Annotated in this window: 31 protein-coding genes (1 of these 31 only partly in view); 21 read left to right on the forward strand and 10 right to left on the reverse strand. The window is 40.4% G+C overall.

Features of this window, described 5'->3' with window-relative positions; translation table 11 throughout:
- Positions 1 to 949: the 5' portion of an AIR synthase-related protein gene (locus D1164_RS07465; RefSeq protein ID WP_119349326.1), read on the reverse strand. 92 nt of this gene lie to the left of the window's left edge; only the first 949 of its 1,041 coding nucleotides appear in the window; the start codon lies at positions 947 to 949; the stop codon falls past the left edge of the window.
- 113 nt (positions 950 to 1,062) lie between these two features.
- Here D1164_RS07465 and D1164_RS07470 point away from each other — a divergent pair, with 113 nt between their 5' ends.
- The 4 genes from D1164_RS07470 to D1164_RS07485 are packed head-to-tail and all read left to right on the forward strand — an operon-like array spanning position 1,063 to position 4,349.
- On the forward strand, positions 1,063 to 1,827 hold the full coding sequence (locus tag D1164_RS07470) for an SDR family NAD(P)-dependent oxidoreductase (RefSeq protein WP_119349327.1): 765 nt from the start codon (positions 1,063 to 1,065) through the stop codon (positions 1,825 to 1,827).
- A 23-nt stretch (positions 1,828 to 1,850) separates the two neighbouring features.
- Positions 1,851 to 2,561 (forward strand): glycosyltransferase family 2 protein, encoded by a 711-nt coding sequence (locus D1164_RS07475; protein ID WP_119349328.1) that lies wholly within the window; start codon positions 1,851 to 1,853, stop codon positions 2,559 to 2,561.
- Entirely contained in the window at positions 2,561 to 3,625 is a 1,065-nt protein-coding gene (locus tag D1164_RS07480; protein ID WP_119349329.1) for a sensor histidine kinase, read from the forward strand. Before D1164_RS07475 ends, D1164_RS07480 begins: the two co-directional genes overlap by 1 nt.
- 1 nt (position 3,626) lies before the next feature.
- A complete protein-coding gene (locus D1164_RS07485) occupies positions 3,627 to 4,349 on the forward strand; it encodes a LytR/AlgR family response regulator transcription factor (protein ID WP_119349330.1) in 723 nt (240 codons plus the stop codon).
- A gap of 105 nt (positions 4,350 to 4,454) precedes the next feature.
- Here D1164_RS07485 and D1164_RS07490 read toward each other — a convergent pair whose 3' ends face one another.
- Together D1164_RS07490 and D1164_RS07495 are read right to left on the reverse strand one after the other, a co-directional pair.
- Entirely contained in the window at positions 4,455 to 5,195 is a 741-nt protein-coding gene (locus D1164_RS07490; RefSeq protein WP_119349375.1) for a nitroreductase family protein, read from the reverse strand.
- Positions 5,196 to 5,344: 149 nt separating this feature from the next.
- A complete protein-coding gene (locus D1164_RS07495; protein WP_119349331.1) occupies positions 5,345 to 11,368 on the reverse strand; it encodes a T9SS type A sorting domain-containing protein in 6,024 nt (2,007 codons plus the stop codon).
- A 1,231-nt stretch (positions 11,369 to 12,599) separates the two neighbouring features.
- Between D1164_RS07495 and gap the strand changes: the two genes are divergently transcribed.
- The gene (gene gap / locus D1164_RS07505; protein ID WP_119349333.1) at positions 12,600 to 13,607 is read left to right on the forward strand and encodes a type I glyceraldehyde-3-phosphate dehydrogenase; all 1,008 of its coding nucleotides are present in this window, start codon (positions 12,600 to 12,602) and stop codon (positions 13,605 to 13,607) included.
- A gap of 52 nt (positions 13,608 to 13,659) precedes the next feature.
- On the opposite strand, the gene D1164_RS07510 is transcribed toward gap, so the two are convergent.
- Entirely contained in the window at positions 13,660 to 14,865 is a 1,206-nt protein-coding gene (locus tag D1164_RS07510) for an ABC transporter permease (protein WP_172594376.1), read from the reverse strand.
- 428 nt (positions 14,866 to 15,293) lie between these two features.
- Here D1164_RS07510 and D1164_RS07515 point away from each other — a divergent pair, with 428 nt between their 5' ends.
- The 11 genes from D1164_RS07515 (at position 15,294) to D1164_RS07565 (ending at position 26,665) form a co-directional block, all read left to right on the forward strand.
- Positions 15,294 to 15,809: an IS1096 element passenger TnpR family protein gene (locus tag D1164_RS07515; RefSeq protein ID WP_172594377.1), complete on the forward strand. Its 516-nt coding sequence runs from the start codon at positions 15,294 to 15,296 to the stop codon at positions 15,807 to 15,809.
- A gap of 95 nt (positions 15,810 to 15,904) precedes the next feature.
- On the forward strand, positions 15,905 to 16,813 hold the full coding sequence (miaA, locus tag D1164_RS07520; protein ID WP_119349376.1) for a tRNA (adenosine(37)-N6)-dimethylallyltransferase MiaA: 909 nt from the start codon (positions 15,905 to 15,907) through the stop codon (positions 16,811 to 16,813).
- The gene (locus D1164_RS07525; RefSeq protein ID WP_119349336.1) at positions 16,810 to 17,265 is read left to right on the forward strand and encodes an NUDIX domain-containing protein; all 456 of its coding nucleotides are present in this window, start codon (positions 16,810 to 16,812) and stop codon (positions 17,263 to 17,265) included. Before miaA ends, D1164_RS07525 begins: the two co-directional genes overlap by 4 nt.
- Positions 17,262 to 18,404: a glycosyltransferase gene (locus D1164_RS07530; RefSeq protein WP_206610947.1), complete on the forward strand. Its 1,143-nt coding sequence runs from the start codon at positions 17,262 to 17,264 to the stop codon at positions 18,402 to 18,404. The genes D1164_RS07525 and D1164_RS07530 overlap by 4 nt, the downstream gene beginning before the upstream one ends.
- Complete coding sequence (locus tag D1164_RS07535; RefSeq protein ID WP_119349338.1) at positions 18,401 to 19,423, forward strand: GHMP family kinase ATP-binding protein; 1,023 nt, start codon at positions 18,401 to 18,403, stop codon at positions 19,421 to 19,423. Before D1164_RS07530 ends, D1164_RS07535 begins: the two co-directional genes overlap by 4 nt.
- Positions 19,424 to 19,433: 10 nt before the next feature.
- Positions 19,434 to 20,009, forward strand: coding sequence for a D-sedoheptulose 7-phosphate isomerase (gene gmhA, locus D1164_RS07540; protein ID WP_119349339.1), 576 nt, complete (start codon positions 19,434 to 19,436; stop codon positions 20,007 to 20,009).
- A complete protein-coding gene (locus D1164_RS07545; protein ID WP_119349340.1) occupies positions 19,999 to 20,706 on the forward strand; it encodes a nucleotidyltransferase family protein in 708 nt (235 codons plus the stop codon). The genes gmhA and D1164_RS07545 overlap by 11 nt, the downstream gene beginning before the upstream one ends.
- Before the next feature lie 249 nt (positions 20,707 to 20,955).
- Positions 20,956 to 23,187 (forward strand): RelA/SpoT family protein, encoded by a 2,232-nt coding sequence (locus D1164_RS07550; RefSeq protein WP_119349341.1) that lies wholly within the window; start codon positions 20,956 to 20,958, stop codon positions 23,185 to 23,187.
- Between the two features lie 67 nt (positions 23,188 to 23,254).
- Positions 23,255 to 23,698, forward strand: coding sequence for a Fur family transcriptional regulator (locus D1164_RS07555; RefSeq protein ID WP_119349342.1), 444 nt, complete (start codon positions 23,255 to 23,257; stop codon positions 23,696 to 23,698).
- Between the two features lie 165 nt (positions 23,699 to 23,863).
- Positions 23,864 to 25,135, forward strand: coding sequence for an adenylosuccinate synthase (locus tag D1164_RS07560; RefSeq protein WP_119349343.1), 1,272 nt, complete (start codon positions 23,864 to 23,866; stop codon positions 25,133 to 25,135).
- A 96-nt stretch (positions 25,136 to 25,231) separates the two neighbouring features.
- Entirely contained in the window at positions 25,232 to 26,665 is a 1,434-nt protein-coding gene (locus D1164_RS07565) for a nicotinate phosphoribosyltransferase (protein WP_119349344.1), read from the forward strand.
- On the opposite strand, the gene D1164_RS07570 is transcribed toward D1164_RS07565, so the two are convergent.
- From D1164_RS07570 to D1164_RS07585, 4 genes are all read right to left on the reverse strand, one after another.
- On the reverse strand, positions 26,662 to 27,987 hold the full coding sequence (locus tag D1164_RS07570) for a class II D-tagatose-bisphosphate aldolase, non-catalytic subunit (RefSeq protein ID WP_119349345.1): 1,326 nt from the start codon (positions 27,985 to 27,987) through the stop codon (positions 26,662 to 26,664). The genes D1164_RS07565 and D1164_RS07570 overlap by 4 nt on opposite strands.
- Entirely contained in the window at positions 27,974 to 29,155 is a 1,182-nt protein-coding gene (locus D1164_RS07575) for an SIS domain-containing protein (protein WP_119349346.1), read from the reverse strand. The genes D1164_RS07570 and D1164_RS07575 overlap by 14 nt, the downstream gene beginning before the upstream one ends.
- A 586-nt stretch (positions 29,156 to 29,741) precedes the next feature.
- Positions 29,742 to 31,073, reverse strand: coding sequence for a TolB-like translocation protein (locus D1164_RS07580; RefSeq protein WP_119349347.1), 1,332 nt, complete (start codon positions 31,071 to 31,073; stop codon positions 29,742 to 29,744).
- 60 nt (positions 31,074 to 31,133) lie between these two features.
- Positions 31,134 to 32,306, reverse strand: coding sequence for a transglutaminase domain-containing protein (locus D1164_RS07585; RefSeq protein ID WP_119349348.1), 1,173 nt, complete (start codon positions 32,304 to 32,306; stop codon positions 31,134 to 31,136).
- 386 nt (positions 32,307 to 32,692) lie between these two features.
- On the opposite strand from D1164_RS07585, the gene D1164_RS07590 reads away from it, so the two are divergent.
- Together D1164_RS07590 and D1164_RS07595 are read left to right on the forward strand one after the other, a co-directional pair.
- Entirely contained in the window at positions 32,693 to 34,750 is a 2,058-nt protein-coding gene (locus D1164_RS07590) for a family 16 glycoside hydrolase (protein ID WP_147372085.1), read from the forward strand.
- A gap of 85 nt (positions 34,751 to 34,835) precedes the next feature.
- On the forward strand, positions 34,836 to 35,843 hold the full coding sequence (locus tag D1164_RS07595) for an acetamidase/formamidase family protein (protein WP_172594378.1): 1,008 nt from the start codon (positions 34,836 to 34,838) through the stop codon (positions 35,841 to 35,843).
- Positions 35,844 to 36,170: 327 nt separating this feature from the next.
- On the opposite strand, the gene glmM is transcribed toward D1164_RS07595, so the two are convergent.
- Both glmM and D1164_RS07605 read right to left on the reverse strand, forming a co-directional pair.
- Positions 36,171 to 37,553, reverse strand: a complete 1,383-nt coding sequence (gene glmM, locus D1164_RS07600) for a phosphoglucosamine mutase (protein WP_119349351.1) — start codon at positions 37,551 to 37,553, stop codon at positions 36,171 to 36,173.
- A gap of 66 nt (positions 37,554 to 37,619) precedes the next feature.
- The gene (locus D1164_RS07605) at positions 37,620 to 38,570 is read right to left on the reverse strand and encodes a nitrilase family protein (RefSeq protein ID WP_119349352.1); all 951 of its coding nucleotides are present in this window, start codon (positions 38,568 to 38,570) and stop codon (positions 37,620 to 37,622) included.
- 793 nt (positions 38,571 to 39,363) lie between these two features.
- Between D1164_RS07605 and D1164_RS07610 the strand changes: the two genes are divergently transcribed.
- The 3 genes from D1164_RS07610 to D1164_RS07620 all read left to right on the forward strand — a co-directional run bounded on the left by D1164_RS07610 (position 39,364) and on the right by D1164_RS07620 (position 44,927).
- Positions 39,364 to 41,607, forward strand: coding sequence for a DUF4838 domain-containing protein (locus D1164_RS07610; RefSeq protein ID WP_172594379.1), 2,244 nt, complete (start codon positions 39,364 to 39,366; stop codon positions 41,605 to 41,607).
- Between the two features lie 135 nt (positions 41,608 to 41,742).
- On the forward strand, positions 41,743 to 43,062 hold the full coding sequence (locus tag D1164_RS07615) for an FG-GAP repeat domain-containing protein (protein WP_172594380.1): 1,320 nt from the start codon (positions 41,743 to 41,745) through the stop codon (positions 43,060 to 43,062).
- 35 nt (positions 43,063 to 43,097) lie between these two features.
- On the forward strand, positions 43,098 to 44,927 hold the full coding sequence (locus D1164_RS07620) for a DUF5060 domain-containing protein (protein WP_119349355.1): 1,830 nt from the start codon (positions 43,098 to 43,100) through the stop codon (positions 44,925 to 44,927).
- The last annotated feature ends 147 nt before the right edge of the window (positions 44,928 to 45,074 follow it).

Raw genomic sequence — 45,074 nt, forward strand, 5'->3', positions numbered from 1 at the left:
GAATCTTTTGTTCGGTCATAAAATCCACAAAATCATCTTCGTGTTCCGGGGCTACTTCAAGGATTACCCTTCCCATCGCCTCCCCAAAAAGGAATGCATCCAGGCGCCTTTCCGCATCTGTGGTAATATCAAACCCTAATCCGTTGGGAACAGCTGCGCGCAACAAGGTAAAGAAAAGACCGCCTTTTCCTACGGGACTTGCGCTCCGAAGCATTTTTAGTTTGTGCAGTTCTCGTAGCGCATTCTGAATATTTAATTCATCTTCTATATAAAAAACTGGAAGTGGGGAATCCGAAATGCCATGATAAAACTCAAGATACTCTGAAGAGCTGACATCGTCTAACGAACGCCCAATCAAAAAAATATTACCGCCCTTTTCTTTAAATGCATGGGTTGTTAAGGTGTTCTTATCCTCCACTGCTCCTACCATACTTATAATAATAGTTGGCGGAACAGGACCGTGTCCGGAGAAATGATCGAACCTGATTTTTCTGTCCGAAATTTTTAAATCAAAAGTTACAGCAGCATTTTCCAACCCCTTTTTGGCACCTGAAGCAATGTACTGTCCCTTAGGATCGGCAAAATCAATATGATACAAGAAGGCACTAACAGCAACAGGTTTTGCCCCCAGACATAACATTTTACGTGTGGCTCTTGAAATAAGAATTTCAGTAGCCTTTTGCGGATCGTTTTGCAAATGATGATGAAATGCGTGAGTACTCATGGCTAAACTGGCACCGGTGCTGTCAATATCAAACAGACCTATTTCGTCATTGTCACCTTCACCAATTGAATCAGGCGAGATAGGTATCTCACTAAAATCATTGAAATAATTAATACTCGAAAGGTTAGGGTTGACCATAAGAGAAAAAATAACATTCTCAATGTCGGTTGGTTCCGGAACAGAATCAAGAGTAAATTCCGTTTCCCGCTGCATAATGTCTCTCATATTATCCGGTTTTTCTGGTAATTAAAGCAAAAACAAAGGTAATTAAGTAAGCGACTTTTCCATAAAATTAGCTATTTTTTTTAATTTCGGGGAGGAATGAAAAAACGCAGAACATGAAAAAAATAGTACTGATTACAGGCGCTACATCGGGAATTGGTGAGGCAACCGCCATGCTACTGGCCGAAAATAATTTTAACCTTATTATTACCGGCCGACGACAGGACAGACTAAATATCCTGAAAGAAAAAATTGAAAACGAAACATCTGCCGAGGTTTACCTTCTCCATTTCGATATCCGGAACCCGGATCAAACGGAACATGCGATAAAAAGTTTACCCAATAAATGGCAGAAAATTGACATTCTGATAAACAATGCTGGCCTGGCTGTTGGATTAAGCGGTGTAAACAACGGGGTTTTGGACGACTGGGAACGAATGATTGACACCAACATTAAAGGGCTGCTTTATATTACCCGTCTTGTATCGGACAAAATGGTGGAGAAAGGCGAAGGACATATTGTGAATATCTCTTCCATTGCGGGAAAAGAAACATACCCTATGGGCAATGTTTACTGCGCGACCAAACATGCCGTGCAATCGCTTACCCAGGGAATGCGCCTCGACTTTCTCAAACACGGTATTAAGGTATCTTCAGTTTGTCCTGGTGCTGTTAACACCGAATTCTCCCTTGTACGTTTCAAAGGCAACGAGGGACAGGCAGAAAAGGTATATGAAGGATTTACCCCGCTTGATGCCCATGATGTTGCTGAAACCATCCTTTTTGTAGTAAGCCGGCCCCGACATGTGAACATCGATGACGTTTTAGTGATGCCGACCGACCAGGCCTTTTCGCGCGATTTTAACAGGAAAAAACCCTAACTTTGCAAGCACGAACAAAAAACATGTCAGAAATAATAATTATAACACCGGTAAAAGATTCACCCGCTACTACCGAAAAAACAATTGAAGCTGTGTGCCAGTCTGACTGTGCTGCAGAGTACTTCGTTTACGACGATTTCAGTGGCAAAGAAACCAAAGAGTTATTAATTGACGCTCAAAAAAAATGGGGATTTCACCTCATTCATATGGAAGACCTCACCAACAAGCCTTCTCCCAATTACAAACTGGTTTTGCAAGAGGCGCAAAAAACGGCCATTAAACACGGCAAGCCACTCGCTATTGTGGAATCGGATGTCATCGTGCACCCCAATACCTTCCGGCAACTTTTAGAAATTGTAAAAACAAAACCGGATGCAGGACTTGTAGGGGCCATAACCGTAGATCAGGACGGAAAATATAACTTCCCATACAACTTCGAAAAAAGCAAAAACACCCAGGTAATCGATACTTCGCGCAGCCTGAGTTTTTGCTGCACTTTGTTGTCGCTCCCGTTCCTTGAGGCATTTAATTTTGAGGAATTATCGCAGAAAAAGGACTGGTTTGATGTCACCATTAGTCATCAGGCGAGAAAACTGGGTTTTCGAAATTACCTTGCAAAAGGAATTGAGGTATTACACCTGCCCCATTCGAGCCGGCCATGGAAACAACTTAAATACAGTAATCCTTTGTTATACTACATAAAAAAATTGATCCACCAACGCGACCGTATCTGATGGCTTATCTCAAACGATACAATCATTTAAAAGTGCTAGCCCACCTGTGTTTCTGGATGGTGAGTCTCGGTGTCATGCTCTTCCTTTTTTATTATAATGAAAAAAGAGTTCACTTCGATCTTGTTATTCTGATTAAAGCCCTGGTTACAAATCTAAGTTTTGCTTTGGCGGTATATATCAACCTTTGGGTTCTTATCCCCCGGTTTCTGAAGCAGAAAAACTATGTATTCTACATTTTCTGGCTAGTGGCACTGCTATCTTTCTCAAGTCTTTTTATTCAGTTCCTTCTTATTTTTCCACTTCGGAATGTGCTTAATGTTGGAGACAGATTTCGATCATTTGATACCAACCTGCACGCAGCATACTTTTCAGCCACCTTACTGTATGTAGTAATCACTTCGTTTCTGAAATTTATTAAGGACTGGCTCGCATTGCAGGATCTGAACCTAAAACTGGCAAGAATTGAACGACAAAAACTGGAAGCGGAGCTAAAAACACTTAAAGGACAACTAAACCCTCATTTCCTGTTTAATTCGCTCAACAATATTTACTCGCTCTCACTTATGCAATCAGAAAAGGTACCTGATCTCATCCTAAAACTATCTGATCTGATGCGACACATCATTTATGATTCACGTGAGAATTTTATCCCAATCGAAAAAGAAATTGAATTTGTTACGAATTTTATTGCCCTACAAAGAATCCGTGCGGCAGATAACGTTCGCATATCCTACGAGATATCAGGAGACATTCCTCCCTCCAAAATTGCGCCACTTTTGTTTGAACCCTTTATCGACAATGCTTTTAAGCACGGACTACCCGGCACCAACGGAAAGGATTATATCCTTATATCTTTCAACTTTGACAGCCCGGGATGGCTACATTTCCACATTGAAAATAATTATGAATGGCTGGAAGAACCCATACAAAAAAAAGAAAGCGGAATTGGAATTGCCAATGTAAAACAAAGGCTGAACCATCTATATTCTGCCTCTGATTACCGTCTTAAAATAATACATGAAAACCATATACATACCGTAACTCTCCAGTTAAAATTGAAATGACATGGAAGTAAAAGCGATGATTGTGGACGATGAACCCCTGGCTCAAAATGTAATTGACCAATACGCCAAAAAATTACCAAATCTGCTGTTGATTGCAAAATGCAGTGATGCCATATGCGCACATCAGGTTTTGCAAGAGAAAAAAGTGGATTTAATTTTTCTTGATATCAATATGCCTAAACTTTCAGGCATTTCATTTTTAAAAAACCTAAAAGACGCGCCATTGGTAATTTTTACGACTGCTTATTCCGAGTATGCCCTGGAAGGCTTTGAATTAGATGCTGTAGATTACCTGAAAAAACCATTCTCTTTCGAAAGATTTTGCAAGGCCTTTTTTAAAGCGGAGGAGCTACTTCGATTGAAAGAGGCCGACCAAAACCGGAATAAGGAAATACCAGAGGAGAAGGATTTTTTATTTATCAAATCAAACAAAAAGACATATAAGGTTAACTTTCATGAAATTTATTTTGTGGAAGGATTGGGAGATTACATCCAAATTCACTTAAAAAGCCAGAAGATTATTGCCAACCTTTCCATGAAAAAAATGATGGAAATTCTCCCATCAGAAGAATTCTTTCGTATCCACAAATCGTACATCATTTCAATCGACAAACTGGAATTAGTGGAAGGCAATTCAATCATTATCAACAAAAAACGACTTCCTGTGGGTAATAGTTACCGGCAGCAGTTTATGGAGTATGTAAACAGTTTTGGGATAAGTTAACAGGTAGGGGAGCAAAAAAGCAGAAAACAAGCCAGTATTTCGAAGCATAAACCGGATAGATTAATACAGACTCCGCTGAACAATCACAATACCAGCACAGTACTATTATTCCATGAAGCCCTGGTCTTTCAATGTTTTTAGCATTTTTTCTGAAAAGAACTCATTATCCTTCTTTTTGTATCTTACGTCAGTAAATACCTGTGCCAGCGTTTCTTTGTCATTCTCCGTTACAAACTGTTTCATCGAATCAAGACTTTCTTTGTAAGCATATAATTCTCTGATACGTGTTTCATTGTAGTCTACATACTTTTCGTAGTGGATAACACCTTCTAACGGAATACGGTCAGTTAACCCGGGATTTTCATCAGGATATCCCAATGCTACTGTTGTGACCGGGAAGGTCAATTTAGGAAGGTCCAGAAGCGTTATAATCTCTCCGGCATTGTATGTAGTGGTACCAAGGTAACAAATACCAAGTCCGTTGTTCTCTGCGGCAACACAGACATTTTGAGCTACCAGTAAAGCATCAATTGTAGCCGTAATAAAAGAAATAAAATTGTTATAGCCCGGTTCTGCACTATTAAACTGGCACCATTTTGAAAAACGATTAAAATCCGCAGCAAATGTTAACAAAACAGGTGCATTAACAGCTACAGGCTGGTTAAAATGTAAAGGGGCAAGTTCTTGTCGTCTTTTTTCTTCTTGTGTAACAATAACACTATACACTTGCATATTTCCTGTAGTTGATGCCCGCGTACCAGAATAAAGAACACTTTCAATCAGTTTCTGAGGAACAGTTTGATTTTTAAATTTTCTTATAGTTACATGTTGGTTTAAAAGTTCCATAGATTCCAAATGGTAATTTATTTGACAAAATAAAGGAATTGAATTAAAAAAAACGTAAATCCAAAATAAAACTGCGGCTAAAAACCGCAGATCCCAAAAATAAAAAAGGGGAAGCAAAGCTCCCCCCTTTTTAATCAATCAATTCGGTATTACCTCCATTTAACAATCCTCTCTGTCTTGGCGAGTCCGTCGTTAGTAAATAAACTAACTACGTACACACCAGTTTTCAGATTTGCAGTACGGATTTCACGGTCGGGATATTCAATATCCAGAACTCTCTGACCAGCAATATTGCTTATAACAACCCTGGTCAATTTGTCGTTGTTCTTTATCGTTATGTGGCTGTCGAATGGATTCGGATACACCTGGAAGTCAATAGCCTGAGCTTCTGGGTCAAGACCCGTTGTTGCAGTAATATCAACAATGTCTGACTCCATTCTTGGTTCCATAGTAAATGCATTCATTCCACCATTTACAACACCCGTAACATCAAAGTAGTGATCAACAGTCGGTGTGTAAGCAAACATCAAGTCATTTACAATCACACTGTCAGTCATTTCATAGTAGATTTCCCATTCGCCATTTTCATTTACTTCAGCAGCGCGGGCACCTGATACTTTAACAAGTACACTCTCGTACATTTCATTTTGAGCATCAGACGGAACATCTACTTCTTCTGCGGTAATGGCAACTGCATCAGCAGCTTCAACTACACTTGCTGTAATGGTAGTTACATCATCTACTTCACTTACAACACCTACAACAGAAACTCCATCGCCAACAGCCATACTAGCAGCATCAGCATAAGCAACCCAGATACCATTCCAGGCTCCATTTCCATCCTGCATGAAGAAGCCTGTACCTTCAACAATACCAGTTACAGTACCGGTTACACCCACTGTGTTACCATCTTCAGGAGATACATCTCCGTCGCCCTGAACTTCAGCAATTGTTTTAGCATCATAGCCAGCTTCAACTGTATCGCTTTTCCAGCACCAGTGGTAATCGCGAACGAAAACTACATATACATTGAATGAATCGGTAACGAAGATATTTTCATTTTGCCATGCCAATTCTTCTCCACCTTCTTCAGTACCAAGTGCATACTGATAGTGGTGATTCTGTTCTGAATCAACAGCTCCACCTGCTGCATTAACAGTGATTTCATTTCCTTCTACCACTGTACTTATCATCAATTCAGTTTGAACAGGTACAAAAGTTTTAAGAACACTGTCTGAAATACATTCCATTTGATCTTTAACCTGGAATCTGTAGTGTCCGTCACTTTCATTGTCATCACCGTAAGTTAAACCAGTATCCATTTTATGCGTACCTACTCCTTCTGCTTCATTGAAAGCAACCCAGCTACTCCAAGGACCCACTGAGCTGGCACCTTCAACTTTCCTGTAACGTACATAAAGCATTCTACCTTCTTCGGCAGTAGCGGTAATCAAGGCAGTCGGAGAATCTTCACCGAAACAGCTGCGGTCTTCAACAGAAGCAATCAATACTTCCTGAACCGGATCTATTGCGATAGTATCAGATGATACACAATCGTTTTCATCTCTAACCTCAACAACAAAGATATTTCCAATCTCTACAAGGAAAGCACTACCTTCTGATTGCCATGGAGTGTGAATTACACCATTTTTCCACAGCTGATATTCATAATCGCCAGTACCACCTGATACATTAGCTTCAATCAGTCCTTCAACAGCTCCGGCACAAGTAAATGAACCTTCTGCTTTAACAAGGTCAACCATCAATTCTTCAGGTTGGTCTACATATATTGTATCAATAGCTGAAGTACATCCGTTAGCATCGGTAACAGTTACTTCGAAACCATCATCGTTACTAGCTGGAACACCATTCAACCAATAGATTGGTCCATCTGCTTCAATATCTGTATAGGTGGAATCAACAGATTCTCCAGCAGCGCTGGTACCCCAAACACGTGCATTATATACGCCTGATCCACCAGTGATATTTACTAAATGAATAGAACCATCCCATGAACCATAACATTTTGGCATCACATAATGAACTTCGCCTTTAATCATATGGAATTGCCACATAATTTCATCTGGTTGTTCAATTTGTACACGCCATTCGTTCACAGGTGTACCAAATTCATCTTCTTCACCGCCAACGATACAACCATTGGCATCCATTACCCAAACAACCCAGGTTCCGGCGCCTACATTGAATTCGTTGCTTGTCTGCCACTCTTCTGAATCTTCAGCAGGTGCTTCTACAAGAAGGTGTCCTCCACCATTTGGTGGAATAGAAAGACCAGCGTAATATTTATAAGGAGCAGTACCGCCCATAGCATGAACCAGGAATTGTCCATCTTCCTCATCAAAGCAGGTAGCATCCTGTATCCATTCAGCTTCAAATGTCAGGTAAGTATCAGGTTCCTGAACTTCCCAAGACTCAACAGTTGTATAAGGATTCTTATTATCTCCTGTAGTGGTAGCCAAAGTACATCCGTTAGCATCTTCAATGTACACAGTATAATGTGAATGTGCTAATCCGGTAAATGTATATGTATTGTCATCACCTGTATAAAGCATGCCACTATCGTAACCACTACCGGTCAAACGTATGAGGAAACCATCGTCATCTCCTTCTTCGTCAACAAATGCAGTTCCACCATCAATAATCTCAACAGTGAAAGTACCATCAGCTCCATCTTTACACTTAACATCGGTAATCTCAACAGTATATTTGATAGAATCAGGTTCGATAATTGTAAACGGAACACTGTACTCACAATCTAATTGCTGATAATCGCCACTATAAGAATAATAATCCATTATGTATAAAGTATGATCACCGGCAGGCAATCCACTAAAAGTAGTGGCTGATGTCCAGCTACCATCATTCACTTTAAATCCATAATAGCTCATTCCTTCCCAGCCGCCTGAACCAACAACAGAAATGGCACCATCGCTACCACCGTTGCAGGAAACATTCTGGGTTACGGTAACCTCAGCATCCAAAGCTTCCGGTTCAAGTATAGTTACTTCTGTCGGTCCAGCCATACATCCGTTGGCATCTTTTACCCAAACATTAAAGGTACCTGGCTCGGTAGCAATATATGTTTTTGATGTTGCACCTTCTGCAAAAGCAATCCATGAATTTGGGTTATTAATAGCATACCAGAAATCAGGAGTTCCTCCGGAAACATTTACTGTAATTTTACCATCATTGGTATCTTCACACCTCATATGTTTAATAGAAGTAGTAAAGCTCAGTAAATCCGGGTCATCCAACATAATGTCTTCTGTCGTATATGAAGGACATCCTACCACATCTTCCACCAATACAGCATAAACTCCTTCGGGCAGTCCTGTAAATAAACCGGTAGCCTGATCTTCATAACCTTCAACCGGGTCACCTTCGCCATCAAGCAGCGTAAATAAGTAAGCACCGGCACCACCAGTAACAGCGCTCATTGGAACGGTAATGGTACCATCTTCTGCTTCGTAGCACAAAGGATGAGTCCATGTAATATCATCTTCATCAACCAGTAATGGGTCATATCCATCCACTTCTACAGGACCGTAATATACTTCGTCACATCCGTTATCACGAACTGCAATCCAGAATGTACCACCATCGACATTGAAGCTAACAGTACTTAATGTTGTTTCCGGATCATACGTTTCAAAATCCAACCACAAATTTTCTCCAATGTTACCAAGTGCACCTTCATTGTTTACAATAGCATACTCAAGCAGACCATCAACATTTCCGCCTGTAGCCTGAACAGTTATAATTCCTTCATAAGTACCAAAGCAAGAAGCACCATTGGCATTTACATCGGTAATCAACAACTCAGGATTTTCAGTAATTTCAATTGTATCTGTATTAGATTCACAGGTATATTGGTCAACTACCCAAATTACATAAGTACCTGCATTGAAAGTAGTAGGGCTACCAACAATATTTGAAGGTCCAAAAGAAGAAATTTGTCCTGCTTCATTTTCTACATAGAATTGAATTCCACGGTTAGGTTCACCATCTGTCAAACCATCTGCCCAACTGGTAAAGTATACAGAAATAGTACCTGCTTTATCACCAAAACATTCAATGTGTTCATCGGATTCAGCCCAGATAACATTTTCTTCCATAGAAATGGTAACTTCTATTTCAGAATCATATACACAGTCATTGGCATCTTTTACAACTATTTCGTGGGTTCCAACACCAACCTTAATAATAGTAAGGTTATCGTCGGTTTCTTTCCATGAACTTCCGTTAATAGAATAGAAATAAGGAGCTGTACCACCTTCTATCATTAAGTGAATGTTCCCGTCATTACCCTCAATACAAGTTGGAGCAAATTCATCTGTAACCCAAGCACTTAATGCGTCAGGATTAACAACATCCATGTAATCAAAGTTTTGACTAACCGGGCAAATATCACCTTCTTCATTCTGAACGGTAACAGTAAGACCGTCATAAGGATAAGGCCATACATACATGTTGGCACTAACTTCTTCTGATTCCACGCCGTTAAACAAGATAGTATAGTTACCTGAACCACCAGTAATATTAGTAACAGTTACCATTGCGGCTTCGTCATTACAAAGCGGATCAGTAATATCTACCTGGAACTGAATATCTTCAGGAGATTGTACAGCAATCACATTACCTGACAGATTCGGATTGTAATATTCTACTGAACAACCATTAGCATCTGTAATGGTCAGGCTGTAATAAGTAGGCATAAGACCTGTAAAAGTGTAAGCTGAAGCAACACCTGTCTCAGTTGTAACATTTCCATCCTCTTCAATTGCAAGAGTATAAGGAGCTGTACCACCTACGATATTGGTAACTGCTATTTCACCATCATTATCTCCACCACAGGTTACATCCTCAACAGCCATATCAAAAGTAATGGCTTCTGGTTGACCTACAATAACACCAACTGTATCATCCATACAGCCATTATCATCTTTTACCCATACGGTATAAGTACCAGCCATTAACTCATCAAAATCACCTGTAGCCTGCCAGTTTATACCATCAATAGAATACATATATCCGGCACCGGTTCCACCCATGGCAGATGCAGTAATAGTACCATCGTCATAGTTATTACAGCTTGCATCGGTATGAGTAGCTGCAGCAATTAATTCAACATTTTCATCAATAATTTCGATCTGTACCCAATCCAATTCAGCACAGTCATTGGCATCCTGAACGTTTACCCAATAAACACCAGGTTCCCATGCAAACTGGAAGTTAGATTTAGTGGTTATGTCGCCCATATCAGGACCTCCGTCAGCATCAGGTGCAATATAATAAGTATAAGGAGCTGTACCACCTGTCGCGCTAATAATAACAGAACCATCTTCTCCGTAGCAAACCGGATTATGTGTTTCAACAGTAAATGCAACCGGATCAACAGACTCAGGAATATTTACTGTATGTTTCAACGACATACAACCATTGGCATCTTTCACGCGAACGGTCACAACTCCACCTGCAGCAGATTCGAAGCTGGGAGAGTTTGTCCAAACCCAGTTCTCCGGATTGGGGTCTTCATTAAATAAGTACTCAACGGCTTCTGCCGGAGCAGTTACTGTAACCGTTACATTACCTCCGAAACATGACTCGGCAGTCATTTGAGTTGTAATATCAGAAAGTCCAACGTTAACGGCAAGCGAGCCATCATTGGATGTATCTGTATTCACAAGATCTTCTCCGTCAGGTATATCATACCAGAAATTAGTCGCTCCCCACATCATATCACTGGAAAACGAGGGAGCAATGTTATTCGGATAGCTTAACACAGTAAAATGAAGGTCAAGGATATCTGTTTTTACATTGTCACCAATAGTTGTGGCAGATCCAGACCAGTCAATGCTAATTATTCCACCCGACTCGGAAACTGACACTCCGGATAATGATGGGTGAACATTAGATTCTGCGTCAAATGCAAAAATGGCATCATTAAACTCCAAATTCAGTTCAAACTCGCTTAATTGAATAAAATCCCGCACTGAGATTGTTACCGTGTAATCGTTTGCCTCATCATAACAATAAGAGGCGTCTTCTGCATAAAGTTCAACAGTCTCCTGGGCTTCCTGTGCATACCCGTGGGTTGCAAAGGCTGTGAGGAGCACCATTAAACTCAAGAACCAAGTAAATGATTTTCTCATAGCATTTCTTTTTTAATTGAACTTAATTGATTGATTGATTTTAAATTATTAATCTCTTAATCTTTGTTTTAGTTATAATTTTAGTATCGTCGTCCTTACAATTCACCGCAATTAACGAATACAAACGTATAAAATAATCAGCAATGTACAAACGAATCACTGAATAATTATAGCTTCTTTTTCCCTTTATTATCAACAGGCCTCTATTAATAACCATCCCTTGTTGTTAACAATTTTTATGTTATCAACAGGCCCAATCACGTTTTACTTTATGCAATTTTAATTCTATTTTTTTAAAAAAGTACAATAAAAACAGGTTTTTTTCGCTATAATGCAAGGCGCAATATTAAAATATTGATGAAAAATGAAAAGCATTCTGACCTTGATTCGTCTTTTACAAAAAAAATATACTTGTTCAATCAGATATCCTTTGGGACACAATTTTTTTTGTTCAGGTTGGGTATTTGCATTTTTTTTCTTTTTTTTGTTAACTACAAACGCCTGTAAAACATGCAAATGCCCTGCCTATTCTGAAAAAACACCGGAAACAGAACAGCTAAAGCAAACAATTGCAATGGATAGTCGCAGCAGATAGTGAACAATAAAAATGGGTTTCTCTGTCATTTTATGAATAAAATTTTACACGCCTCTTTACACCCTCCTTCCCCCAAAAAAATGACTAAATAAAAATACCCCAATACAGACAAGAAATACCAGAGGAATACATCTTTTAATACAAAATAGTCAACTAGCCCAAAAAACCAACAACTACTTTTCTAATTGCTATTATTTCTGAACACTGAAAAATCCGGATAATTTACTGACAAAAAATATTTTAGCCAAAATGAACCCCGCTGACATTTGAGTATTTGAACAGATCATTTGGGAGGGGTGTGTAAATTCCAACCAGTATCCAGTAAAAAACAGATGAGAGAAGATGTTCTTTTCCCGAATTAAAAACCGACATCGGAATTTTATATCGTTAATTTTTTTGCAACAGGAAGCGATATACTTTTATGCATTTCATATTTGGAACAAGAAATAAAGAAACTCTTTTAAATTAATATTAAAGTTGAATCATCAGGTGGTAAAATTAAACCTGAGATTTGAATCTGTGGGAATTTAGTAGTTAATTTGTATATGTTTCTGATTCAGGAATTAAACAATAATTTAAATCCTGAAAAGTTTTTAAAGAAAGTTTCATATAATAAATTTTAAAACTTACTCTACTATGTCAAAGATTAAAATAGGTATTAACGGCTTTGGGCGAATCGGACGTTTGGTTTTCCGTTCTGCTGTTGCAAATGAAAATGTGGAGGTAGTTGGTATAAACGACCTCATTGATGTGGATTACATTGCATACATGCTTAAGTATGATTCAACCCACGGACGTTTTAATGGAGAAGTAGGCTTAGAAGACGGTATGTTGGTTGTGAACGGCAAAAAAATCAGGGTAACTTCTGAACCCAACCCTGCCGATCTGAAATGGGGAGAAATAGGCGCAGAATATGTAGTGGAATCAACCGGCCTCTTCCTTACAAAAGAAAAAGCACAGGGTCATATTGATGCCGGCGCGAAAAAAGTGATCATGTCGGCTCCGTCGAAAGACGATACTCCCATGTTTGTAATGGGCGTAAACAATAAAAGCTATACAAATGACATGAATTTCGTTTCCAACGCTTCATGTACAACTAACTGTCTGGCTCCTGTTGCCAAAGTATTGCATGACAAATTTGGAATCGTGGAAGGTTTGATGACAACAGTTCATGCTACCACCGCGACTCAAAAAACCGTTGACGGACCGTCGAAAAAAGACTGGCGTGGCGGACGTGGCGCTGGCCAAAATATTATTCCTTCTTCTACAGGTGCTGCCAAAGCAGTTGGTAAAGTTATTCCCAGCCTGAACGGTAAACTTACCGGTATGTCTTTCAGGATTCCTACTCCTAACGTTTCGGTTGTTGACCTTACTGTTCGTTTGGAAAAAGGTGCATCATACCAGGATATTTGTGCCGCAATGAAAGAAGCTTCTGAAGGCGAATTGAAAGGAATTTTGGGTTACACTGAAGATGCCGTTGTTTCCAACGACTTCCTGGGTGACTCACGCACCTCCATTTTCGATGCCGGTGCCGGAATCGGTTTGAACGATAATTTCGTTAAAGTGGTTTCATGGTACGACAATGAATGGGGTTATTCTTGCAAAGTTGTCGAACTGATTGAATACATAGACTCAGTAAAATAATTTGCTATATTATATATGGTATAAAAAGGATGTCGGAAGGCATCCTTTTTTGTTATTCATACCTCAGTGATTCGATGGGGTCCAGCCGGGCTGCCATCTGAGCAGGGTAGTAACCGGAAATAACCCCTACCATAAAACAAAGAATTACCCCCACTGTAATCCATATCCATGGAATAATAAACGGTGCACCGATGAGTACTGATACCATGTTCCCTGTAAGTATACCAATAACAATTCCCAGTACTCCTCCAATCTGCCCAATTATGACTGCTTCGATCAAAAATTGCTGACGTACCGTAGAACCTTTGGCTCCAATAGCTTTCCGGACACCAACCTCGCGGGTACGCTCCGTAACCGAAACCAACATGATATTCATTAATCCTACAGCCGCCCCCAAAAGGGTTATCAGTCCGATGATGGTAGCCACCAAGGTAATATTACGGATATTATTAAGCAGAATATTGACGAGGTTATCGCTTTTTTCAATATTAAAATCGGTTTGATCCAGCGGATTAAGTCCCCTTACATTGCGAAAAACAGCTTCGGCCTGCCCAATAGCCACTTCCATCACCTCAGGACGATCCACCATCACCTGGATACTAAAATTCATATTAGGCCGCGAAAAATAAGTTCGCGTGTTGGTGTAAGGGATAAAACATACCATATCGTTGCTGATTCCCATTCCGCTACCTTTACTTTTAAGGGTACCAATTACCTTGTATTTTCCATTTCCGATGCTCACCACTTTCTGCAAAGGGTTCTCCCCTGGTTCAAAAAGTTGCCTTACCAGGTCACTGCCCAACAAAACCACACTTCTTCCGTTTTCAATTTCCGAATTATTGAAACTGCGCCCCTGGTTAATTTCGAATCCGGCAGTTTCCAGATAATTTCCATCAATTCCACGTACATTAACATTGGGATTGGTTTTTTGGTCATCATATTTTACAGTAGCATTTCCAGACGCATGCACCGAAATGGCAGTAATGGCCGGAAATTCAAATTGCTCTTTGAAAGCATTGGCCTGGTAAAAGGAAATGTAAGAATAATTTTTTGTGCGGTAATGCTGGTTTCCCACCTGCACTCTCATTCCACGACTGGTAAGGGTAAAAGTATTCGCTCCCATAAAAGTAAACTCTTTCGTGATGGAATTTTTTATGGAATCTATTGCGGTAAGAATACCAATCAAGGCTGTAATCCCCACAGCAATTATCAAAACGGTAAGCACTGTGCGAAGTAGATTACTACGAATCGAATGCATCGCAATCCTCACATTTTCAACAAATAAAGTCGCCTGTTGCATGTTTCCTTATCTCCAGAAAGTATAATATTCTCCTCAATTGTAATGCTTCATTAGTGACACAAAACTATCAAACATTACATTCATCCTATTTCATCCGAAAATGCAAAATTTGACGAACAGACGACGGAATTGTTCGATAATTTTTCACACTTAATGTTTTTTAACATTTTTTAAACTGAAGGAGAAAGCTCTTTTTTTTGAATTTTTTCGGCGACAACCCACCTCTTCAAATAGGTTATAAATCAGTTTTTTGAAATACTATTTACTATCAATAAAAAAAGGAAAAACAAATTCCATCATCAATTTTATTGAACAGATGCCGCGTTTTTATTTTGTTTATTGATGGAAAAGCTTTTTAAATTTGAACTTGTTATATGTTCAAGGTTATGATTTATCATTTAAGAATCACTTCACCAGAAACCAAAAACTTTCACCTCGAAGTGGAAGTCGATGGGGAACATTCGTTTTTCGACCTACACTCTATCATCCAAAAAAGTACCGGTTTTGAGTCGCACCAACTCGCCTCTTTTTTTATACCTGACCAAAGTGGAAAAAAACAAAAAGAAATTTCACTATTGGATTTGGGAATGAATGGAGGCGCTTATTTCATCATGCAAAAGACAAAACTGTCTGACTTAATTGAATCGAAAGCGCAACAGATGATTTACACTTTTGATTTTATTAATGACAGATCATTGTATTTAGAACTAACTGGAATTGTTATGGAAAAAAATCTCAAAGAACCGTTAGTCACTCTGAAGCAGGGTGACGCCCCCGTACAGGTATTGGGCGAAGAGCCTGATGTACAGGAGGCAACCAAACTTCAGGAAGAAGAGGTTTTAATGGATTTTGGTATTTTAGATGACTACAACGAACTTTACGGTGAGATGGAAGACTATTAAAGGTCTTCCTCTGTATGTCAAATTTATTCAGACTGTCCGGTTTCATTTTGGGCAGTCTTTTTTTTGCGCTTAATTTGCAGGTAAAACAGCAAAGTATGTCCAAAACCCTTTTAATTATAACCGGCCCCACCGCCATCGGGAAAACCGACATCGCCATTGAGGCAGCCCAACACTTTAAAACCGAAATCGTCTCTGCCGACTCGCGGCAAATTTACCGCCAACTATCTATTGGAACTGCAGTACCAACTCCTTCCGAACTAGCCACAATAAAACATCATTTTATTCATTCTCATTCGATTTTGGATAACTACAATGCCAGTCGGTACGAAACCGAAGCGCTGAATCTGCTTGAAAAACTTTTTGAAAAACACGATATCGTTGTAATGACAGGTGGCTCCATGCTGTACATCGAAGCAGTTTGCAAAGGCATAGACACAATGCCTGACGTGGATCCGGAACTACGAAAAAACCTGAAACAACGGTTGGAAACAGAAGGTATCGAAAGCCTGCGCCTGCAACTAAAAAAACTTGATCCGGTATATTACAATCAAGTGGATTTGAAAAACCCGGCGCGTATTGTTCATGCATTGGAAATTTGCCTGATGGCTGGCAAACCGTATTCTTCCTTTCGCTCCGCTCCCCTAAAAAAAAGGCCATTTACTATTATTAAAACAGGCTTGAATGATGACCGCTCCGAATTGCACCGACGGATAAATGAACGCGTAGACAAAATGATAAATGAAGGATTGGAAGAGGAAGCCCGGATGGTTTTCCCTCTAAAACACCTTAATGCACTGAACACAGTTGGCTACCGCGAATTTTTTGCCTTTTTCAACAATGAAATTTCAAAAGAAAAAGCGATTGAGTTAATCAAACGTAACACCCGTCGTTATGCCCGCAAACAAATTACATGGTTTCGAAACGACCCGGAAATGACATGGTTCACTCCCAGGCAAACTCCGCAAATCATCGATTTTTTTGAGAATAATATACAGAGGAAATGAAACATCCCGGCAATTTTATTATCCGTGTTTACGGAATTGTTCTGAATGAAAAAAATGAAGTACTTCTCACGGATGAATTTCAGATTGGTATGAAAATGACCAAATTTCCTGGAGGTGGCATCCACTTCGGCGAAGGAACTGTTGACTGCCTAAAAAGAGAATTCAGGGAAGAATGCAACGGCCAGGAAATTGATAACATCCGTCATTTTTATACAACTGACTATTTTCAGGAAGCTTTTTTCCACGACAACCATCAACTCATTAGCATTTACTACCTCGTCAACTTAAAAAAGCCAATCTGCTTTCCTATTTCAGAAAAACCATTCGATTTTGAAAAAATGGAAAACGGGAACCAAAGTTTTCGCTGGGTGAAATTAAAAGTGCTAAAAACAGATGATTTGTCATTCCCGATTGATAAATTTGTGGCAAACAAGTTAAAAGAGATATTTTGAAGACAGTAAAAATAATCGGGACTGCGTTTCCATTCAGGGGAGGTTTAGCGGCTTATAATGAACGCCTTGCCAGAGAATATTCAAAAGAAGGATACGATGTTACCATTGAAACTTTTACCTTGCAGTATCCCCAAATACTATTCCCCGGTAAAACACAATATGCTGAAGGTGAACCACCCAAAAACTTAAAAATCAGAAGAACAATCAACTCAATAAACCCAATCAGCTGGCTTAAAACAGGGGAAAGAATAAAACGGGAAAAACCCGACCTGGTAATCTTTAAATATTGGCTGCCTTTTATGGCGCCCTGTTTTGGCACTATTGCGGCCCGCATTAAAAAGAACAAACATTCCAGAATCGTCTGCATTGCCGACAATATTATACCACACGAAAAACGATTTGCAGACAACCTGCTGACAAAGTATTTCCTGAAAAAAATAGATGGGGTGGTCGCCCAGTCAAAAAGCGTTTTTAACGATGTCTTCAAGTTTACAGACAAACTTCCGGTAAAACTCTGCCCCCACCCTCTGTTCGATAATTTTGGGGAGGCAATCGAAAGGGAGAAGGCGCTAAAAATGCTGGAACTGGACCCGCAGCCAAAATACGTCTTGTTTTTTGGTTTTATCCGCGATTACAAAGGCCTTGATCTTTTATTGAAGGCATTTGCAGACCCTCGCATCATGCAGCTGAACGTAAAACTCATTGTCGCCGGTGAATTCTACACCGATTCAGAACCATACATGGAATTGATTGATAAGTTGCATTTAAAAGAGAAGGTGATTCTAAAAACGAATTTTATTTCAGATAAAGATGTAGGCATGTATTTCTGTGCTTCCGATATTGTAGCGCAGCCATATAAAAATGCAACGCAAAGCGGGGTAACCCAAATCGGTTATCACTTCAATAAACCCATGTTGGTAACTAATGTTGGCGGCCTTCCGGAAATCATTCCGCATCAAGTAGTCGGCTATGTAACAGAACCAAACGAGAATGATATTGCCGATAGTTTATTCGACTTTTTTAGCAACGACAAAAAAAGTACCTTTGAAACCAACATTCAGGATGAAAAGAAAAAATTCCTGTGGTCGGCAATGACCAATGCAATTTCTGAAGTTCTTGATAAAATTGAAGAAAAATGATAATAAGGAGTAAAGCTCCTCTGCGCATAGGTTTTGCAGGTGGCGGAACAGATGTTTCTCCCTATTCCGATATTTACGGCGGCGCTATTTTGAATGCCACAATAAATATGTACGCCTACGCAACGATTATTCCGAGAAATGATAATAAGATTATTATCCGTGCAGCAGACAAAAAAGAAAAAGTAGAATATGAATCGGCAGAAGAACTCCCTGTAAACGGGGAACTGGATCTGGCCAAAGCTGTTTACAATCGCATCGTTAAAAGATTTGGTACAGGAAAACTTGCTTTTGAAATCGTCACGTATGTAGATGCTCCTCCCGGCTCGGGGCTCGGTTCTTCCTCAACCCTTGTAACCGCCATAACGGGCGCTTTTGTTGAATGGCTTAACCTGCCCCTTGGAGAATACGATATCGCAAACCTTGCTTACATTGCAGAAAGAGTTGACTTACAATATGCAGGAGGGAAACAAGATCAGTACGCTGCAACCTTTGGCGGATTCAACTTTATGGAATTTTACGATAATGACAAGGTCATTGTAAACCCTCTCCGCATCCGCAACAATATCCTGAACGAACTGGCATTCAATCTTGTACTCTATTATACAGGAACAAGCCGCCTTTCATCAAAAATTATTGAGAAACAGCAGAGCAGCATAAAAAATAAAAAACAAACCTCTATTGAGGCAATGCACCAGACCAAAGAGATGGCCGTAGTAATGAAAGAAGCCATTCTTAAAGGAGAACTGGACAGGATTGGCTCAATTATGATGGAAGCCTGGAATTATAAAAAAAGAATGGCCAGCGGAATATCAAACAAACAGCTGGACACTATTTACGATGCGGCCATAAAAGCAGGTGCCACGGGAGGCAAAATCAGCGGGGCAGGAGGCGGTGGTTTTATGTTCTTTTATTGTCCGGATAACACACGCTACAATGTTATATCAGAGCTTAAAAAATCCGGTGGGGTAATTCAGCCTATCCAATTTACAAAAAGCGGTCTGAACAGTTGGAGCATCTAAATCTGCAGGAATGATAGTTGACAAGATAAACGAAAGCATTATCGTAAAAAAACAGATGGCAGACGACCCTGCCTTTGTAAAAACCGTTGAAAAGACAATTGCGCTGTTAGTTGATGCCTTCCAGAATGGGCATAAAGTGCTCTTTTGCGGAAACGGTGGCAGTGCAGCGGACGCCCAGCATCTCGCAGCCGAACTTTCGGGCAGGTTTTATTTCGACCGGCCCCCTCTGCCTGCAGAAGCCTGCCATGTAAACTCCTCATTTTTAACCGCCGTTTCAAACGATTACAGCTTCGACCAGGTTTTTGCCCGTTACATAAATGCAATGGGAAACCGGGGAGATATTCTAATAGGCCTTTCTACTTCAGGAAATTCGACTAATGTGGTAGAGGCTTTTAAAACGGCTAAGGAACGAGGAATGATTTGTATCGGTTTTACAGGAAGCAAAGGGGGAAAGATGAAAGATTTGTCAGATGTACATATTTGCGTCCCGTCAGACGACACCCCAAGAATTCAGGAATCTCATATAACCATTGGACACATCATTTGCGAAATGGTTGAAAAAACACTTTTCGGGAATGTGCAATGAAGCTATTATACTTGCAGGCGGGGCCGGGACAAGGCTCAAAGGTGTTGTGCCCGATCGCCCCAAACCCATGGCAGATATTGGCGGCAAACCTTTCCTGGAATACCTTCTTAACTACCTTTCCGTAAATCAAATAACCCGCGTTATCCTGAGCGTAGGTTTCAAAGCAGACCAAATAAAAAACCATTTCGGAAACAGATTTAAAAACATGGACATCTGCTATGTTGTGGAAGACATTCCATTGGGTACCGGGGGTGGAATACTCAAATCCGCAGAAAGGGTAACAGGTAACCATGCATTTATTGTAAACGGCGACACGCTGTTTAATATCGATCTGAAACGGCTGGCAGATTTCCACCGACAAAAAGGGGCGAGTCTTACCATTGCCCTGAAAAGAATGGAAGATGCCTCGCGATACGGATCGATTGAAGTCAATGAAACTGGGAGAATCAATGCATTTCGTGAAAAAGAGACAGGTATTAGTAACGCTTTTATTAACGGAGGAACATATATCATCTCCAAAAAAATATTGTTAAATTCCGGCCTTCCGGAAAAATTTTCATTCGAAAAAGATTTTCTTGAAAAAAAATACATACAAGAGGATTTCTTTGGGTTAGAATTTGACAACTATTTTATTGATATCGGAATTCCTTCAACCTACCAGCAAGCCCAAACCGACTTTTTGGATAAATTTTCCTGATTAACACAGAAATAACAACGGTTAGAGCGAACAATTCTTTTTTGAAAAAAAGCAATATCTTAGCCGTGGTCAAAAAAACTGTGCCGGGGAAATATGAACGGTCCGGACAAAAATGGGATTATTATAAAATTTAAATTAACAGTTATTCTTTTTATCTGTTAATGATTAGAGAGAATCTAAAATTTTAAAAACTTTGTATCAGGGAAGTTCAATAAAAATCGAAGTAAAAATATTTTAATTTAGGGACAGTTGCAGCACTTTAACAAAGCGGAAATACGACAAATTGAAGACCGTTACCAGGATTTCCTGAAGGTTATCATAGAAAAGTTTGATAAAGAGCGGTTGTCGCGAATCGAAAAAGCATTCCGGTTTGCCAATGCTGCACATGACGGCATTAAACGAAAATCGGGCGAACCCTATATTATTCATCCCATAGCCGTGGCCAGGATTGTAGCCAAAGATTTGGGCCTGGGGGCCACTTCCATTTGTGCGTCTATCTTGCACGATGTTGTTGAAGACACTGAATATTCCATCAATGACATCGAAAATATGTTTGGGGGAAAAGTGGCAAAGATTGTGGATGGACTGACCAAACTCTCGGGCGATTTTGATTCACGACAGGCACTCACACTCAAAAAAATGCTGATGACCCTTTCGGACGATGTGCGTGTTATCCTGATCAAAATTGCTGATCGACTGCACAACATGCAGACCCTCGACTCAATGCCCCCCAACAAAAAAATAAAAATTGCAGGAGAAACCCTTTACCTTTATGTCCCTCTGGCTCACCGGTTAGGACTTTATGCCATTAAAAGCGAACTGGAAGAACTCAGTTTTAAACACAAACATGCCGAGGAGTACAATAAAATACTTCTCATGTTACACAACCAGGAAGAAAAGCGAAATTACCTGGTAAACGAGTTTATCCGCCCCATCAAAGAAAAACTTACAGATGAAAAAATAGACAGTACGGTTACTCACCGGCTCAAGTCTTCTTATTCCATTTGGCAAAAAATGCAGAAAAAGGGTGTCACCTTCAACGAAATTTACGACATCCTTGCTATCCGGATTGTTATTAAAGCAAAATCAGGCATCTCAGAAAAAAGACAGTGTTTTGATGTACTTTCATTGGTTACCGACATTTATAAACCCCGTCCCGACCGCATCCGCGACTGGATTACCATGCCCAAAGCCAACGGTTACGAATCGTTACATGTTACCGTGATGGGTCCGCAGGGGAAATGGGTGGAAGTACAGATTCGGACAGAAAGAATGGATGAAGTAGCCGAATACGGATTTGCCGCTCATTATCGTTACAAAGACATCAGCACTTTTGAAAACGAACTGGAAACCTGGATAGCTCGTATCCGTGAACAGCTGCGCAACCCCGATTCCGATGCCTTCGAATTCCTCGACGATTTCAAACTGAACTTGTACGCTGCTGAAATAAATCTTTTTACCCCGAAAGGTGATATGATCTCAATGCCCCAGGGGTCGACAGTTATCGATTTTGCTTACGAAATCCACACCGACCTGGGAAATAAATGTATTGGTGCAAAAATTAATTTTAAGTTGGTTCCCATCAGCCATGAACTCGAAAATGGCGACCAGGTGGAGATTCTTACTTCTGAGAAACAAGTTCCGAAACTGGAGTGGCTGAAATTTGCCACCACCGCCAAAGCAAGATCAAAAATCAAGGACGCCTTCAAACTGGAAAAAAAGAAACACCTCGAAAAGGGAAAAACATTGGTAGAAGAGGCCCTCAAGGCAGTAAAAGCGCCCATCACATCAAATAACCTAAAAAAAATTATAGCCCACTTTAACCTGAACAATAAAGAACAATTGTATTCGGAGGCGGGAATGGGATTTTTGGAACTGATCAATCTCGATGAGATTTTAGGAAAAAAATCGCCCAACAAGCTTGTAAAATACTGGAACATTACCTTCAGCCGGAAAAAGAAAGAGGGAACAGAAAGCCAGAAAATAGAAGAACAGGCAAAACTCCCAAAAATTGACAAGCGAAAACCATTCCTGTTGAAAGAAGCCCAGGATAACATCAACTATTCACTCGCCAAATGTTGCAATCCTATTCCCGGCGATAAAGTAATCGGTTATCTCACTACCGACGACCATGTTATTATCCACAAAACCGGTTGTAAAGAGGTGGAAAAATTCCTTTCGAGCCACGGGAACCGAATTATTACGGCTGAATGGACACGATTTAAAAAACAATCTTACCTGACCCGCTTGCGCCTCGAAGGCTTCGACCGCATAGGAATAGTCAATGAAGTAACAAATGTTGTCTCAAAGCAGCTCAGCATTAATATGCGTGCCGTAAAATTCGACACCCACGAAGGAATTTTTGAAGGAGATCTTTTCTTATATATTCACAATGCCGAAGACCTTCATCAGCTCATTGAAAGGCTTGAAAAAATTAAAGGAATTGACCGTGTTTCGCGTGACGAAAACCTCAGCGATTAATTTTTAATTAGTCTTAATAATCAAAAAATATTTCTACTTTTGCTCCTTATTTAAAATTGGTTTAAATATGAATAGCCATAAAACCAGGGAAACTGTAAAGAACATGTTTACCGAATACCTGGAGAAAAACAGGCACCGAAAAACTCCGGAAAGATTTGCCATTCTCGATGAAATTTATTCGCGGGACGGGCATTTCGATATTGAGTCTCTTTATATTTCCATGAAAAATAAAAAATACCGCGTAAGCCGTGCTACATTATACAATACAATCGATCTGCTGCTTGAATGCAAGCTGGTTGTAAAACACCAGTTTGGCAAAAACATTGCACAATTCGAAAAGGCTTTTGCCACCATGCAACACGATCACCTGATTGACACTTCCAGCGGCAAGGTCATGGAGTTTTTCGATCCACGCATTCGTGAAATTATAGAAGATGCCTGCCTGAAAAACAATTTTAAACTTTCGCACCACACACTCTATATTTACGGCCAGTCTCTAAAAAAAGACTGATCACTCTCACATTATCATTTTATAAAATCCTACGATGTTCAAAATATTTTTGGTTGGCTATTTAAAAATATTTGTATTTTTAGATGCTTAATCAGAATACCGTGAAAATAGATTCAGGAAGGAAATATTTTCGCGGTTTCATTTGCAAAAAAAATCAAAAAAAGAATGAAAGCTGATGTATTGTTAGGCCTGCAATGGGGCGACGAAGGGAAAGGGAAAATAGTAGACGTACTAACACCCAAATACGATGTAATTACCCGGTTTCAAGGTGGTCCGAATGCAGGGCACACTCTGGAATTCAATAACATCAAACAAGTGCTGCACACCATCCCTTCAGGTATTTTCCGTGAGAATAAAATCAATATTATTGGGAATGGTGTAGTCATCGATCCTATTGTTTTCAAAAAGGAGATCGAGGCGTTGAAAAAAATAGGGGTGGAACTTTCCCAAAACCTTTATATCTCAAAAAAGGCTCACCTTATTTTACCCACTCACCGGATTCTTGATGCCGCCTCTGAACAACAGAAAGGCGAAACAAAAATTGGCTCAACCTTAAAAGGAATTGGCCCTACCTATAAAGACAAAATTGGCCGGGAAGGTCTTAGAGTAGGTGACTTGCTGCACAATTTCGGGACCAAATACCAGGAAAGGGTTGAAAACCATAAAAACCTGCTCTCAGAATTCTATCATTTTGATTACAAGCAAATTCTGTCCGAATGCGAACAGGATTGGTTCGAAGGCATAGAAGTCCTGAAATCGTTCCAAATTGTTGATACCGAACATTTCATTAACGACCTGCTCAAAAAGAATAAATCGGTATTAGCCGAAGGTGCCCAGGGAACGCTGCTTGACATCGATTTTGGCTCCTATCCTTTTGTTACCAGTTCCAATACAATATGTGCGGGGGCCTGCACCGGATTAGGACTCGCACCTCAAAAAATCGGCAAAGTTCTTGGAATTTTTAAAGCCTACTGTACCCGTGTAGGGATGGGACCTTTCCCAACCGAGCTACACGATGAAACAGGAAAAAAACTACGTGACGCCGGGAATGAGTACGGCTCAACTACTGGCAGGCCACGCCGCTGTGGATGGCTCGACCTTGTGGCGCTAAAATATTCAGTAATGCTTAACGGCGTAACAGAACTGATTATGATGAAAGCCGACGTACTCGATAGTTTTGAAACAATCAAAGTTTGTGTAGGCTATGAAATTGGAGGCGAAGTGATAGAACATTTCCCCTTCGAACTTACGGATGATGTAAAACCGGTTTACGTAGAATTACCCGGATGGGAGACTGACCTGACCAAAATCAAAAGCCAGGATGATTTTCCGGAAGAACTAAATAAATACATCAGCTTTATTGAAGATGAAATGGGCATTCCGGTATCTATTGCATCGGTTGGCCCCAATCGTGAACAGACCATATTCCTGGAATAAAGACAGAAGAAAAACCCGGAAAATTGTCCCTCCAGCTTCTTTTTTGCCAGATAACTTCGTTATCTTTAAAGAATGTCAATTTAAGTGACTTGTATTATGCCACTTTCATTAAATCACTGGGGACTTTACACTGACTTCTATGAGCTCACCATGGCTCAGGGGTATTTCTATTGTGAGAAAAAAGAAGACACTACTACATTCAACTATTTCTTCCGGACTAACCCGTTTAAAGGAGGTTTTACTGTTTTTGCCGGCCTTCAGGATTTTTTGGAAATACTTTCTGAATATACCTTCAGCGAATCCGATATTCAGTTTCTGAAAAGCCAGGGGTTCCGCAAAGAATTTCTGAAATACCTTTCCGAATTCCGTTTTTCGGGCAATGTTCTCAGTGCCAGAGAAGGTGAAATCATGTTTCCCAATGAACCGGTTTTACAAGTAGAAGGTAACGTTATTGAATGTCAGCTTATCGAAAGTTTTTTGCTGAATATTCTCAACTTTGAATCACTGATTGCCACCAAAGCCTATCGTGTAAAAATGGTTGCCGAAAATAAACCATTCACAGATTTTGGCCTGCGCCGGGCTCAAGGACTGGGAGCACTGCATGCCAGCCGGGCGGCTGTTATCGGCGGTGCGTCTTCCACCTCAAACGTTTTGGCCGGAAAACTGTTTAACATCCCGGTGTCGGGAACCCAGGCGCATTCATGGATTCAAAGCTTCGAGGGGGAAATAGAGGCTTTCAGGGCATTTGCAAAAATACACCCGGAGAATACAGTATTGCTGGTTGACACATTCGATACCATCCACTCCGGAATACCCAACGCCATCCTGGTAGCAAAAGAGATGGAAAAAAGGGGACTGCGCCTCAAGGCTGTTCGCCTTGACAGTGGCGACCTGGCGTATTTCAGCAAAAAAGCCCGTAAAATGCTTGACGAGGCAGGACTGGAGTACGTAAAAATTATAGCCTCCAACCAACTAAATGAGCACGTGATACGCAGTTTGCTGAAAGATCAGAATGCCCCTATCGATGCATTCGGGATTGGCACTGAAATGATCACCGGCAAAAATGACGCGGCTTTGGATGGAGTGTATAAAATGACGGAGATAAACGGGAAGCCCAAAATGAAACTATCTGAAAACATTGAGAAAGTAACGCTTCCCGGTAAAAAACAGGTGTACAGATGCCTCGACAGTTCCGGTATGTTCTACCGCGACGCAATCCTCCTGACTGATGAAAAGCCTGAAGAAGTAAAAACCATTTGCCATCCGATTTATCCTGAACGCAGAACAAGCATTAATCACCTGCAAATGGAGCCCCTGCTGTTTACTGTGGTTAAAAAGGGGCAGGTTGTTGTGGAACAAAAAAGCCCGGATAAGATACACGATTACCTTCAGGAAAGGGCTGCATTACTACCTGATGAACACAAACGATTTATCAGTCCGCATATATACAAGGTTGGAATTTCTGAAAAACTGATGGAGGTACGCCAAGCACTTACCCAAAGCATAAAAGAGGCAAATCAGGCTCGCTAAACATTTACAGAGGACAAACCACATGCCCGGGAGTAAATACCTGCAACAATGCGAATATAACTGTGCACAAGCTGCTCTGGACAAAGCGCAATTTGCCCGTTACAGACTTCATAAAACTGAACCGGCATAAACTGGCTCAAAAGTGACAACGGAATCCTATTTTCCTGCAAATTTTTGTACAAAATATCCCTGGCTGCTCCTAATTCTGCCATTGGCCAATAATATCTGGACCGGTCAGAAAAACTGTATTTTCGCTTAAAAGCCTGTTGCTTTTCATTTCCGGGATAATACTTCTTCCAATAGCCCGGTTCCTTTTGCATCATCCGCTCCAGGGTTTCGCTTAATTTTGACAACCCGTTGTAATCTTTACCCAGTATTTCAATCTCCATGGATTCCAGGGCAAACAGCGCTTCGCGGTAAGCAAAAGTTAACCAGGGGCCAACTTTAAGAATACAAAAATGATCCTTTACCAAAGCTTTCAAATTCTCTTCAGTCTGATAGTCAGTAGAGTGTGCTTCGTAAACAAGGTTGTCAAATTTCAATATTTTTTCACTGAGTTTCTGTGCCTTCTCTTTTCTGTAATTAAAAACCTGATCGTCGCCAAATTCCACCCCCGGTTGAACAACAGCACCTGCCACACGTTCCCACGCATCAGCTAAACCAGCCTGAATAAAATGTTTATGTGTGATTGAGATTGTTCTTTCAGCATCGTCAGGTGTCGTAGGAATCACTTCCTCCTCTTCCTCTTGCGCTCCTCCAGGGATAGGAACCTCGGTCCCAATAATATAAACCGGCTTAGGCTTCCCGGAGCGATATTTTTCCCAGGAATCTTCAGCCACCCGACAAAGCGCAGCAGTCCTTTCAGCCACTATCTCATCATTCAGCGGCTTTCTCCTGTCTCCTGCATCATCCGCGCAAAACATGCTGGTATCAAGATGTATCTTTTGGTATCCTTCTTTTACATATTCTTCGATAAGCACTTTGGCATGTTCCATTGCCATTTCTGCAGGAAGGTTCTGCCATGGATTGGGGCCTAAATGATCTCCGCCCAACAAAATCATTTCCTTTGGAAAGTCAACTTTCTCGGCAATACCATTTACATACCGGACAAAATCTGCCGGTTTCATTCCCGTATAACCACCAAACTGATCCACCTGGTTTGAGGTGGATTCAACCAAAAGCATGGTTTCATCCTCCTTCGCCTGCAGGAAACATGCCTCCAGCACATCCGGATTAGCAGAACACACTGAATATATTCCTTTGGCAACTCCTTTCCGGTTAGCGGCAATTAAATCGAGAAATAAATCCCTAGCATTTTTCATTTTCGGTAAGATGGTAAATTTTTACTCCCTGTACCACTCTCGAAATGGCACCATTTTGTGACGGGGAATCCGGAGACAACCCCAAACTTAGTGACTTATAAAATCCGATTATTTGTGCCGGAAGAATATAAAAAACGGATAAAAACTCTTCCTGAATATCCTCTGTCCCCCCTGGAAACCGGATAGACAAATCAAATTTTAACTCACTCTCATCGTAGCTATTTCCAATGGCAATCGATCTTTCACCGGCTGCTGTGGTCTTTGCAGAACGCACCAGATCCAGCTCATAAGGCTGCACACCGGCACTATTGGATAACAGATAAACAACAACAGTTGTGTCATCAACAACAGCTTTGGGACCATGCCGAAACCCAAGAAATGAATCGAACTTGCAAATAACTTTTCCATTGGACAACTCCTGAACCTTCAGGTGCGATTCATGAGCAATTCCAAAAAGCGGACCCGACCCCATAAATACCATCCGTTTAAAATCTGTTTCTGCCATCTTCTGAATATCAGGCAGACAGTCATTTAACACATAGTTACCCAATTCGCAAACTCTGTCAATTGTCGGGCGTAACTGCTCCGCATCCAAAATATTAGAGATCAGTAAGCCGGTCAGCAGCATCGACGAAAAAGAGCTCGTCATGGCCAGCGACTGGTCGTTCGTTTCCTCCGGCAATAAAAATGTATATGAATCAGTGTCTTTAATCTTTTTAGCTAATGCCCCGTCTTTGTTGCATGTAATATTCAATTCATACAAACAATCACAATGTTCTTTAGCAAGTTCAACGGCAGCAACACTCTCCGGACTATCTCCCGACCGTGCAAATGAGATTAACAATGTTGGTCTGGATTTAATAAAATAATTTTCAGGATGGGTAATTATATCAGTTGTAGCAATAGCCCGGCAAACCCCATTCCACTTTTTCTGAAAAGAACCGACCAATGCCTCACCTATAAAAGCCGATGTTCCGGCCCCTGTCAATATAATGTAAGGAAAATCATGTTCCCATACTTTCTGTAAAAATTGTAATATATATTCTTTTTCTTCAAGGAATCTTTTATAAGTCTTTTCCCAAGAGCTTGGCTGACTGGCTATCTCCCTGGCCGTATTTAAAGCTTCCCGGTCTTGTAAATCCTTCATTCGTAAACCTAAATACTTCATTGTTCGGTGTTTTTATTTCAGTACAAAAATATAACATTTCATTTTCTTTCCAAATATAAACAAAAAGTTTCATAATATTTCTTAATAATACATTATTATAAAAGATTTATAAATACTTTCACATTCTCCAAGGCATATTTTTAACAGAAAATCAAACTCAGGATACTCGCCAACCAATTTATTCGACAAGAGAGACACCAACGCAAAACACTATATTACAGACCGATAAACAAACTTCACATAAAAGCTATTGAGGAAATAACCACATACTTTAGGCATTATCACATAAATAATTATGCGACAATGCGTATTACAACTACCAGCCCAATACATTTGCGAAGTGACAATGACACTCACCTCCAGCAATACACTGACACACAAAAATATAAATCAAATAGCCCCGTAAAAAAAGAAACTGTTAAATCCACAAATGTCCTTCGATATACATTTCACAAAAAGAATGAAAGGAAACAAAACAGGTAGCAATACCCTGACTGCACCTAAAAGAAATCTTCCCCAAAACAATTCACACACACAACCCACTAATAACCAGGGACATTAACTCACAAACAAAATCCAGATTACCTCAGACAACATCAGACAAATCAGCAACAAAAACCTGTCGCTTGCCATCCGGAGCTGCCTGGAATGCTAACTTTTTATAATTTCTGTCCCAGGTAGGGTGCCCATCCAGGCGGATGGTAGCATTTTTCAATCCATCTCTTTCTGAAGTGTTCATCTTCACCAGAATCACCTCTTCCTCCGAAATCAAATCAATTAGTTTTATACGCAATTTTTGCTGCCCATTCTCAACAGGGAAATCATCTGTTGTAATAAATCGACTATCGGGAGTTATCCTTGGGTGGCCTTCTCCTTTTATTTTGTTACTTAAGACTTTAAAACCAGAACCATCATACAAAAACTGGCAATACCGATATTGTCCTCCGGAACCTTCCGGATTCATGACACGAATGATATGCACCCCGTCCGGATGCCAATTCGGATGCCCACCTCCTTGCCCCCAAACAAGTTCGCCAGAGGCAAATTTCAAGCCTGTTCCATCCGTATTATATGTAAAGACCATCGGATTTCTCCCACCCAGTCCACTGGGGAACAAACACCGAAACACTTGTAATATTTTCGTACTCTGAGGGTTTACTTTGGTATGCCAAAAATAGTAGGTTCCATCTTTTTCCGGTGCTTCAACCGGTATCCTGGCTGCCACATCAGCCAAACTCATCAGCAGACTTTTCCAGTTTGTTGCGAGGTCTGTTTTCCAAATACCTTCATCAGTTGCCGCCCCGTAAGGTAACTTATCCGGGTTCTCCGGATCCCTTGAGGGCAATCCATATCCTTGCTGGGTAACATTCAATAACTCAAGCGGAAAGCCCACGACAAACTGGCCATTAGGTGCAATATTATACATTGGCCCGTCAAAAGCTGTAAACTTTCCGGTATCAAGATCTATTTGCACACACACTGCATTCTGACTACCGAAAACGTCATTCGTATACAAATACCTATCGCTTGGTCCCCAATGCAACAAGGCACCTGTTTGAAAACCCCAACTTTTCGTTTCGTAAACAGTCGATATAGTTTCTTCATCAAGATCAATCACACAAACCTCAGCTGTTTCCCCGTACTTTGGAAGCCGGTCTTCGACAAAAGGGACACGCGTAACCGCAATATAACGACCGGATGGGCTATGGGCAGGAATGTCGTAATACGTAAAGTTGTAATGCCCGTCATCTGGCGTAATCTTGTAAACCGGAACTTCCAAATCAAACGATTCAGGCTTGTACCGGCATATATTGAATTTTCGTTTTTTAAAAGCAGGATGGAGAATATTCCAAAGTCCCGGAACTACAGATAAAGCAGCAACCCCACACGAAGTATAAACAAACTTTCTTCTATCCATAAGCTTTTATTTATGTAAGAAGCTGACTACAAGCACCAAATATCCACTATTAAAGTCTTATCACTTTTTCACAGCAACTACCACAGATTCTGGCCCTGTCGCATTTGCCAGGTTTATTGATCGAAAAAAATAAATATGATTATTCTTCGAAAGATTTAAATCAAATTTCTCATTTACAGGCATCCACAATCCAGACACACCTTCTTTCATTTGATACTCTTTTAAATTTGGCGTATCGGAAGCAATATGAATATTTAGCTTTTCTCCATCCACCTTTGCTGTAACTTTCAGTACATTCGGAGTCCATTCAATGACCTTTTTATCTTTCGTTTTTACCCACCAATCAAATACTTCCTGCGAAACAGGCTTCCCGTCTCTGTAATATATACTGGAACTAAAAAAATCATCCACATAAGCTATCGATAAATTATTGTATTCTTCAGGATAAATGGTATATCTGTTGCCATATAAATACCATCTTGGCCAGGTGTAAGTTTGCGCAAATCGTTCTTTTGTCATAGAGTCAAACTCCGGATCAAATTCAATAGGAGTGCGATCCGGCCCTTTAACCAATACAATATCCGCAGCCTTATTCTTCAAAAATTCTTCACGTATTTCCAGCACGGAAAGAGGTATCCCGTCTTTTTCAAAATGATGGTTGTATTTGGCATCCGATAAAAACCATTTACAATATTGATTAGACCATATCTCATTTATTCCATGATTGCCATCCGGGCCTCCTTTAGCTCCAGGCCCGGAGTTTAAAACACGGGTAACATAACCATAAGAATTCATAATCGCATTCTGAACCCTCATAAAGTGAGCACAATGAAACCCCTCTCCCTTCAGGGCAAAATCCAGAATAGTCTCTGCATAATCTCCCCCGGGGTAGTGCGGATTAAAATCCTCAATTTTTATGGTTGATTTCATCCAGTCCCGCAACAATAAAATACGCTCAAACTCATCGGTTTCTCCATGAAAGATTGTATCCAACCGGAATTTCTCAATCAAATGGGCAAATTTTGGAGAAGTAAGATCTTCAAAAGATTTAAATTCAGTATTGGGATAATACTCAGGATTTTCTACCTCCAACAACTGGTAACCCCCTTTGTCTGAAGTACAACTACTGCCTGCCATAAACAAAAGAACTACGGAAATCAGTAAAAATACATTCCCGACATGCGAACACTTTCTTTTGACAGTTCCCCCTTTCACAAAATATTGCCTTCTCATTTTAATATAAAATTATTATTTATCCTTTCGCAAATCTAAATAATTTTTTCATTACAACAATTTCAATTTATGATTACTTATAAATAAACATTTCATTTATCACTAAAAATGCTTATTAGAATAGTGTACAATTGGCCGGGGCACCATCCTTTGAAACAAACATTTCCTCATCATAAAATCGTAAAAAAAATAATACATTTTACACAAAGTCAACAATTTAATTAAATTCGAATACAAATACAAAAACACAGTATCCAGAAACAACCGACAACAGCTATTGACAATAACCTGAGGAATCATTCAAAATATAACAACATTGTTTTTTATTTTTATTCTCTTGCGGAAAAGAAAATAATGATTTAATATTGCAAACAAAAAATAACAAAATGAAAGTATTAATCAATTTCTTCTTCGTTGTCATCATTCTAAACTTGACAGGATGCAAATCAGATAAACTCAATCAAGTTTTACTATATGACAATTTTAACGATTTGAAAACCGGCCTTTTCTCCGCACCTGTAGGCCCGCACACAGAATATCATTACCTGCCCGAGGCAGGTAAAAAAGGCAATTGGGAAGTCACCAGTTTTGGGACAGGTCGTCTTAACGATTGGGGACACGCATGGCAGGTTATCGAAAACGGCCCCAAAAAGAACATACACCAGACCTTTGCCAATTACAAACAAACACAATGGACTCACCCAATGATCATTGCAGGAGATTCGTTGTGGAGGGATTATAAATTTACCACCTTGTTTATCCCTGAAAACGATTCGCTGGCTTCAGGGGTGGCGTTTCGCTACAGAAACTCCCGGCAGTTTTATTTTTTCGGGATAAAGAAATCCAGGGTTTATATTTCAAAAGTTAACCATGGGGCTGGCTGGAAAGTCCTGAACGAAGAAATCCTGACAGAACAACCCTATACCTTTGCTCCCGGGCAGGAATTAAAAGCAACGGTAACTGTTCAGGGAAATTCAATAGAAGCAAAATTAAACGATGACATTACACTGAATGCCTCCGATAACACCTTCCCCAAAGGGAAAATAGGACTGATCTCCCATGCAAGGGCACAATACAAAAGTGTGGAAGTGCTGACCTCGCAGGATGAAATCCAATATATTGAAAACAAAAAAGCCGCATACAAACAAGAGCTTGAGCAACTACAGGCAGCAAATCCGGAAATGAAAGTTTGGCGGACCATTAATACGGAAGGATTTGGAGTTGGTCGCAATCTTCGGTTCGGAGACCTGAATATGAATGGACAAATGGATGTACTCATCGGACAGGTGGTTCACCATAATTATCCAATTGACAGTCATAGCGAATTGAGCTGTCTGACTGCCATGACATTTGACGGGGAAATTCTATGGCAAACCGGAGAACCGGACCCGGACAAATACCACCTCACCAATGATGTTGCTTTCCAAATCCACGACATTACAAACGACGGCAAAAATGAGGTTATCTACACCATGAATTTTGAATTGATTGTTGCAGATGGAGAAACTGGTAAAACGTTGTACAAAACCAAGACCCCCATATCCAAAATCCCGAATGATAAATTTGAGAGAATATTGGGAGATTGCCTGTTCTTTTTCGATTGTGAAGGCAATGGGTTCAAGGGAAACATTTTAACAAAAGACCGCTATAACCATTTTTGGGTGATGAACAACAAACTTGAGGTAATATGGGAAGGTCAATGCGTAACAGGACATTACCCCTATGCTGCAGATATTGATAACGACGGTAAGGACGAACTCGCCATGGGATACTCTTTGTTTGATGACGATGGCTCTCTGATCTGGAGCCTTGACGACGAGATTCCCGATCATTGCGACGGCGTTGCCATTGTAAACTACGGCGAAAATTCGAACGATGAACCTGTTATTATGTATGCTGCCAGCGATGCAGGATATTACCGTGTAGATTTGGACGGAAATATTTTAGTCCACCATGACATCGGTCACGTACAAAATCCGGCAATCGGAAATTTCAGAAGTGATTTACCAGGGCTTGAGACTGTAACCATTAACTTCTGGGGAAACCAGGGACTTATTCATTACTACGATCCACAAGGGGAAATCTACTTTGATTTTGAACCAAATCAGTTTGGCAGCATGGTTTTACCGCTCAACTGGACAGGAGATGGCGAGGAATACTTTGTACACAATCCGAACATACGCGAAGGTGGGATTTTTGACGGCCGGGGAAGAAAAGTTCTTGTTTTTCCGGATGACAACCATCCCGACATGTGTAATGCGGTTCTGGATATTACAGGTGATTGCCGTGACGAGATCGTTGTATGGAACCCAAATGAAATATGGGTTTACACACAAAGCGATAATCCCAAAAGTGGAAAACTCTATAAACCGGTAAGAAATCCGTTGTATAATTATTCAAATTACCAGGCAACCGTGTCTCTACCCGGTTGGAATGATAAATAGTTATGGTATAAGCCCTTTTATCAGAATCGCAAAACGAAGATTACTCACAAAGTTCATATCAAAACTGAAGATTAAATTTATAAAAATGAAAAGCAATACATCAGGCTGCCGATACGGATTAAAATTCGGCAAAAAAATTATTTTGTTATTCGCATTCTCCCTCTCTTTGGTTTTACTGGCACATTCCCAACCGAATGTAATTAAAATCAGCAAGAAGAATTTCATCAATAATATGAGCATCCACAACAAGCCAGCCGCTGTAGTTAAAGATGGAAGCCGACTTCTGTTTGACTGTGAAGATGCCCTCAGTGGAAAATCAAAATACTATTTTGAAAATAACATTTCATGGAACGATCCGAGAAGGCACGGCACGGATAATCCGCACACAGGACCTGTCTTTATAGAAGGAGCCCAACCCGGTGATGTCCTGGAGGTTGAGATACATGACATTCGCCTTGGCCGTTTTGGCTTTATGCAAAATATGGATAAAAATAAGTTTGTTGACGATGAACAGGAGCTTGCCTATCTCGAGGTGGAAGCTATTGAAGACTACATGGTGTACAACGGAAAAAGAATGCCCGTTTATCCCATGGTAGGAGGAATTGGCACAGCAGGCTTTAAAGAAATGACAACCGGTGAGGTATGGGAAAACGGAGGAAATATTGATTCGAGATTGATAAAAAAAGACTCGAAAGTTCTACTGCCTGTTTTTGTTGAAGGAGCTCTCTTATCAATGGGAGATGTGCATGCAGCCATGGGAGATGGGGAAGTATTTGGCAAAGGCGTTGAGATTCCGGCAGAAGTTGAGGTAACCGTTCGCGTAAGAAAAGACCTGAGCCTCAAGCGCCCAATGGTTATCAACCCGGATATGATAGCCACAATCGCCGCAGACCCAGATGTAAACAAGGCAAAAGAACTGGCAATCATGGACATGGGGCACTTTCTGGTTAAATACCACGGGCTAAGCTCTATCGACGCCAGCGCCCTTATTGGTTTTTATGGCCATTTGCGAATCGGACAAATAGTTAATCCGCAGAAAACACTAAAAATCGAAATTGATAAAAAATACATCGACTATTTTAAACAGAACTAAAAATTCAATAAAAGACTGATTCTGTAGCAAAACAATTTACCTGTAAACTGAAGAATCAGAATTTTACCATAATAGTAATCCAAGAAACCAGGGTAATAGCACTGCTTTTAAACTGGACAAATGAAAAACAGGGGGTCTTTACTCCCTGTTTCTTCATTTTGCGAAATACACACAGTATATGAAAGCAGAAAAACAATGCCAAGAATCCTTCAAATTATCTAAAACAAGAAAGGGAGTAACTGCTTTCTGAAATAAATTAAAAAAAAATGCGCAAAATATTTGCGCACAAAAAAATACAACTAACTATTTTTTTACAGCATCGAAACTCTATATTAATTGCTTTACATCCGCAATAATTTTCTCCGAAAGGCCAGATGCAGCCTCCAAACTATTTGATTCAGAATAGATCCGGATAATGGGTTCAGTATTTGATTTTCTCAAATGCACCCATTCGTTGGCAAAATCAATCCTTAACCCATCGGTGTCATTTATCTTTTCTTCTTTGTACTTATCTTTTATTTTTAACAAGACAGCATCCAAATCGACATCTGGCGCCAATGCCACTTTATTTTTTGAGATATAATAGTTCGGATACAACTTTCTCAGTTCGGAGCATGTTAAGCCTGATTTTGCCAAATGAGATAAAAACAGCGCCATACCAGCAAGGGCATCCCGGCCATAATGTGAGACAGGATAAATAACTCCTCCGTTCCCCTCTCCCCCAATCACCGCGTTGGTTTCCTTCATTTTGGCAACTACATTTACTTCACCAACCGATGAAGCCGCATAGCTTCCTCCATGTTTTTCCGTTACAACCCGCAACGCCTGTGTTGATGACAGGTTTGAAACAGTATTTCCCGGTGTTTTTGAGAGAATATAATCGGCAACTGCTACCAAAGTATACTCTTCGCTAAACATGGATCCATCTTCACTAATAATAGACAACCGGTCAACATCGGGATCCACAACAAAACACACATCAACATTATTCTCCTTAACTATCCTGCATGTTTCAATTAAATTTTCAGGAATAGGTTCGGGTGTGTGGGCAAAATGGCCTGTTGGCTCTTCATTAACAGGTATCACCTTTTCTACCCCAAGCGCTTTTAATAAGGCAGGAATAGCAATCCCTCCGACAGAATTTACGGCATCAAAAGCCACAGTAAAATTGGCCTGCCTAATCAATTCCACATCGACTAATTCCAGGTCAAGAATATGTTGAATGTGTTCCGACAAATAACTTTTTGCACGAATCTTTCCCAACTTATACACTTCAGCAAACTCAAAATTAGCACTTTCTGCATATTCCAATATTTTGAGACCTTCTGCATCTGATATAAATTCCCCTCTCCCGTTTAACAGCTTCAGGGCATTCCATTGCACCGGATTATGGCTTGCTGTAATAATAATACCTCCATCAGCATTCTCTTTAACAACAGCTATTTCTGTTGTGGGAGTTGTAGCCAGTCCAATATTAACCACATCGCACCCCATCCCGGTTAGCGTTGCGCACACAAGACTTTCAACCATCGGTCCCGAAATACGGGCATCACGTCCAACCACAACAACAAGTTCATTACTGTCATTGTTAGTCTGCAACCATTGAGCATACGAAGCAGTAAATCTCACTACATCAAGCGGAGACAACCCTTCTCCCGGTTTTCCTCCAATGGTACCTCTTATTCCTGAAATTGATTTAATAAGTGTCATTACAATAAAAAATTATCATGGATTATTACCCAGTTTTATTTATCCGGGGGTTCATAAACAATTGTTTTACTTATCGCTTCTCCAAACCACTTTTTGAACTGAGTTATGGTCCTGCCCAAGTATATCACGATAAAGTTCCGGCCTCCGCGCATTAATATAGCGGTGTCCGCCAGCCTTGCCTATCTTATCCGGAGTAATTACAGATGAAACAATATCGTCATCCAGCTTACGGCATTCAGCAATTATGTCCCCAAAGGGATCAATAATCATGGAACAACCATTCTTCAACTGGTCATCGTCCATTCCAATAGGATTTGAAAATACAACATACACAGCATTGTCGTAAGCTCTTGCAGGAAGCCATTTCATCAACCAACTCCGGCCTTTCATTCCATCAAACTCCAACCGTAACGAAGTGGGATCATTTTCGCGATTTTCCCACAATGTGGGATCGACAAAACCGGCCCCCGGTCTGGTTGATGGAGTACACATAGTTACATGTGGCATAAAAATTATATCAGCTCCCAACAGTTTTGTCGCCCTCACATTTTCAACAATATTATTGTCATAGCAAATCAAAATTCCACACTTCCAGCCATAAAGTTCAAAAATGCAATACTCATTACCAGGTTTTAGATGGGGATTTATAAATGGATGAAGCTTACGATATTTAGCAACCAGTCCATTCTTATCCACACAAACATAGGCCTTGAATAAATCGTCATTTTCATCCTTTTCAAAAAGCCCGGCCAAAATGGCAATGTCATACTTTTGTGCAATTTCTGTCAACTTAACCACACTCGGACCGTTTGGAATAAACTCAGCCAGGTCAAGCATTTCCTTTTTAGAAAGATTACGCGCAAAAGTATAACCGGTAACAGAGCACTCATGAAAGGCAATTACTTTGGAGCCCTCATCTGCTGCCTGCTTTGCAAGCTTATCTATTACTGAAATATTATAGGCCTTATCGCCACTCTTATTTTCAAATTGTGCTGTAGAAATTTTCAATTTGTCCATTTTGTAACATTTTATTTTTTTAATGATTGCATCGAATTTATACCTGACGTTCCTTTTAAGCGGTTATAAATTTATAGATAAAACCGGTATATTTAAACTTTCTCCGGTGCCAATCACAATGACAATATACTAATCCGGAAAAAGGAGTTCAAAAATAAGATAATAAATCAAAATTCACAAGGTTTTGCTAACAACATCATACCTCACCATCACTTAATAACGAATTGAAAGATTAATAAAAACAAAATAAAACACAAAAAATCAAATCAAAACTGTGTACACTTACACAACAGATCGCGAAAACCAACATAAAGGACAAACACTATCCTGGCAAGCATTCCTCACTCAACAACAATATATTCTACAAGACCAGAAACTACCTTCAACCTAAAAACCCAATTTTTAGATTACCACAAAATCTCCTGAAAACTAACGAGATCAAAAACAATTCTAAACATCACCTAAGAATTAGCGGTTCTTTCTTTCCTTGCCAATCCAGTACTTTTCCAGGCCCATACATTGCACCAACGAGGCAAACAGAAGAACAACAGTATTCTAGGCATCAACATTACCATAAACTTTTTATTCATTTCACTGACAGTTAAAAAGACACTATTAACATTTAAAAACGACGGCAACTAGCAGGAAAATTTTTTTTTATTATTTTTTAGTTTATTTTTGCTGAAAAACTTATTAAAAATATCCTTATCGAAAGATTATGAAAGTATTCAGGATAAAATTACTTCGGTTTCAATCTCAATCTTCCTGCAAGAGGAACAAAAAATTAATTAGCATGAAATTTTTAAATGAATTGTGCTTCTCTGCCAAGCACCTGTTGTTAGCATTTATTTTTGTCTTTAGTACATTCAGTTCATTTGCCTTCTTAACCGACCTTCGAAGTCAGGGGTATAGTCTTATTCCAGCACCTCAGGAAACAACTCTTACCGGGAAAAACATTTCGGTAGATAAAAGCTGGAAGGTGCAAACAGACATCAGCAACAATAGTATTGCCCTGAAAAGGCTTCATGAAGGTGCAAATGATCTTCTTGCACTCAAATTTGAAGGAACAGGTTCGGGTAAAATCATTCTCGAAATTGTTCCCGGAAGTATTTCCGGTAATTTTAACGCAATACAAACAAAAGAAGCATACCGCATTCAAATCGAAGCAAATACTGTAAAAATAAGCAGTAATGCAGAAGCAGGATTATTTTATGGAGTACAAAGCCTGCTGCAACTGTTAAAACCGACGCCCAGAAGTGATTTTAACCTTCCCGAAGGAACCATAACCGACTGGCCGGATCTTGAGCTTCGTATGATCCACTGGGACACAAAACATCACCAGTCGCGTCTGGAAACATTAAAAAATTATATTGACTGGTCGGCATTTTTCAAGGTCAATGCTATTGCCTTTGAAATTGAAGATAAATACGAATATCCGAGAAATCCGATTATTGGAGCGCCGGGGGCATTTACCACTGCAGAAATGCACGAACTTACCGAGTATGCCATGGAGAGGAATATCCAGTTGGTTCCAAATGTTCAGGCGCCTGCGCACATGACCTTTGTTTTAAAACATGAACAATTTGCACACTTAAGATCTGACGGAAGTAATTACCAGGCATGTATGTGCGACGAGGAAGCCATGGAGTTGATTTTTGACATGTACCAGGATATGATTGATGCCACTCCTGGCGTAGAGTACTTTTTTGTTTCAACCGATGAGGTCTATTATGCCGGAATATGCGAAAAATGCGAAGATGAATACAATGATGAAAACAGGAGCCAATGCTGGGTTGACTATTTAAACCGTGTTCACCAATGGATGGAAGAAAAAGGAAGAAAAGTTATCGCATGGGTAGAATATCCGTTGTTAACGGAACACATTAAACAATTGCCGGAAGGATTGATCGACGGCATCATGGTTCCCAACAGCTCGAAAGAATGGGTTGCCGAACAGAACAAGACAGGAGTTAAACAATTGGCATACAGCTCTATGCAAGGCTCAGAATATCTATTCCCTAATTTTTTTGAAAACAGATACAGAAACCGCCTTAACAGCGGACGTTTATATGATGCCTCTGTAAATATTGATTTGGTTCGGGCAAACGGAGCAAAACCAATTGGCACCTTTGCTGCAGCCTGGGATGATTCAGGCTTACATAGTGAAACTTTTTGGTTGGGTTGGGCCACTGTTACTCAATATGCCTGGACCAATAATAAACCTTCACTTGAACAAAATGTTGCAGATTTTATGAACACTTATTATGGATACGATAGTCCGTATATGGTGGATATTTATCAGTCATTACAGGATGGGGCCAGATTTTACGAAGATTTGTGGGAGAGAAGACCGTCTACAGAACGGGATATGTCGTATGGCAGCTCGTATGGCCCTACACCCTATAGGCTATCTGATATCTATTTAGAAATGCCTAACTTACCATCGGTATCTGATTTGTCTGTTAATACAAACTTCAGAGATAAAAATAAAGAAAAAATCGAGGGCGCAACCAAACTGAAGCCCATTATTGAAGAATTGATTCATAAATTGATCTATGCTACAAACCATGTATCGCGTAACAGATACAACCTTGAAGTTTATTTATCGATTGCTTCTCTGGAAAAATATACAATCAATACAGTTCTTGACTTGGCAAAAATTGAAAATTATATGGAGTTGGCTTCAGATGAGAGCAAAAATAGTAAAGAAAGGATTGCGTATTTAGTAGAAGCCTACCATTTAGTTGAGCAAATAATTACCAATCAGCGGGAAATGTGGAATTCGCTTGAGGAAGTATGGGAAAAAAGCAGATTTGAAAAATGCAGAAGCGTTGGAGGTAGAGATTTCGTTCACATTTTTGATGACGTGAAAGATCACTTTGCCGACCGCCGCTTAGGGTTGGAATATATGCTTGCTCCATTTGAAAGAATGGAAATTGGAAAATGGCAGAATCAGCTGTGGGATGTAATTAACGAATACGCACAAGCCAACGACGTTCAGATTGAAGGCTTTGAAGTTAAACGGTTGGAGGACTGATCCTAAACAGGTTCAGCCGTCCCACACAATCGATATTCTATTACTCTGACTACAATGACATTACACCACAAATAAGAATATCCGATGAAAATTAACTTGCGGTTCAGGCTTTTAAATCATATAGTAAAAAGTCTTATGTATGAAATAAGACATACAACAGGAAATAATTTGAGGGAGCTTTTTAACAAAGCTTCCTCAAATACGTATTACACAGTCCTTATCTTAGCACTACTACCTATTCTGTTTAGTGGATGCCAACCCAACAGGGATCAGAAAGAAAACATTGACGAAAGATTGTTCCAACACCATTTTATTACACGCGATCTTCCCGGCACAACGGATTGGGGCTATGGATGCTCCACACTTGCAGATTTTGACATGGACGGGGATCTTGACTATTCGTTTTCGGGAAAGGAAGGGCTGTACTGGTTCGAAAATCACAGCATAGATCATTGGGAAAGACATGAAGTGGGTGAGTTGACACTTCGGGCACTGGGAGCAAATTCAATGGATGTTGACAATGACGGGTGGCCGGATATTGTTATTGGTGGCTACTGGTACAGAAACAGTCAAAATCCCCGGGAACAAAAATTTGAACGCTTCCAATACGATAACCGCATCCAAAGCAATATTCACGATGTGATGTTTGCCGACATGGACGGAGACGGCAGAAATGATCTTGTTGTCTTAGGCGAAGGGGATGGGTTGTTCTGGTATAAACTGCCCTCCCATCCATTAAAGGATGAAAACTGGGAAAGACACACTGTAACCCTTGACGTACTGGTTAAAAACGACCGCATCCATGGAGGAATTGCACCTAATGGAATAGGTGATTTGGACGGAGATAATGATAACGACCTGGTATTGCCTGACCGCTGGCTTGAAAATCAAGAAAACGGGACAAAATGGGTAAAACACGCCTTACCATTCGGGAAACGGGGACCGTTTGGACTTTCTTCAAGAAACTGGATTATTGATTTAGACAACGACGGAGACAACGATATTGTTATGGCAGACTGCGACCAGCAGGCTTCGCGCATTGCCTGGCTCGAAAATAATGGAGGTGCCATTCCAGCTTTTACAGCCCGATTTTTGCCCATGAGCGCCCCGGGGATTCGCGGTTCCTTTCATTCGCTTTTCGTTGGAGACTTAGATAATGATGGGGATATTGATATTCTTACCTGCGATCAGGAAGATGACAGCCTTCCCACTGAAGGAGCTCCCCCAAGGTGGTATGTTTGGGAAAACATAAGTACTACCTCGTATCCTGAATTTGTTGAAAAAGTAATCCTCAATAACAAAATTGGCGGTCACGATGCCCTGGTTGGAGACGTGGACGGGGATGGTGACCTTGACATCGTTTCAAAAGTATGGAATCTTTGGCCTGAAAGCGGAAATAACGGAATAGAACATGGAGACATCCTCGAAAATAGATTGATCAATCAGCCAGAATAGAGGTTTTATAACCAAAAACCAATTAAAATAAATATATGAAAAACCTGATTTACATCTTACTAGTTGTCCTGCTTGTTTCTTGTCATACTTCTACTCAGAATAAAGTTCACATTGAAGGTGAGCTCAAACAGTGGCATAAAGTGACTGTGGTACTTTCCGGCCCAAAAACCTCGGAATGGGCAAAGGAAAACCCTTTTCTCGATTACAGGCTGGAAGCAACATTTACCAATGGAAATAAAAGTTACACCGTTCCCGGCTTTTTTGCAGCCGACGGTAATGCTACCGAGACTTCAGCCGAAGCAGGAAACCTATGGAAAGTGCGCTTCCGCCCCGATGAAACCGGGGAATGGAACTACAAAATTTCTTTCCGCAAAGGGAAAAACATTGTAGTGAAAAACGGAAATAATATTGGGGAACCACTTGTTCCATTCGACGGTGCAGAAGGGACTTTTTCCATAGGACCGTCGGATAAAACTGGCGATGATTTCCGTGCAAAGGGAAGAATTATAAACGGAGGTAAAGGCTATTTCAAATTTAAGGGTTCTGAAGAAAGGTGGATTAAAAATGGTACCGATAGCCCGGAAAACTTTCTGGCTTATGCCGACTTTGACCAGACTACCCGCTTCAGCCTGAAAACTGAATTGCGAAAGGGGGAAGCCGATCCGAAAGAAGAACTGCATAAATATGGACCACACCAAAACGACTGGAACGAAGGCGACCCAACCTGGCAAAACGGAAAAGGGAAAGGAATCATTGGTGCACTGAACTACCTTCATTCGGTTGGTATCAATTCGGTGTACATGCTTACCATGAACATTTTAGGTGACGGAAAAGACGTGTGGCCCTACACCGACCACAACGAGCGTTACCGGTTCGATTGCAGCAAGCTCGACCAGTGGGAAATTGTTTTTGAACATGCTCAAAAACTAGGAATTATGCTGCATTTTGTGTTGCAGGAAACCGAAAACGAAACCCTGCTCGACAATGGCCACACCGATGTGCAGCGGATGATTTATTTGCGTGAGCTTGCAGCCCGATTTGGCCATCACCTTGCTGTAACATGGAACATAGGCGAAGAAAACGGCCCCGCCGGCTGGACACCAATTGGACAAACACATGAACAGAAAGTGGATATGGCCAATTATCTAAAACAAATCAACCAGCTTTCCAACATCGTGGTAGTGCATACACATTCCGGTGACCATAATCAAGACGGATACCTTACTCCTTTTCTTGGGTTTAAAAACCTTGACGGGCCGAGTATGCAGATTGGAAATCCGGCTCGGGTAAACGAGCGAATCAAAAAATGGGTGGAAGAATCGGAAAGTGCCGGCAAGCGCTGGCTGGTAAACCTCGATGAAATCGGCCAGCATTGGAAAGGTGTGCTACCCGATTCGTATGATGCCTCGCACGACACCATTCGTGCAGATTGTTTGTGGGGCAGCCTGCTCGCAGGTGCTTCCGGAGTGGAATGGTATTTCGGACACAAATATCCGCATACCGATCTCACTTGTGAAGATTTTCGCAGCCGTGATACGTGGTGGAAACAATCGACCATTGCCACTCAGTTTATAAAAAACCTACCGGTAGAAACCATGAAACCTGCCAATGATCTGGTCAACCTTACAGATGCTTTTTGTTTTGCCCAAGAGAATGAAATGTATGTGGTTTACTTACCGGCAGGTTCCGAAAATTGCAAACTGAAACTGAATACGGAAAAATCTTTTAGCGTAAAATGGTTTAATCCGCGGGATGGAGGCGAACCTATCACAGGCAACCTTCCCAAGATAAAAGGGAAAGGACTCGTACCTCTGGGAAATCCACCTGAAGACCCAGAAAAGGATTGGGTAATTGTAGTGCAGTAAAAACAGGCATTGAATTACCTAACGTCAGTTCGAGCTAAGCTAACGTACAACTTTGCGTCTGGTCAATAACTTCTTCCATTCTAAGGGTAGGTTTTTTAGGCAGAAAGGAGTAAGCTATCAGACCTGAAAGTAAGTTTGTCAGGAAGT

The organism is Mariniphaga sediminis, from assembly GCF_003573545.1.
Classification (GTDB): Bacteria; Bacteroidota; Bacteroidia; order Bacteroidales; family Prolixibacteraceae; genus Mariniphaga; species Mariniphaga sediminis.

Bases quoted from the DNA above. Each gene is read 5' to 3' on its own strand.
- D1164_RS07470 (WP_119349327.1), top strand. From the start codon at position 1,063: ATGAAAAAAATAGTACTGATTACAGGCGCTACATCGGGAATTGGTGAG.
- D1164_RS07475 (WP_119349328.1), top strand. From the start codon at position 1,851: ATGTCAGAAATAATAATTATAACACCGGTAAAAGATTCACCCGCTACT.
- D1164_RS07480 (WP_119349329.1), top strand. From the start codon at position 2,561: ATGGCTTATCTCAAACGATACAATCATTTAAAAGTGCTAGCCCACCTG.
- D1164_RS07485 (WP_119349330.1), top strand. From the start codon at position 3,627: ATGGAAGTAAAAGCGATGATTGTGGACGATGAACCCCTGGCTCAAAAT.
- D1164_RS07490 (WP_119349375.1), bottom strand. From the start codon at position 5,195: ATGGAACTTTTAAACCAACATGTAACTATAAGAAAATTTAAAAATCAA.
- D1164_RS07495 (WP_119349331.1), bottom strand. From the start codon at position 11,368: ATGAGAAAATCATTTACTTGGTTCTTGAGTTTAATGGTGCTCCTCACA.
- gap (WP_119349333.1), top strand. From the start codon at position 12,600: ATGTCAAAGATTAAAATAGGTATTAACGGCTTTGGGCGAATCGGACGT.
- D1164_RS07510 (WP_172594376.1), bottom strand. From the start codon at position 14,865: ATGCATTCGATTCGTAGTAATCTACTTCGCACAGTGCTTACCGTTTTG.
- D1164_RS07515 (WP_172594377.1), top strand. From the start codon at position 15,294: ATGATTTATCATTTAAGAATCACTTCACCAGAAACCAAAAACTTTCAC.
- miaA (WP_119349376.1), top strand. From the start codon at position 15,905: ATGTCCAAAACCCTTTTAATTATAACCGGCCCCACCGCCATCGGGAAA.
- D1164_RS07525 (WP_119349336.1), top strand. From the start codon at position 16,810: ATGAAACATCCCGGCAATTTTATTATCCGTGTTTACGGAATTGTTCTG.
- D1164_RS07535 (WP_119349338.1), top strand. From the start codon at position 18,401: ATGATAATAAGGAGTAAAGCTCCTCTGCGCATAGGTTTTGCAGGTGGC.
- gmhA (WP_119349339.1), top strand. From the start codon at position 19,434: ATGATAGTTGACAAGATAAACGAAAGCATTATCGTAAAAAAACAGATG.
- D1164_RS07545 (WP_119349340.1), top strand. From the start codon at position 19,999: ATGTGCAATGAAGCTATTATACTTGCAGGCGGGGCCGGGACAAGGCTC.
- D1164_RS07555 (WP_119349342.1), top strand. From the start codon at position 23,255: ATGAATAGCCATAAAACCAGGGAAACTGTAAAGAACATGTTTACCGAA.
- D1164_RS07560 (WP_119349343.1), top strand. From the start codon at position 23,864: ATGAAAGCTGATGTATTGTTAGGCCTGCAATGGGGCGACGAAGGGAAA.
- D1164_RS07565 (WP_119349344.1), top strand. From the start codon at position 25,232: ATGCCACTTTCATTAAATCACTGGGGACTTTACACTGACTTCTATGAG.
- D1164_RS07570 (WP_119349345.1), bottom strand. From the start codon at position 27,987: ATGAAAAATGCTAGGGATTTATTTCTCGATTTAATTGCCGCTAACCGG.
- D1164_RS07575 (WP_119349346.1), bottom strand. From the start codon at position 29,155: ATGAAGTATTTAGGTTTACGAATGAAGGATTTACAAGACCGGGAAGCT.
- D1164_RS07580 (WP_119349347.1), bottom strand. From the start codon at position 31,073: ATGGATAGAAGAAAGTTTGTTTATACTTCGTGTGGGGTTGCTGCTTTA.
- D1164_RS07585 (WP_119349348.1), bottom strand. From the start codon at position 32,306: ATGAGAAGGCAATATTTTGTGAAAGGGGGAACTGTCAAAAGAAAGTGT.
- D1164_RS07590 (WP_147372085.1), top strand. From the start codon at position 32,693: ATGAAAGTATTAATCAATTTCTTCTTCGTTGTCATCATTCTAAACTTG.
- D1164_RS07595 (WP_172594378.1), top strand. From the start codon at position 34,836: ATGAAAAGCAATACATCAGGCTGCCGATACGGATTAAAATTCGGCAAA.
- glmM (WP_119349351.1), bottom strand. From the start codon at position 37,553: ATGACACTTATTAAATCAATTTCAGGAATAAGAGGTACCATTGGAGGA.
- D1164_RS07605 (WP_119349352.1), bottom strand. From the start codon at position 38,570: ATGGACAAATTGAAAATTTCTACAGCACAATTTGAAAATAAGAGTGGC.
- D1164_RS07610 (WP_172594379.1), top strand. From the start codon at position 39,364: ATGAAATTTTTAAATGAATTGTGCTTCTCTGCCAAGCACCTGTTGTTA.
- D1164_RS07615 (WP_172594380.1), top strand. From the start codon at position 41,743: ATGTATGAAATAAGACATACAACAGGAAATAATTTGAGGGAGCTTTTT.
- D1164_RS07620 (WP_119349355.1), top strand. From the start codon at position 43,098: ATGAAAAACCTGATTTACATCTTACTAGTTGTCCTGCTTGTTTCTTGT.